This window comes from Mycobacterium sp. (genome assembly GCF_032159775.1).
Lineage (GTDB): Bacteria > Actinomycetota > Actinomycetes > Mycobacteriales > Mycobacteriaceae > Mycobacterium.
On record NZ_JAVHWK010000072.1, the window covers coordinates 1 to 48,558 of the forward strand.

Consider the following 48,558-nt stretch of genomic DNA (forward strand, 5'->3'; position numbering starts at 1 on the left):
GGTCGCAAGCCCCATGACTGCGAACGTACTCCTGTTTCCTGGCTGAACAATCAGCCCAAAACGTTCACCGCCCTTGATATTACGAGCGCGGCAGTGGACAGCGCGACCAACGCCTGCACCGTCATCATCGCCTTGGCCCAGCGTGCCAGCGGCATGGTGTCGGTGGGAGAGAACGCCATCACGTTGGTGACGCTGACATAGAGATAGTCGACGAACGTCGGCCGCCAATCCGGCTTGGCCACGTTGGGTGTCGTCATCTGCGGGAACAGGAAATCGGGGTAGGGCCGCTCGCCGATGTGCCTGGCGAACGGCCCGCCCCGGTCGAGCTCCCAGTACCAGACACCGAACACGATGATGTTCGTCACGAAGATCGCGGCCCCGCTACCCAGCAGCACAGCGGCGTTGTTGCTCACCTCGCCAGAGATGATCCGTACATCGAGCAGTACCGCGCTGGCGGTGTTGTCGAGGGTGATGGCCCCCAGCAACAGCCATGTCGCGTATCTGCCGAACTGTGTTCGACGGCTCATCACCAGGGGGTTGATCGCCAGCAGAGCGAGGAGTAGCAGGCCTTCCAGAGCCAGCAGCGGCCAGCGTGGCATCACCGTGTAGCTCCTCGGAATCGCCACCTGCTGCGCCATCACTGCGAGCACCGCGAGGCGCACCGGTATCGCGCTCTCGGGGTCGCCGTGTCGAACCCAACCCGGCACCCGCTTCTCGGCATCGGCCGTCAACTCCTGGGCGAAGCGGATGAGGCGCTCGCGACGTACATCAGATTCCGGTGAACCGTCCATCTGCACAGTGTGATTGCCTAAGTTGGGAATCATGAGCACATCCGAGCGGCCTGCCACACTCTGTGAGGCCTTTCAGCGAACCGCCGCCATCGATCCGGACGCCGTTGCCCTGCGAACACCGGGTGGCGCGCAGACACTGACCTGGCGGCAGTACGCCGATCAGGTCCGCCAGGTGGCGGCTGGACTGGCAGGTCTCGGGGTGCGGCGCGGCGACACCGTGTCGTTGATGATGGCCAACCGCGTCGAGTTCTATCCGCTCGAGGTGGGCGCACAGCACGTCGGTGCGATCTCGTTCTCGGTCTACAACACGCTGCCCGCAGAGCAATTGGTGTACCTCTTCGACAACGCCGACACGAAGGTCATCATGTGCGAGGCGCAGTACGTGGACCGGATCCGGGCCAGTGGCGCCGACATCGACCACATCGTGTGTCTGGACGGCCAGGCCGACGGGACGCTTTCGGTCGACGACCTCATCGCCGCGGGCGCCGACGACTTCTACTTCGAGGCGTCATGGCGTGCCGTGCAAACCGACGACGTGGCCACGCTCATCTACACCTCGGGAACCACAGGCAATCCCAAGGGCGTCGAGATGACACACGCCAACCTGCTGTTCCAGGCGCACGCGGTCGACGAGGTGCTCGGCGTCCGGTTCGGAGATCGAAGCACGTCGTTCCTGCCGACCGCCCACATCGCCGACCGGATGGGCGCCCTCTACCTCCAGGAGGTGTTCGGCACCCAGATCACCACCGTCTCTGATCCGCGGGCGATCGCGGGAGCGCTGGCGGATGTGCGGCCGACGATTTGGGGTGCCGTGCCCCGGGTGTGGGAGAAGCTCAAGGCCGCAATCGATTTCGCGGCGGCCAATGAGCCGGACGAGACCAAGCGGATGGGCCTGCAGTGGGGCCTGGCGGTGGCAGCGAAAAAGAGCGCGGCGCTGGTGGCCGGTGAACCGGTGCCCGACGATGTCGAAGCCGAGTGGGCGCAGGCCGACGAATTGGTGCTCTCGAAGCTGCGCGAAAAGCTGGGCCTTGAGCAGGTCAGGCATGCCGTTTCGGGCGCCGCGCCCATCCCGAAGGAGACGCTGGCGTTCTTCCTCGGCCTTGGCATTCCGATCTCCGAGGTATGGGGTATGTCGGAACTCAGCTGCATCGCCACCGTCGCGCATCCGTCGGAGACCCGGCTGGGCACTGTCGGCAAGTTGGTGCCCGGGATGGAGGGCCGAATAGCCGAGGACGGCGAGTTCCTGGTCCGCGGGCCGCTGGTGATGAAGGGCTATCGAAAGGAACCGAAGAAGACCGCGGAGGCCGTCGACGAGGACGGCTGGCTGCACACCGGCGACGTGATGGAGGCCGACGAGGACGGCTTCCTGAAGATCGTCGACCGCAAGAAGGAGCTGATCATCAACGCGGCGGGCAAGAACATGTCGCCCGCCAACATCGAGAACACCATCAAGGCGGCGTGCCCCCTCGTCGGCGTGGTGCTGGTCATCGGCGACGCCCGCCCGTACAACACGGCGCTGATCGTCCTCGACGCCGAGTCGGCAGCCCCGTACGCGGCGCAGCACGGTTTGACCGACGATTCTCCGGAGACGCTCGCTGCCCACCCGGACGTGATCTCGGAGATCGCGGCGGGTGTCGCCGCAGGCAACGCGAAACTGTCCAAGGTGGAGCAGATAAAGCGGTTCCGGGTGTTGCCGACCTTCTGGGAGCCCGGCGGGGACGAGATCACGTTGACGATGAAGCTCAAACGCAAGCCGATTCACGAGAAGTACGGCGCGGAGATCGAAGAGCTCTATGCACCCGACATTGCCGAAGCCGTGCACGAGCCGAAGGCGACGAGCGCAGCGCAATGACCTCCCGCCATGTCAGCGTCTGGATCGACGCCGCGCCCGACGTCGTCTACACCATCGCCGCCGACCCTAAGCAGTTGCCTCGGTGGGCGTCGGGGCTCGCTGAGGGCGGGTTGCGACAAACCGCCGACGGCTGGGTCGCCGATTCGCCGATGGGCGAGGTGATCGTCGAGTTTGCGCCCGCCAACGAGTTCGGGGTGCTCGATCACGTGGTGCGGATGCCGTCAGGGGAGTCGGTGTACAACCCGCTGCGGGTGATTCCCGCCGGGGAGGGTCATCCCGGTTGCGAGGTGGTGTTCACCGTGCGTCGGCGGGCCGGGATGTCCGATGAGGAATTCGAAAGCGACGTGGCGACGGTGACCGCCGATCTGAACCGGTTGCGAAGGCTGGCCGAGGACTAGCGGCGCGACGCGGCGACCCGCAGCCCGAGCCACACGGCCGTGGCCGAGGCGGCTGCGGTGAGGACGGCCGGCGCAGCACTTGCGGTGACGACTCCCACCCCGATAAGCACGACCGCACCGATCAGCAGGGCGGCGAGCTTGTACACCGGCCAGGGCACCCCGGCGATCAACACTTCGTCGCGCACCGTCATAGCTTCACGATAGCTCGTAAGGAAGGTTTCGGGCAACCGAAACGGCGGATCAGGGCTGACCGTTTCCTTGTCGGCATAAGCTGTTGGCATGCCACTTTCCGGAGAATATGAACCGAGCACGTCCGACTGGGCCCGCGAGAACGCCGAGAAGTACATGGAGTCCGGGGGCACCGAAGGCACGGAGCTGAAGGGCAAACCGGTCATCCTGTTGACGACCATTGGCGCCAAGAGCGGCAAGGTTCGCAAAACCCCGCTGATGAGGGTTGAGCACAACGGCGAGTACGCGGTGGTGGCGTCCCTGGGCGGGGCGCCCAAGCATCCCGTCTGGTACTTCAATGTCAAGAAGAACCCTCGTGTGGAGTTGCAGGACGGCCCTGTCCACGGCGATTACGTGGCCCGCGAGGTCATCGGCGACGAGAAGGCGGCCTGGTGGGAACGCGCCGTCGAGGCCTGGCCGGATTACGCCGAGTACCAGAAGAAGACCGACCGGCAGATCCCGGTCTTCGTGCTGACTCCGGTGAGCTGAAACTCACTGCCCTCTGCTGAAAATAACTCGTTTTGGTCGGGAAACACCGAGATGTCACCATTGATCGGTGTCCGCTGACCTGAGCCAGAGCCCCCGTACGTCGCCGCCGGTATCCGCGGCCGACATCGATGCGGCCGCTCAGCGAATCTCCGACGTGGTCACGCGCACGCCGTTGCAGCTCAGCGAACGGCTTTCGGAAGCCGTCGGCGCGACCGTGTACCTGAAGCGCGAGGACCTCCAGGCGGTCCGCTCATACAAGCTGCGCGGAGCCAACAACCTGCTGCGGCAGTTGTCGGCCGACGAGATCGCCGCGGGGGTGGTGTGCTCCTCGGCGGGCAACCATGCGCAGGGTTTCGCGATGGCATGTCGATCGATGGGCATCCGCGGCCGGGTCTACATCCCCGCCAAGACGCCGAAGCAGAAACGCGACCGCATCCGCTACCACGGGCGCGAGTTCATCGAGTTGATCGCCGTCGGAAAGACCTACGACGAAGCCGCCGCAGCAGCGCTTGACGACGTCGCGCGCACCGGCGCCACCTTGGTTCCCCCGTATGACGACCCCCGCACGATTGCGGGGCAGGGCACCATCGCCGTCGAACTACTCGATCAACTCGACGGCGAACCGGACCTGGTAATCGTGCCCGTCGGCGGGGGAGGATGCATTTCGGGCATCACCGCCTACCTTGCCGAACGGGCCACGCGGACTTCGGTGCTGGGCGTCGAGCCTGCCGGTGCGGCGGCGATGATCGCCGCGCTCGCCGAGGGACACCCCGTCACCCTCGAACACGTCGACCAGTTCGTCGACGGCGCCGCGGTCAATCGAGCCGGAGAGCTGACCTACGCCACCTTGGCCGCGGCGGGAGACATGGTGTCGCTGACCGCCGTTGACGAGGGCGCGGTGTGCACGGCCATGCTCGACCTTTATCAGAACGAGGGCATCATCGCCGAACCGGCGGGGGCGCTGTCGGTTGCCGCGTTGTTGGAGGCCGAGATCGCGCCGGGATCCACTGTGGTTTGCCTGATCTCGGGCGGCAACAATGACGTGTCGCGGTACGGCGAGATCCTCGAGCGGTCGCTGGTGCACCTCGGGCTCAAGCACTATTTCCTGGTCGACTTCCCGCAGGAACCGGGCGCGCTGCGGCGGTTTTTGGACACCATCCTGGGCCCGGGCGACGACATCACGTTGTTTGAGTACGTCAAACGCAACAACCGGGAGACCGGTGAGGCGCTGGTCGGCGTCGAGCTCAGCTCCGCGGCCGACCTCGACGGTCTGCTCGAACGGATGAAGGCGTCGGACATTCACGTCGAGACGCTGGAGCCCGGTTCGCCGGCGTACCGCTATCTTCTCTGACCGACCCTTCCACCTGAACGACGCATTCATCGTTCGCGCGAAAGATGGCCTCTAGCGGAAGGTCTCGCTCGGCGGCGACTTCGGTCAGAAGCGTCGCCCACTGCCGGTCCAAATCCGAGACACCACCGACGCCTGGTCGTGTTATCAGAAGCGCCGCAGTGGTTGCGGGTTCGAACTCGTAAAGGATCCAGTGCAGTCGAACCAGGACGTCGTCGACATAGTCCCGACGAGGAAAGGGCGGCATCGGAATCTGGGTCATGGTCTTGTGCAGCCGTCGGTCGCAGGCTAGGAAGCCGACCCACAGCAGTCGTTGGCCGAACCCGAGCGGACCCATGAGTGCCCGCCACCGTTGTCGGAGATCGGCGGGCGAATGCACAGGGTCGGTGGCGGATTCCAGCGGCGGAATGGGCAGCAATTCGCTGTGTGTCATACACGCATCATGAGCGCCGACAACGACCAGAGGACGTGAGCTATCCACAGTTGCACCCCTGCTGTGGATCAGCGGTTGACACCTCGCGTGATTGCGAAAGAATGCCCGGCCAGTCGCGTGCGTTCGCCATCCACGCTCGGGTCGCCCCACGCCAGGACAACCTCGCCGGTGACAGGGACCACCACGTCGTCGACGTTCAGATTGCACGCGATCGCCAGTGAACCGCGGTGCATGACGATCCAGCGCTGGTCTTCATCGAAGTCGACCCTCATGTCGTCCAACCACGGGTCGGCCATGTCTGGATCGTTGTGTCGCAGCGCCAACAGGTCGCGGTAGACGCGCCGCAAACGACCGTGGTCGCCCTCGTCGATCTCGTCCCACTTCAGTTTGGACCGAAGGAATGTCTCGGGGTCCTGCGGATCCGGGATTTCGTCGGCGTCCCAACCATGTTCGGCGAATTCCCGCTTGCGGCCCTCGGCGGTGGCCCTGGCCAACTCGGGCTCGGGATGGCTGCTGAAGAACTGAAACGGGCTCGACGAACCCCACTCCTCACCCATGAAAAGCATTGGCGTATAGGGCGATCCGAGTGCAAGCGCGGCCTTGACAGCCAGTTGGCCAGTGCTCAGGTTCTGCGAGGGCCGGTCGCCGATAGCGCGATTGCCCACCTGGTCGTGCGTCAGCGTGTAGGCCAGCAGCCGGGTGGCCGGGATCGTCGCGGTGTCCAGCTCGCGGCCGTGACGCCGATGCCGGAACGATGAGTATGTGCCTGCGTGGTAATAGCCGTGCTTGAGTGTCTGCGCCAGCGTCTGCAGCGACCCGAAGTCGCCGTAGTATCCCTGCCGTTCCCCAGACACCGCAGCGTGAATAGCGTGGTGGATATCGTCGTCCCACTGCGCGGTCATCCCGTAGCCACCCTGCTCGAGCGGGGTGATCAGGCGGGGGTCGTTTTTGTCGCTCTCGGCTATCAGCGACAGTGGCCGCCCCAACTCCGCTGCCAACGACTGGGTTTCGCGGGCCAGCTCCTCGAGGATGTGAATCGCCGTCGTGTCCACCAACGCGTGCACGGCGTCGAGTCGTAGGCCGTCGGCGTGGAAGTCGCGCATCCAGCGCAGTGCGCAGTCGATGATGTACCGCCGCACTTCGTCGGCGTCGGCATCGGCGATGTTGATGCCCTCGCCCCACGGGTTGCTGCCGGTCGACAGGTAGGGCCCGAACTTCGGCAGGTAGTTCCCGGACGGACCGAGGTGATTGAAGACCGCATCGATCAGCACCCCGAGTCCGCGATTGTGGCAGGCATCTATCAGCCGCACCAACCCGTCGGGGCCACCGTACGGCTCGTGCACGGCGTACCAGAGCACACCGTCGTAGCCCCAGCCGTGTGTGCCGCCGAATGCGTTGACCGGCATGATCTCGACGAAGTCGACACCGAGATCGACGAGGTAGTCCAACTTTTCGATGGTTGAGTCGAAGGTGCCCTCTGCGGTGAATGTGCCGATGTGCAGTTCATAGATGGCGCCACCCTCGATCGAACGGCCTTTCCAGTCGGCGTCGCTCCACGCGTCGGGGGCCGGGCGCCACAGCTGCGAGCGTTCGTGCACGCCGTCGGGCTGTCGCGCCGACCTGGGGTTCGGTAGGACCTTCGGGTCGTCGTCGAGAAGGAACCCGTATCGGGCGTCGGGTGCGGTGTCGACGTCTGCGCGCCACCAATCGTCGTCGGATCGCGTCATCGGGTACACCGTGCCGTCGACGTCGAGTTGTACCCGCTCGGGCCGTGGCGCCCATACCGCGAACTCAGTCATCGATGCGCTCCAACAGGGCGACGGGCAGCTCGGAGAACAGGTCGGCAGGGGAGACCTGCCCACTGAACCGGCCTGCGCCGAGGCGGTCCTGCCATGTTCCGGCGGGAAGGGGCAGAAGCGTGTTATCCCAGCCTGTTTCGGCGAGCCTGATGGAGTGCCGCGTCGCCGCGGTTATCACGTCGGATCCGCGGAGAAAGGCTGCCACATGCGCGGAGGCCGAGCCTTGGGCGAGCAGCGGCCGGTAGGGACCGCCGACGAATTCGGCGGGCTTTTCGCGACGCAGGCGCAGCGCGGCGTTCACCACGCGGAACTTGGGATCGCTGGCGGCGTCCAGCGCTGCGCGCCTGACCCGATAATTCACTGGCCGTCGGTTGTCCGGATCGACCAGGCTGTCGTCCCACAACTCGGTGCCCTGGTAGACATCCGGGACGCCGGGCGCGGTCAGCTGAATGAGCTTCTGGCCGAGGCTGTCGCTGCGGGCGTGCTTGTCGAGCTGCGCCAGCAGCGACGTCAGCTCGGTGGCCAGCGGCCCGTCGATCAGTTCATCGATCCAGGCATGAACCTTCTGCTCGAATCCTTCGTCGGGGTCATTCCACGTCGTGTGCACGGCGGCTTCCCGAATCGCCTTGTCGGCGTACTCGTGTAGACGGCCGCGCAGCTCATCGGTGACATTGCCGTCGACAGGCCAGACGCCGAAAATGTTCTGCCACAGGAACAAACCTGTCGTCGGGTCGGGCGGTGATACACGTTTTTCCCACGCGCCGACGAACTCCGCCCACAGCGACGGCACCTGCGACAGCACGCCGATCCGGGCCCGCACGTCCTCGCCGCGCTTGGTGTCGTGTGTGGTCAACGCCGTCATGGCCGCAGGCCACATGTCGGCGCGCACCTGCGCCCGCTGATGAAATTCGGCAATGCTCACCCCGAAACGGTCGGGCTCGCCGCCGACCTCGTTCAGTGAAACGAGGCGTGCGTCACGGTAGAACAGGCAGTCCTCCATCGACTTCGCGGTGGCCGCCCCGCACAACTGCTGGAGGCGGACGGCCGACTCATCGCCATCGCCCACCGCGGTGGCGACGATGGCGAGGGGTTCGGCCAGATCAGGCCGCGTCCCGACGGTTTCGGCCAGCGCGATGGGCAGCACCAACGACAGGTTCTGATAGTCCGAGCGGTACACGTGGACCCGACTGAGTAGGGCGGCGACTGCGTCTCCAAGGTCCGGATGGGTCAGACCGGTCTCGGCGGCGATCGCCCGGCAGAGCCGTCCCAACTCGCTTGCGAGGGTGCCGATGACGGCGCGGACCTTGAGTGACCGCGCCAGCTCCGGCATTTCGCCGTACGGCGATCCGGTCGAGTCGACGAGGTCGGTGAGCGGGCCTGCGCCTGCGGGATCGATGAACAGCCCACCGGTCTCGCGCAGGGCGTCGTACCCCGTCGTGCCTGCCACGGGCAGGCTCGGATCGAGGGGCTCGTCGACGGCAAGTATCTTCTCGATGACAATCCAGGCGTCCGGTCCGGTGATCTCACGCAGCCACCTCAGATAGCTTGCGGGATCGGATAATCCATCCGGGTGGTCGATACGAAGGCCGTCCACCAGGCCTTCGTCGAACCAGCGCTTCACCTCGATATGGGTGGCATCGAAAACGGCGCGGTCCTCTTGCCTCAGCCCGGCCAGCGAGGTGATCGAGAAGAACCGACGGTAGCCGCATATCCCGCTGCGCCAGCCGATGAGGCGGTAATGCTGACGTTCGTGTACCTCTCGGCCGGCGCCCGAGCCTGTCCCCGGTGCGATGGGATAACCGAGGTCGCCGAGGCGCAGTACGTCGCCGTCCACCACGAGGTCGTCGACATCGCCGTCAGCACCCAGAACCGGCAACACGATTCGGCCGTCGTCCAGCGTCCAGTCGATATCGAAGAACGAGGAGAAAGCCGAGTCACGACCGTGTTTGAGGACGTCCCACCAGTATTTGTTCTGCTCGGGCGCGTCGACGCCGAGGTGGTTGGGAACGATGTCGACGATCAGACCCATACCGCGCGACCGTGCTGCCGCCGACAGCCGGGCCAACCCTTCGGCACCGCCGAGGTCAGCCGACACCGCCGTCGGGTCGGTGACGTCGTACCCGTGCGTCGAGCCGCGTGTCGCGGTCAGGATCGGGGACAGGTAGAGATGTGAGACTCCGAGATCATCGAGATAGGGCAAAAGGTCCTCGGCATCGGCGAAGGTGAAACCGTCGCCGCGCATCTGGAGTCGATACGTCGACAAAATGGGAAAAGCCATGTCTCAAGCGGTCTTTCGGAGAACTAGAAGCGACCTAGGATGCAGCGAGATCTTCTCGCCCGCCGCGACGACGACGTCGGTGTCGCCTTGCGCGTCGGCCGTATCGAGCTCGGCGGTCCACTCGCGGGCGTAGGCGAGCTTGGGGGCAACGAAATCCTGTTCCTGATCGTGTGCGTTGAAGCACAGCAGGAACGAATCGTCGACAACCCGATCACCGCGCTCATCGGGTGTCGGGATGGCGTCGCCGTTGAGGAACACCGCCACGCACTTGCCCAGCCCGGTACCCCAGTCTTCGGGTGTCATCTCGCTGCCAGCCGGGGTCAGCCACGCGATGTCGCGCGCCTGGTCGCCGGTGCGGATCGGCTTACCCTCGAAGAACCGACGACGACGGAACACCGGGTGTTTCCTTCGCAGCTCGGTTACCTTGCGGGTGAACGCCAACTGGTCGGTGTTGGTCTCGCACATCGACCAGTCCATCCAGCTGAGTTCGGAGTCTTGGCAGTAGACGTTGTTGTTGCCCTTCTGGGTGCGCCCGATCTCGTCGCCGTGCGACAGCATCGGGGTGCCTTGGGACAGCATCAGCGTGCCGATGATGTTGCGCATCTGTTTACCGCGCAGCGCCAGGATTTCCGGGTCGTCGGTCGGACCCTCGACGCCGCAGTTCCACGACCGGTTGTGACTCTCGCCGTCGCGGTTGTCCTCGCCGTTGGCCTCGTTGTGTTTCTCGTTGTAGGACACCAGGTCGTTCAGCGGGAAGCCGTCATGGCACGTCACGAAGTTGATGCTCGCGCTTGGCCGCCGCCCGGTGGCCTCGTAGAGGTCCGATGAACCGGTCAGTCGTGAGGCGAATTCGCCGAGTGTTGCGGGTTCGCCCCGCCAGTAATCGCGCACAGTGTCGCGATACTTCCCGTTCCACTCGGTCCACAAACCTGGAAAATTGCCGACCTGGTAGCCGCCCTCGCCGACGTCCCACGGCTCAGCGATCAGCTTCACCTGGCTGATCACGGGATCTTGCTGGACCAGGTCGAAAAACGCTGAAAGCCGGTCGACCTCATAGAACTCGCGCGCCAGCGCCGAAGCCAGGTCGAAGCGGAAACCGTCGACGTGCATGTCGAGCACCCAGTACCGAAGCGAGTCCATGATCAGCTGCAGGGTGTGCGGATGCCGGGGGTTGAGACTGTTTCCGGTGCCGGTGAAGTCGCGGTACAGCCGCAGATCGTCGTCCATCAACCGGTAATAGGCGGCGTTGTCGATGCCGCGGAAGTTGATCGTCGGCCCGAGGTGGTTTCCCTCGGCGGTGTGGTTGTAGACCACATCGAGTATCACCTCGATGCCCGCCTCGTGGAAGGTCCGAACCATGGTCTTGAATTCGGCGACGGCACCGCCGGCGTGCCTGCTGGACGAGTACTGGTAGTGCGGCGCTAGGAACCCGAAGGTGTTGTAGCCCCAGTAGTTCCGCAGCCCCAGGTCGATCAGTCGGTGATCGTGCATGAACTGGTGTACCGGCATCAGTTCGATCGCGGTGACGTTGAGCGACTTGAGGTGGTCGATGACGGCGGGGTGCGCCAACCCGGCGTAGGTACCGCGCTGCTCCTCGGGGATGGCGGGATGAGTCTGGGTGAGCCCTTTGACGTGCGCCTCGTAGATGACAGTCTCGTGGTAGGGCGTGCGAGGTGCGCGATCGGACGCCCAGTCGAAGTACGGGTTGATGACGACGCTGGTCATGGTGTGGCCGAGCGAGTCGATCTGCGGCGGCGTGCCGCCTGACGCGAGATCATCGGCCTTGAGGTCATAGGAGTACAGCGCCTGGGTGAACTCGAAGTCACCGTGGAACGACTTCCCGTACGGGTCGAGCAGCAGCTTGCTCGCGTCGCACCGATGGCCTGCTGCCGGATCCCACGGCCCATGGACCCGGAATCCGTAGCGCTGTCCCGGTGTCACCGTCGGCAGATAGGCGTGCCACACGTAGCCGTCCACCTCGTCGAGGTCGATCCGCTCCTCGGAGCCGTCCTTGGCGATCAGGCACAGCTCGACCATTTCTGCGACCTCGGAAAACAGCGAGAAATTGGTGCCCGCGCCGTTGTAGGTGGCACCGAGCGGATACGGACTGCCTGGCCACACGGTCGTTGAAGACATCATCCGACCTTATCGGCGCCGTAGGTCCGACGCGCGGCAGTCACCACCAGTGGGTGGCGGCCCCGATCTGGCGGCCCAGCTCATCGGACATCGTGCGCATGTAGGTCTTCGAGATGTGGTGGGAATCGTGGTAGATCAGCACGTTTCCCTCCACGGCGCGGCATACGTCCCTGCGGCACACCGCATCGCTGAGATCCAGCGGCTTCAGCAACGGGAATCGATTCGCCCAGACCAGCGTGGGATTAGTCGTCGCGAGCACGTCGGAACGTCTGATCCCGCACGAGATGCCGTTGCCGCCCTCGGCCAGGCAGTCGGCGGGGAAGAACGGTTGGCTCTTGCGCACCAGCCACGGCGTATCGCGCATCGCCAGGATCGGAATATTGTTGTCCGACAACGTTTGCCAGATCCCGACATAGGTGCCCGGCATCACGTCGCCGGCCTTGATGTTCCACGGCCGGGTGGCAGTGGTGAACAAGTAATCGGGATGGTCGGCGACGATCTTCTTCATCACCACCTCGTTCCACGTGTGGCACTTGGGGTAGGGCCGGTTGTCACCCATCACCAGGGGGACGTCCTCGGTGGTCAGCGGGCAGCCCATCTTCAGGTAGGTCGTCACCTTGAAATGGCGCCGCTTGCCCAACAGGTCGAGCGCGGTGATCCAATGCTCGGCGTGTGAGCCGCCTGCAAGCGCGATGGTGTGAGTCGCCGACTGGTCTCCGTAGCTGCATGTGATGACCTCGACGCTCTCGAAGTCGCTGATGCATCCGTCCACGGTGGTTTCGGGCAGGTCCTCCTTGGCCTCGAGCACCGTCGGCCGCATCGGCGCATCTGGCACCGGCGCGTTGTCGAGCAGCGCGTGCGCTCCCGGGTAGTCGACGGATTCCAGGGTGCCGAGGCCCTCGGCGTTCGCCCGCTGGACAAGGATGTGCTCGCGCCAGGTGAACGAGGTCGCGGTGAGCGCCACCCCCAGGGCAGCCACGATGGAGCCCAGCACGATCGTCGGCCTGCGCAGCCTGGTACGCAGCGGAATCTTCACCGACGGACCGGTGTCGACGCCCGCGGACCGGTAGCGCAGCGGGTTTTCCACGTATTTGGTGGTCAGGTAGGCGAGCAGTACCGAAACCAGCAACACTCCCGCGCCGTCGGCGAAGCCGGCGTGCTGGCGGTCCGAGTACACCAGCCAGAAAATCAGCAGCGGCCAGTGCCAGAGGTAGAGCGAGTAGGCGATCGACCCGAGCCACACGAACGACTTGGAGGCCAGCAGCCGGTTCGGTAAGGGCAGCTTGCCGCCCGTGTGCGGGTCGGCAAACCGGTTGGCGCCGGTGAGGATGAACAGCATGGTGGCGCCGACGGGCACCAGCGCCCACGGGCCGGGGAACTGCTTGACGCCGTCGATCAGCGCACCGCAGGACAGAATCGCGGCCAGTGCGACAACCGCGACCGTCGACCGCAGCCACATGGGCCAGCGGATGTACCCGACGAGCGCGCCGACCAGAGCGCCGAGCAGCAGTTCCCACCCACGCGCGAAGCTGTTGTAGTAGGCCGTCGACTGGTCGGCGTTATGAGCAAATACCGCATATACGAACGATGCGATGGTCAGTGCGCTGAGCAGCGTGACAAGTGCCGCTCGCATGTGGGCCATGAAGAGCTTGCGGAACAGTAGGGCGAACAGGAAAACCAACGCGAGAAAGCTTATGTAGAACTGGCCTTGGACCGACATCGACCAGATGTGCTGCAGCGGGCTGACGGCCTCGCCGGCGCGCAGATAGTCCGCAGCGGTGTTCGCCAGCTCCCAGTTCTGAAAGTAGCCGAGGCTTGCCAGGCTCTGATCAGCAAACGTCTCCCAGCGCGTTTCCGGTTGAATGAGAAACGTCAGGACGGCCGACGCGGCGAGCACCACGACAAGGGCGGGCAGCAACCGGCGAACCAACCGGGTGACTTCGGGGACGGGCCACAGCGACGCACCGGGTGTCAGCGCGGTCCGCAGCAGTCGGCCGCCGAAGAAGAAGCCCGAGAGTGCGAGAAACACGTCGACACCGCCCGATACCCGGCCGAACCAGACGTGGAACACCGCAACCAGCGCAATTGCGACCCCACGCAGGCCGTCGAGGTCGTGGCGGTAGAAGCCGGACTTGCGGTCGGCCGCCGACGCCCTCGTGCCGGGGACGCCCGCGGTAACCAGCGCCGGACGGGGAGGGGCGAGGGTCATCATGGTCGCGGGATAATCTACCGAAGATCGCTGTGCGTCTCATGTTGCGTATGCCGCCGTTAGGCTCGTTGTCCATGCCCGCGTTGAACCCCGCTGAAATCAGCGCGATCGACGCCGCCCACGTCTGGCATCCCTACAGCGCCATCGGCACCAGTGCCATGCCCTCCGTCGTGGCTGTCGGAGCCAGCGGAGCGTCGCTCACCTTGGTCGTGAGCGGCAAGCAGGTCGAGGTGCTGGACGCGATGAGCTCGTGGTGGACCGCCATCCACGGCCACGGCCATCCGGCGCTGGACTACGCGATCGCTTCCCAGCTGGCCAGGATGAACCACGTCATGTTCGGCGGCCTCACCCACGAACCCGCCGCGCGCCTCGCTCAGTTGCTCGTCGACATCACGCCTAAGGGCCTGGACACCGTCTTCTTCAGCGATTCGGGGTCCGTGTCGGTCGAAGTCGCCGTGAAGATGGCCCTGCAGTACTGGCGCAGCCAGGGCCGCGGCAAGAAGCAGCGGCTGATGACATGGCGGGGCGGCTATCACGGTGACACCTTCACACCGATGAGCGTGTGCGACCCCGACGGCGGCATGCACTCCCTGTGGACCGACATCCTGGCGCGTCAGATCTTTGCACCACAGGTGCCCACCGCATACGACCCGGCATACAGCGCCGCCTTCGAGGCGCAGCTGGCCGAGCACGCAGACGAGCTGGCCGCCGTGATCGTGGAGCCCCTTGTGCAGGGTGCGGGCGGCATGCGGTTCCATGACCCGCGCTACCTGAGCGACCTTCGGGATTTCTGTGACCGGCACGCGGTGCTGCTGATCTTCGACGAAATCGCCACCGGCTTCGGCCGCACCGGGACGCTGTTCGCCGCGGAGCAGGCAGCGGTGAGCCCCGACATCATGTGCGTCGGGAAGGCGCTCACCGGCGGCTACATCACCCTGGCCGCCACCCTGTGCTCGACGCACATCGCGCGCACGATCAGCGACAACGCACCAGGAGCGCTCATGCACGGCCCGACGTTCATGGCCAACGCACTTGCGTGCTCGGTGTCCGTGGCGTCGGTCGAACTCCTTCTCGGCCAGGATTGGCGGGCCCGGGTTGCCGAGATCGAAGCGGGCCTGCGCGACGGTCTCGAGCCGGCAAGGTCCCTTCCCGGCGTGGCGGACGTCCGGGTCCTCGGCGCCATCGGGGTCGTCGAAATGACGGAACCGGTCGACATGCCGGTGGCCACGGCGGCGGCCCTCGAGCACGGCATCTGGCTGCGACCGTTTCGCAACCTCGTCTACGCCATGCCGCCCTACATCTGCCCCCCCGCGGAGATCGGGCGGATCACCTCCGCGATGGTCGGCGTGGCGCGTGCACTAACCTGAACGGTGTTCAATTGTCGGCACCGCCGACCTGTTCAATTGTCGTCGATAGGAGCACCGTGACGCGGGTACAGGCGTCCCCGCTGGCCTGGCTCGACGACGTCGAGCGCCGCCGGCGCGCGGCCGGGCTGCGTCGGGCGCTTAGGGCTAGGCCGCCGGTCGGCGCCGAACTCGACCTCGCGTCCAACGACTATCTGGGCCTGTCACAGCATCCCGACGTGATCGACGGCGGCGTGGCCGCCCTGCGCACCTGGGGTGCCGGCTCGTCGGGGTCGCGGCTGGTCACCGGGAACACTGAACTCCACGAAGGGTTCGAGGACGCGTTGGCCGAATTCGTCGGCGCCGAGTCAGCGCTGGTGTTCTCCTCTGGCTACACCGCCAATCTCGGTGCGGTGGTCGCACTGTCGGGGCCGGGGTCACTACTGGTGTCCGACGCACTCACCCACGCGTCGCTGGTGGACGCCTGCCGCCTGTCGAAGGCACGGGTCGCGGTGACACCGCATCGAGACGTGGCCGCGGTGGAGCAGGCGCTGTCGTCCCGGGTCGAGGACCGCGCCGTGGTGATCACCGATTCGGTCTTCAGCGCCGACGGCGACCTCGCGCCGCTGCGTCGGCTCCACGACGCGTGCCGCCGCCATGGCGCGCTGCTGATCGTCGACGAGGCGCACGGCCTCGGCCTGCGGGGGACCGGCGGACGGGGCCTGCTCGAGGAGGTCGGGCTTGCGGGCGCGCCCGATGTCGTGATGACCGTGACGATGTCCAAGGCGCTCGGCAGCCAGGGCGGCGCGGTACTGGGACCCTCAGCTGTGCGCGACCATCTGATCGACGCGGCGCGGCCCTTCATCTTCGACACCGGGCTGGCGCCTGCGGCTGTCGGCTCGGCGTGGGCTGCGCTTCAAGTGCTGATCGCCGAGCCGTGGCGGGCGGAGGACGTGCTGCGCTACGCTGCCGAACTGGCCTCGGTGTGCGACGTCCCCGACCGACCCGAATCTGCCGTCGTCTCAGTAATTTTGGGGGCACCCGAGGTTGCATTGGCCGCCGCGACCGCATGCCTCGACCGGGGCGTGCGGGTGGGCTGCTTCCGTCCTCCGACCGTGCCTGCCGGCACGTCACGGCTGCGGCTGACGGCGCGGGCGTCGTTGTCCGAGGACGAGTTGGCGCTGGCGCGCAAGGTGCTCACGGAAGTGCTGTCGACGGCTTGAGCGTTCTCGTCGTCACGGGCACCGACACCGGCGTCGGCAAGACGGTGGCCACGGCGGCGCTGGCGTGTCACGCGCGGTTGGCCGGAATCGACGTAGCGGTGTGCAAGCCGGTGCAGACCGGGTCAGCCGACGGTGACGATGACCTCGCCGAGATCGGCCGATTGTCCGGCGTCACCGAATTGCACGGCCTGGCAACGCTTCCCGAACCACTCGCGCCGGCCGCAGCCGCACAGCGCGCTGGGGTACGGTTACCGACCCGCGGCGAGTTGGCCTCGATGGTCGCACGCGTGGACCGGCCGGGACGGTTGACCCTGGTCGAGGGCGCTGGCGGATTGCTCGTCGAGATCGGTGACGGCGGGGTGACTCTTCGGGACCTCGCCGTCGATCTGGGCGCCAAGGTACTGATCGTCGTCAGAGCAGGTTTGGGTACGTTGAACCACGCCGCGTTGACACTGGAAGCGCTTGCCTCACAACACGTTGGGCACACCGGCTTGGTGATCGGCGCGTGGCCGCAGAACCCCGGCGTCGTCGAGACCGGCAACCGCGAGGTGCTGTCGGCGATGGCACCGCTGCGCGCCGTATTGCCTGCAGGCGCAGGTGCACTTCGGTCAGACCGGTTCGAGTCGATGAGCTCGGTCGCATTCGACCCGCACTGGGTGACGAGCTTGGTGGTCTGACATGGTGCACTCCGTCGAACTGCTTTTCGACACCGAGACCGACGCCCAGGTGCGCCACCTCTGGTCCGAGTTGACCGATGCCGGCGTGCGCAGCCTGGCCAGTTCGACGTCGCCCAGCAACCGGCCGCACGTCACCTTGTCTGTCGCCGAGGACATGGGCAACGCCGTCAACGACGCGCTGCGTGGGCTGCTACACCGACTGCCGTTCTCCTGCACGATCGGTGCCCCGATGCTGTTCGGCCGCGGGCCGTTCACGCTTGTTCGCCTGCTGATCCCCTCCGCCGAACTGCTGGCACTTCAGGCCGACGTGCACGAGGTGTGCCTTCCGCACATATCGCCGGCAGGTCCGTTACCGCATGCGAAACCCGGCCAGTGGACACCTCATGTCACGCTGGCCCGGCGCGTCGCGCAGGACAAGCTGGCCGATGCGCTCTCGCCGCGCCGCATGACGCGGAACATGCGGGCCACGGCGGTGGGGCTTCGACACTGGGACGGCAACAAGCGAGTCGAGTACCCGATCGGGCCTTGAGATCGACGGCAAAAAGTGCAGAAGTTGCTTCGTGTGCCGGTAACCGTCGTACTCTCCGCTTGGGAGGCCCACAATGTCCACCAAAATAAAGAGCCTGGCCCTTCTCGCCGCAATGCCGATTGGTGCGGCAGCGATAGCGATCCCCGTCGCCGCAGCGGATCCGTCGGAATGCGGCGTGTTATGGGGTGACTACTGCTACACCGGCGACCAACAGAAGGTGCCACCGGCCGCTCCCTCCATATCGTGGAACGAGGGGCTCGGCAGCTTGACCGCGCACATCACCGACCACAGCGGAGTGGCATCGCAGTGCACATACGCGTCTGATCTCGTCAACCGCAGCTTCTCGTTGCCCGCTAACGGCAGCTTCGATGTGGTTATCGCTCCGGCCGTTCCCGCATTCCGGAGTTGGGATGTGAGCGTCTCCTGTGACAACGGGGCGGTCGCCAACACCTCGAAGTTCTACTAGCGTTTTTCGCCAAGTTGCTTCGCTGCAACACTTTTCGGCACACACATGCGCCATGCGTCGATCCAGATACACGATTTGCCCGATGCGGAACTTGACCCGGTCGCGAACCACCGCCTCGTAAGACCGGGGCAGAGAAGCCACGATCTGGCGCACATCGTCGACGGACACCATGGCCGCGACGTTAGTCGGACACCCCGACAACCGACCGCCGCGCTTGGATCCCGTCGACGAGCAAGGACAACCCGAAACCGAACCGGTCGCCTGCATCGTCGGCAAGCGCCGACTGCTGGTCGGGCAGATCGGCGCCCGCGGCGTCCCACTGCAGTCGGGACTGCTCGTCGGCGGTGAAGCCCAGCACGTAATAGACGATGGTGCGGGCCGCCAGTTCGGTATGCGTGCCGACCACCCCTGCATCGGCCGCGGCGTCGGAGAGGCGGGCAACAACCCGCGTCATCGCCTGCGATTGGCCGGCTGCGAAGCTGGCGGCGACCAGCTCGGCGCCGTCGGTGTGCGACAGCAAAGCGTCCCGCAAGCGACCGCAGATCCCGGCGACGCGGTCTCGCCACTCGCACGGCACGTCACCGACAGGCTCCAGAATGCGGTCGGCGATCGCACCGAGGAGCTGCTGCTTGTTGGAGAAATGCCAGTACAGCGCGCCGGGGGAAACATTGAGTTCACGGCCCAGTCGGCGCATCGTCAGGTCAGCGATCCCGTAGTTGTCCAGGATCGCCGTCGCCGCCTCGACCACGTCGCGTTTGTGCAGCTGCACCCGGCTACCATAACCTGAACGCTGTTCAATTCTCGGCACCGCCGAGGTGTTCAAGCCGGAGCAAGGAGCATGACTGTTGACCGACATCCTGACCGAGGCCCGCGAGCAGGTGCTCGAACGAGGTGAGGGCCTGACGCAGGACCAGGTGCTGACCGTGCTGCAACTGCCGGACGATCGGCTCGACGAACTGCTCGCACTCGCCCACGACGTGCGGATGCGTTGGTGCGGCCCGGAGGTCGAGGTCGAGGGCATCATCAGCCTGAAAACCGGAGGCTGCCCAGAGGATTGCCACTTCTGTTCGCAGTCAGGGCTTTTCGCTTCGCCTGTGCGCAGCGCCTGGCTTGATATTCCGAGCCTGGTGGAAGCGGCCAAGCAGACGGCCAAGTCCGGAGCGACCGAGTTCTGCATCGTGGCAGCCGTACGCGGGCCCGACGAGCGGTTGCTGGCGCAGGTCGCTGCAGGCATCGAGGCGATCCGCAACGAGGTGGACATCCAGATCGCCTGCTCGCTGGGCATGCTGACCCAGGAGCAGGTCGAGCGGCTGTCAGAGATGGGCGTGCACCGCTACAACCACAACCTGGAGACGGCCAAGTCGTTCTTCCCCGAGGTGGTGACGACGCATACCTGGGACGAGCGCTGGGACACGCTGTCGATGGTCCGCGACGCGGGCATGGAGGTCTGCTGCGGCGGCATCCTCGGCATGGGCGAGACGCTCGAGCAACGTGCCGAGTTCGCGGCCAACCTGGCCGAACTCAATCCACACGAGGTCCCGCTGAACTTCCTCAACCCGCGGCCGGGCACGCCGTTCGGCGATCTGGACGTGCTGCCCGCGGCGGAGGCACTGAAGGCCGTGGCGGCTTTCCGGCTGGCGTTGCCGCGCACCATGCTGCGGTTCGCGGGTGGGCGTGAGATCACGCTCGGCGACCTCGGCGCCAAGCAGGGCATCCTCGGCGGCATCAACGCGGTCATCGTGGGCAACTACCTGACCACGCTCGGTCGTCCGGCCGAGGCCGACCTTGAGCTGCTCGACGATCTTGCGATGCCGATCAAGGCGCTCAACGCCACGATCTAGCCGTGGCTTGTCTGATGGGGACCGTCAAATTCAACGTCTACACTGGCGAGCCCGCAGGCGGCGCCGTGCCTACTGCGGCCCGACTCGGGCTGGAGCCACCACGCTTCTGCTCCGAGTGCGGCAGGCGGATGGTCGTCCAAGTGCGTCCGGACGGCTGGTCGGCGAAGTGCTCGCGGCACGGCACACAGGATTCGAAGGATCTTGACAAGCGATGAATGAGGTTGCACCACCGCGTGTTTCACGGCGCCGTGCTGCTGCGACGGTGATCGTCGGGTTGGCTGTCGCCGGCACATTCACGGGTGCGTTGTGGGCATGGATAGCGCCGCCGATCCACGGCGTCATTGCGTTGACCAAGAGCGGCGATCGAGTGCATGCCGCGCTGGGCACCGAAACGGACAACTTCTTCATCGCAGCTTTTCTGCTGGTGGGTCTGGTCGTGATGCTTGCGGTGGTGACCGCCGTGCTGACGTGGCAGTGGCGGCCGCACCGCGGCCCGGTGATGTGCGCGGCGTTGTCCATCGGCTCGGCCGCGGCGTTCGGCGCGGCCGCGGGCGTGGGTGCGCTGATCGTACGGTCGCGCTACGACGTCATCGACATCGCCGGTGCGCCGATCTCGGCGGATGATCGGGTGGTCTACGTCACCGAGGCGCCGCCGGTGTTCTTCGCGCACTCGGGCTGGTTGATCGCGGCATCGGTGTTGTTCCCGGCGGCGCTGGCGGCGCTGGTCTATGCGCTCATCGCGGTATCCACGTCACGCGACGATCTCGGCGGCTGGCCTCCGGAGGAAGAACCGGTGCTGCGGCCACCGGTCACAATGGACGACGCTCTACCGTCCGCCCCGTGACCACCTTTGCCGCAATCCGCACGAGCCGGGCCATCCCCATATAGGTCATCGGGTTCAGCAGCGTCGGCCATGTCGTCCGAACAATGTGCTCACTCAGCGGCTTGTCGGCAAACCGATCGATCAACCATCGCAGCGCCATCGGCGCCGACATCGGATGCAGCAGCATGTGCTCGCTGAACATGTCGCGGTGGTAGGTCACCGACGCGCCGCCGGACTGGTAGGTGTCGACCAGTTCGTCGATGTCGTCGACCGACACGATTCGATCGTGCACCGCCTGGACCAGCAGCACCGGCGGTGTGGGAACGGCAGTGCCCAGCTTGATGTCGGCGAAAATGTTCTGAAGCTCGGGCAGGTCGAGTATCTCGTTGAGCGGCCGGTCGATCAGCTTGCCCATGTCCATGCCGATCAGCCGCAGCACCGCGTGAACGGTGGTCATGTTCTCCGCCCGCAGCAGCATCGCCTTGCCGGTGTCGTTGGCGTGCTCCTGAATGATCCGGTCGAGTTCGGGATAGGCGTGCGACAGGGCGGCGACCACCATCGCGGGTAGCGCCGAGTAGAAGCTGCCGTTGAGCCTGCGGAACGTGTTGCCGAGGTCGCCGACGGGCGAGCCGAGGACCGCGCCGACGACGTTCAGCTCGGGAGCGTATGTCCCACTCACCTCGGCCGCCCATGCAGTGGCCAGTCCACCGCCCGAATAGCCCCACAGCCCGATCGGCGCCGTCGCCGAAAGACCGAGGCTTTCGGAGCTCAGTGCGGCTCGCAGCCCGTCAAGGATTCGGTAGCCGGGCTCGTGCGGCGTCCCCCACGCTCCCTTGGATCCCTCGTGGTCGGGTACCGACACCGCCCAGCCCTCGGCGAGCGCCGCACAGATGAGCAGAAACTCGAATTGCGCGAGCGCTCCTGGCGCGACGGCCCGCCTGCGCAGCGCGTATGACGGGAAGCAGCGCGACGTGATGGCGTCGATCGCGCACTGGTAGGACACCACGGGACAGACGCGTTCGGGGCCGCGCTCGGCCGGCGCGATCACTGTGGTCACCGACGCCTCGGGCGCACCGTTCATGTCGGTGGTGCGGTACAGCAGCTGGGTGGCTGTCAGCTTCTGCGGTATCAGCCCCAAGAAGGCCACCTCGACGTCGCGGCTGCGCAGCACCGTACCGGGTGCCGCGTGCTGGAAGCCCTGCGGCGGGTCATAGAACGGGTCGTCACGCGGCAGCGGTGGACGGACGCCGCGCTTCATCGCCTCGTGCGGTACGGAGCCGATCCACTCGGCACCGGCGGCCGGTGCGACGTTGCCCAAGTCCATCCGGCCAGTATCGCTTAAGAAAGTAATAAGAACCTAATTCCGGACGCCTAGAACATCCACGTGTCACCCCGGCGGCCGCAGAGCGGCGAACTCGTCGGTGACTCGGTAAGCGGACTCGGTGAAGCGATAGAGAGCCGCGGGCCGCCCGCCGCTGCGGCCTGAGCGCGCGGTCGTGCCGGTCGGCGTGATGACGCCGCGACGTCCGAGCACCCGCTGAAGATTCGTCGCGTCCACTTGATAGCCGAGCGTTGCACCGTAGATATCACGCAAGGCGGAGAGGGCGAATTCCCTTGGAGCTAGCGCGAATCCGATGTTGGTGTAAGACATTTTCGCGACCAGACGGGCGCGTGCGTGCTCGACCATGGTCCCATGATCGAACGCCATCGGTGGCAGCGCGTTCACCGGGTGCCAGTGAGTATCGGGCGGCAACTCGGGGGTCGCGGGGGAGGGCACCAGGCCCAGAAATGTAGACGCGATCGTGCGCGTATCGGGCACCCGCTGCGGGTCCGAGAACACAGCCAACTGTTCGAGGTGAGCCAGTTCACGCAGATCGACCTTCTCTGCGAGTTGTCGCCTAACCGAACTGATCATGTCTTCGTCGTGACGCAGCGTGCCGCCGGGCAGCGACCATGCACCGCGCTGCGGTTCCTTCGCACGTTGCCACAGCAGCACGCTGAGCTGCGGGCTCCTGGAGCTCAGCTGCCGAACTTGAAAGACGACGGCGAGCACCTCGTGTGCAGTGCTACCATTAGCCATGTTTTCGATTATAAGTCGAAAACCTCTGGATCGCGAGGAGGCGGCCATGACGGTGTTGGACGAGCGGATCGTGAACGGTCCGACCGGCTATTCCGGTGTCGACGGCGACGAGGAATGGGCCGCTGAAGTGCGACGTCTGGCGGGACTCCGTGGCGCCACGCTGTTGGCTCACAACTACCAGCTGCCTGCGATCCAGGACGTCGCCGACCACGTCGGCGACTCATTGGCGCTGTCCCGAATCGCCGCTGAGGCGCCCGAGGACACGATCGTCTTCTGCGGTGTGCACTTCATGGCCGAGACGGCCAAGATCCTGTCTCCGGAGAAGACGGTGCTGATCCCCGACCAGCGGGCCGGCTGCTCGCTGGCCGACTCGATCACCGCCGACGACCTGCGGGCCTGGAAGGCCGAGTTCCCCAACGCGGTCGTGGTGTCCTACGTGAACACCACCGCGGCGGTGAAGGCGGAAACCGACATCTGCTGCACATCGTCCAACGCGGTCGAAGTGGTGGCCTCCATTCCCGAGGACCGCGACGTGTTGTTTTGCCCGGATCAATTCCTCGGTGCACACGTGCGGCGGATCACGGGCCGCAAGAACCTTCACATCTGGGCGGGCGAATGCCATGTGCACGCGGGCATCAACGGTGAGGAACTCGCCGATAAGGCGCTCGCACATCCCGAAGCCGAGCTCTATGTGCATCCCGAATGTGGTTGTGCGACATCGGCTCTGTACCTCGCGGGTGAGGGCGCTTTCCCCGAGGACCGGGTGAAGATCCTGTCCACCGGCGGCATGCTCGACGCCGCCCGCGAGACCAAGGCCCGTCAGGTCCTGGTCGCCACCGAGGTCGGCATGCTGCACCAACTGCGGCGGGCCGCACCCGAAGTCGACTTCCGCGCCGTGAACGACCGCGCATCCTGCAAGTACATGAAGATGATCACCCCCGCCGCACTGCTGCGCTGCCTGATCGAGGGCGCCGACGAAGTCGACGTCGATCCCGAAACGGCGTCACGTGCGCGGGCCAGCGTCCAGCGGATGATCGAGATCGGTCGACCCGGCGGCGGTGAATGATGTGGCATCAGCGAGCCGACGTGGTCGTCGTCGGAACGGGAGTGGCCGGCCTCGTGGCCGCCCTGGCCGCACACCGTCGCGGCCGAAGGGTTGTCGTGCTGAGCAAGGCCGCAGACACCGCGACGTTCTATGCCCAGGGCGGCATCGCTGTGGTGCTTCCGGAGACCGACGACTCGATCGACGCACATGTGGCCGACACGGTCGCCGCGGGTGCCGGGCTGTGTGACGTCGGTGCCGTGCGGTCGATCGTGTCCGACGGCTATCGCGCCGTCCGCGAACTCGTGGACGACGGAGCGCGCTTCGACGAGGCCGAGCCTGGTCGCTGGTCGCTGACGCGCGAAGGGGGGCACTCCCGACGCCGCATCATCCACTCCGGCGGTGACGCCACAGGGGCCGAGGTGCAGCGTGCGCTGGACCAGGCCGCCGCGACCCTGGACATCCGCCGCAACCACGTCGCGCTGCAGATACTGCAGACCGATGGTTCGGCGACCGGCGTGCACGTGCTCAACGAGGACGGGCCCGGCATCGTGCACGCGCCGTCGGTGGTACTCGCGACGGGCGGTCTGGGCCACCTGTATGCGGCCACCACCAACCCCGAGGGTTCGACCGGTGACGGTGTCGCGCTTGCGCTGTGGGCGGGCGTGCCGATCAGTGATATCGAGTTCATCCAGTTTCACCCGACCATGCTGTTCGACGGTCACGCCAGCGGACGCCGTCCGTTGATCACCGAAGCCGTTCGTGGTGAGGGCGGTATTCTCCTTGATCGTCAAGGCAATTCGATCACCGCAGGCGTTCATCCGATGGGTGATCTCGCGCCGCGCGATGTAGTCGCGGCTGCCATCGATGCCCGGTTGCGCGAAACGGGGGACCCCTGCGCATACCTGGACGCGCGCGGAATCACCGACTTCGATCGACGTTTCCCGACGGTGACGGCGGCGTGCCGTGCTGCAGGCATCGACCCTGCGCGCCAGCCGATTCCGGTGGTGCCGGGGGCGCACTACAGCTGCGGTGGAGTGGTCGCCGATGTGCACGGCCGCACCGATCTTCCCGGCTTGTTCGCCGCGGGCGAGGTGGCCCGCACGGGTATGCACGGTGCGAACCGGCTGGCCTCCAACAGCCTGTTGGAGGGACTGGTCGTCGGCGGGCGCGCCGGGCAGGCGGCCGCCGAACACGCCGTCGACGCCGGACCGGTGCGCGCCGAGCTCGGTGACGCAGAGATCCGGGTTGCCCTTCCGCGCAACAAGTTACAGCGTGCTATGGCCACGTACGCCTCGGTAGTCAGGGACGCCGACGGCTTGGCGCAACTGGCGCGTGAACTCGAGGCGGCCGATCCGCGGGACCTCGACGGCCGAGCCAGTTTCGAGGATGTCGCGCTGACGACGACGGCACGCGCGGTTACCGCCGCCGCGGTGGCCCGAAACGAGACGCGCGGCTGCCATCACCGGTCCGACTTTCCTGACACCGACCCAGCTCTGGCTCACAGCCAGGTGTTCGCGGCGGCCTGCTGCTGATGGAACTCAGTGCCGACGAGCTGACGGAGGCTCGCAGGGTCATCGCGCGCGCGCTGGAGGAAGACCTGCGCTACGGCCCCGACGTCACCACCCTGGCCACCGTGTCCGCGGACGCGAGCACAACAGCCTCCATGGTGACCCGCGAAGCGGGCGTCATCGCCGGGCTCGAGGTGGCGCTTCTGGTCCTCGACGAGGTGCTCGGTCCCGACGGGTACCGGTTGAAGGAGCGTGTCGACGACGGTGTCCGACTCGAGCCACGCGGGGTGGTGATGGTCGTCGAGGCGTCGACTCAGGGCCTGCTGACCGCCGAGCGGACGATGCTCAACCTGGTCTGCCACCTGTCGGGCATCGCGACGACCACCGCGGCATGGGTCGAGGCGGTCGAGGGCACGAACGCCAAGATCCGCGACACCCGTAAGACGTTGCCTGGCATGCGTGCGCTGCAGAAGTATGCGGTGCGGGTGGGCGGCGGCGTCAACCACCGGTTGGGGCTAGGCGATGCGGCGTTGATCAAGGACAACCATGTCGCTGCCGCAGGTTCAGTGGTCGCCGCGCTGCGCGCCGTCCGCGAGGTGGCGCCAGATCTGCCGTGTGAAGTCGAGGTCGACTCGCTCGAACAGCTCGACGACGTGCTTGCCGAGAATGTGGAACTCGTTCTGCTGGACAACTTCCCGGTGTGGCAGACCCAGATCGCGACCCAGCGCCGCGACGCCAAGGCTCCGCAGACGAAGCTGGAGTCCTCAGGCGGTCTGTCACTGGAAACGGCCTCCGAATACGCGGGTACGGGCGTCGACTACCTGGCCGTCGGCGCCCTCACCCATTCAGTGAATGTGCTGGATATCGGGCTGGACCTCTAGCGCGCCAACAGCGAACGCGCCGCGGCCTTGGCGGCATCCAGCGCATCGGCATTCCCCGCGATGCGCGACAGGATCAGTGCACCTTCGATGAGGGCGATGACCGCGAGCGCCGTCTGCCCGGCATCGGGCTCCCGCCAGCCGTCGGCGCGGAGACGCTCGGCGACCGCAGCGCTCCAGCCGGCGAAGGCATTGGCGGATGCGTCGCGCACCGCAGGGCTGGCGTTGACCGACTCGGTGGCGATCGGTTCGATCGGGCATCCGTCGCGCCTGTCGGACGCCAACTGCACGACCAGAAGGTCGATCCAGCCTGCGACGATGTCGCCGACCGACGAGTCACTGTCCAGGAACCGGCGCAGCAGCCGTTCGATCTCTCCGCCCGCCGACTCGACGACGGCGGCCGCCAGCTGCTGTTTTCCGTTCGGAAAGTGGTGGTAGAGCGAACCGGCCTTGACGTCTGCGGTCTCCAAGATCTGGTTCACACCCGTGGCCGCGTAGCCCTGCCTGCGGAACAGCAGGGCCGCGGTGTCTATCAGCGCGGTACGGCTTCGATCGGGGCGGGGCACCCCTTGACAATACTAGAACAGTCGCTCAAGAATACTTGAACGACCACTAAAGAAGGACGGCGGGATGCAGCAGCTGACATTCGAGGAGGCCGGGCGTTACGCCTGGCGCGATGCTCCCGACCCGGAGATATCCGACGGTCGGCAGGCGCTTGTGCGGCCGCTGATGGTGGCCTGCTGCGACCTGGACGTCGCCGTCGCCGAGGGGATGTTGCCGATGCCGCCCGGGCACGCCGTCGGCCATGAGGGACTCGCTGAGGTCGTCGCCGTCGGCGACCAGGTCACCAACGTGAGCGTGGGCGACCGCGTCGTGGTGCCGTTTCAGATCAACTGCGGGCAGTGCAACGCATGCCGCCGTGGTGCGACCGGTTCTTGCGCGTCGCTTCCGCTGATGGCGATGTACGGCATGGCGCCACTGGCCGGTCTGGACGGCGGCGGTTTCATGGCCGATCTCGTGATGGTGCCGTTCGCCGATGCGATGCTGCTGCCCATTCCGGCGGGCGTCGACCCGGTAGCGATCGCCTCCTTGTCGGACAACATCCCCGACGGCTGGCGCGCGGTCGGTCCGTACCGCTCGGAATTGGCGGCCCTCGACGAGGTCGACCGCCGGATGCTCGTGGTCGGTAGGCGGTCGATCGGCTTGTACGCCGCGGCTTTTGGATTGGCGTACGGCGCGCAGGTCGACTACATCGACACCGACCATCAGCGGCTCGCCACGGCGGAGAAGCTCGGTGCGCATGTCCACGAGCGTCTGAAGCCGGACAAATCATGGGATCCGTATCCGGTCACGGTGCACACGTCGGCAGACCCGTCGGTGCTCGCCTCGACGCTGCGCGTGACGTGGCCGGACGGTGTCTGCACCGACACAGGCATCTACTACCAGGGCAAGGTCGACATGCCCCTGCTGCCGATGTACACCCGCGGTGTGCGCTTCGTCACCGGACGGGTCAACGCACGGGCTGCGATACCCGGGATCCTCGAATTGCTCTCTGCGTCTTGTGATTTGTCGCCCGCCGTCGACCGGGTCGTGCCGTGGGAGGACGCGCCGTCGGTCTGGCCGACGATGACCGGGAAGACTGTCTTCATGCGGTAGCGGGGCCGCGTCGCACCAGGGACAGGATGACGGCGGCGGCGGCGAACAAGCCCGAGAACACACGGTTGACGACCGTTTGTTTGCGAGGAGTCTGCATCCACTTGAGCAGCCGAACAGACAAAGCCGTGTAGAGGCCCATCACCACGAGGTCGACGGCGACCATCGTCACGCCGATCGCCAGGTACTGCGGCAGCAGGGGCGCAGTCGGCACGACGAATTGGGGGAGCACGGCGAGGAAGAACACCAATCCCTTGGGGTTGGTCGCGTTGACGAGGAATCCGCGAACAACGAGCGAGAGCCTGCCGCCGTCCGTCGCCCTGCCAACCTGCTCGCGCAGATCCACTGTCGCGGTTCGCCATTGCCGCACGGCCAGATAGAACAGGTAGGCCACACCGATCCACTTGATGATGTTGAAGGCGAGGATCGAGCTCGTCACCACTGCGCCGAGGCCGGCCGCCACCAGCGACAGCTGCAGCATGAGACCGATTTCCAACCCGAGGATGCTCCAATACCCGCGTCGCACACCGTGGGTCAGCCCGGTCGCCATCGATTGGATGGCGCCCGCTCCCGGCGAGACGGCGATCGCGAGCGCCGCACCGAAGAACGTCAGCCAGACTTGCCATGCCATTGCGACAGTGTGTCACGCGATATCGGCGACAAGCACTCCCATTTTCCGGGCCTGGACACGGGCCATGAACGGCAGGCCGTCGGCGTCGCCGCCTGCGGGCACGATCCGCGGGTTGACGATGTGGACGGTCCGCTTGCCGAAGAGCACGTCGGCCTCCTCGGCGGCGAGCACGTTTTTGACCCAGTCAGTCTTGCCGTGTCCCAACGTGATGGCCAGCACGCTGCCTTTGCGGAACGGAGTGACGACCGTTTCATAGGTCTTGCCGGACTTGCGGCCGCGGTGCCTGATCTTGGCTACTCCGGGCATCAGTCGCGCGACGCGTTTCACAACCGGGTTCATGTACTTGATCTGCAGACGCTCGAACGTGGGGGGATAGACCATCGGCACGCCCGGCGCATTATTGGGGTGATCCTTGGCGGACATGGGTGTGACATTACGCAAGTCAGAGACCACGCCGGAATGCGCGTAGGAGATTGATGCAGACTCGCGAGCGCAAAGTTCGCTGGCAAAGACTCTCCGGCCGTTACGATCGGCCGCATGTCTGAGCCAACGGGGTATTCGAGGGGATTTATCATTTCTGTCTTGGCGCTGGTCGTAGCGCTCGTCGCAGTCGGCCTTGCCGTCTGGGCACTCATGAAGGAGCCATCGAAAGAAGCACAGGTTTTCACCGGCACAACCACCGACGACCCCAAGGGCAGCATCTGCGAGTCGTTCAACGTCATCCGCAACGGCGTCCAGATCAACACGAACCTGCAGCCTCCCGGCGGTCCCGAGGACGTCACCGGGTCGATGGCGGTGGCCGCCAATGCGCGCCTCGCCCTCTACGACGGTGGGCAGTACCTTCTCGCGCGGCTTCAGCCGGGGACTCCCCCCGACCTGGCCGACGCGGTTCGCAAGTTCGCCAACAACCTGATGGACATCGGCGCCAGGTCGACGTCGGGCATCCCGAACTCCGACCCCGGCCAGGCCGCACGGTTGAAGGAAGCAGACGAGGCGAACGCGAAGATCACCGAACTCTGCAAGTGAGCGCCCGCCTCACCTGAGCCGGACGCCGCGCGGACTGCCGCGACATAACGATTTGGCCTGTTCTGGGACAATAGGTGCATGAACATGGCCCGCATCGACCTGCGCGGCGCTGACCTGTCGGCTGCCCGGTTGAGATCTGCGCTGCCGCGCGGTGGGGTGGACGTCGACGCGGTGGTGCCGAAAGTGCGGCCAATCGTCGACGCCGTCGCCTCACGCGGCGCGCAGGCCGCCCTCGAGTTCGGCGAGTCGTTCGACGGTGTGCGCCCCGCGCAGGTGCGGGTGCGCACGCCTGAACTGCAGGGCGCCCTCGACCGGCTGCCGTCCGATGTCCGCACCGCACTCGAGGTGGCGATCGAGCGGACCCGCGCTGTGCACGGCGATCAGCGGCGCACCGACACCACGACGACGCTGGCGCCCGGCGCCACGGTGACGGAACGTTGGGTGCCCATCGAGCGCGTCGGCCTGTATGTGCCGGGCGGCAACGCCGTCTACCCCTCCAGCGTGGTGATGAACGTGGTGCCTGCGCAGATCGCGGGCGTGGACTCGCTGGTCATTGCGAGCCCGCCGCAGGCGCAGTTCGACGGCCTGCCGCATCCCACCATTCTTGCTGCGGCACGCCTGCTCGGTGTCGACGAGGTGTGGGCTGTCGGCGGAGCCCAGGCCGTCGCGATCATGGCCTACGGCGGAACCGACACCGATGGCACGGAGTTGGCTCCGGTCGACATGGTCACCGGGCCGGGCAACATCTACGTCACGGCCGCCAAGCGAATATGTCGCTCTCAGATCGGCATCGACGCTGAAGCAGGCCCGACCGAGATCGCGATTCTGGCCGACGGCACCGCAGATCCCGTACATGTCGCCGCTGACCTCATCAGCCAGGCCGAACACGACGAGATGGCCGCCAGCGTGCTGGTCACGCCGAGTATCTCGCTCGCCGACGCAACCGACCGCGAACTCGCCGTCCAGTTGGAAACCACCGTGCACCGCGAACGGGTTTCCGCCGCACTGTCGGGACGGCAGTCGGCGATCGTGCTCGTCGACGACATCGATGCCGGCGTCAAGACGGTCAACGCCTACGCAGCCGAGCACCTCGAGATCCAGACCGCTGACGCGCGCGAGGTGGCCGGCCGAATCCGTTCCGCCGGAGCGATTTTCGTTGGTGCCTTCTCGCCGGTCAGTCTCGGCGACTATTGCGCAGGCTCCAACCATGTGCTGCCGACCGCAGGTTGTGCGCGGCACTCCAGTGGCCTGTCGGTGCAGACGTTCCTTCGCGGCATACACGTCGTCGACTATGACGAGGCGGCGCTGAAAGACGTGTCCGGATATGTGATCACGCTCGCCGAGGCTGAAAATCTGCCTTCTCACGGCGAGGCGGTGCGCCGGAGGTTCGAGACGTGAGACCAGGCGACAAGGTTTCCCTGGACGATCTTCCGCTTCGCGAGGACCTGCGCGGCAAATCGCCGTACGGCGCACCACAACTCGCGGTGCCCGTACGGCTCAACACCAACGAGAACCCGCATCCACCGACCCAGGCGCTGATCGACGATGTCACCAGCTCGGTCCGCGCTGTCGCAGGCGACCTGCACCGGTATCCCGACCGCGACGCGGTGGCTCTGCGCAGCGAGCTCGCGGCGTACCTCTCGGCTCAGACCGGCGTCGACGTCGGCGTCGAGAACCTCTGGGCTGCCAACGGCTCCAACGAAATTCTGCAGCAGCTGCTGCAGGCGTTCGGGGGGCCGGGACGAAGCGCGATCGGATTCGTACCGTCGTACTCGATGCACCCGATCATCTCCGACGGCACGCAGACCGAGTGGCTGGTGGCCAACCGCGCCGACGATTTCAGCCTTGACGCCGAGGTCGCGGTGCACGCCATCAAGGAACACAACCCCGACATCGTCTTCGTCGCGAGCCCGAACAACCCGTCGGGCCAGAGCGTTCCGCTCGAGGAACTTCGCCGGCTCCTCGAAGCGATGACCACCGGCATCCTGATCCTCGACGAGGCGTACGGCGAATTCTCCTCCGAACTCAGCGCGGTGAACCTCGTCGCCGAGTTCCCGTTGAAACTCGTCGTGACCCGCACCATGAGCAAGGCATTCGCGTTCGCAGGCGGCAGGCTCGGCTACCTGATCGCCGCCCCGGCGGTGGTCGACGCCATGCTGCTGGTGCGGCTGCCCTATCACCTGTCATCGGTGACCCAGGCCGCCGCCCGCGCCTCGCTGCGGCACGCCGACGACACGCTCGGCAGCGTCGCCACGCTCATCTCGGAACGCAACCGCGTGACAGACGCGTTAACGGGTATGGGTTTCCGGGTGATTCCCAGCGATGCGAACTTCGTGCTGTTCGGCGAGTTCGCCGACGCACCGGCCACCTGGCAGCGGTACCTCGACGCGGGCATCCTCATCCGCGACGTCGGGATCCCCGGATATCTGCGCACCACCATCGGCCTGGCCGAGGAGAACGACGCGCTGCTGGAAGCCAGCGCACGAATAGGAGCACAGTGACCACCAACCGTCGCGCCCGCGTCGAACGCAAGACGAAGGAATCCGACATCGTCGTCGAGCTCGATCTCGACGGCACCGGAGCCGTGAACATCTCCACCGGCGTCCCGTTCTACGACCACATGCTCACGGCGCTGGGCAGCCACGCCAGCTTCGACCTCACCGTCGACGCCAAAGGCGACGTCGAGATCGAAGGCCACCACACGATCGAGGACACCGCGATCGTGCTGGGCCAGGCGCTGCGGGAGGCGCTCGGCGACAAGAAGGGCATCCGGCGCTTCGGTGACGCCTTCATCCCCATGGACGAGACGCTCGCCCATGCGGCGGTGGACGTCTCAGGGCGGCCGTACTGCGTGCACACCGGCGAGCCGGAACACATGCTGCACAGCACGATTGCCGGCTCCGAGGTGCCGTATCACACCGTCATCAACCGGCACGTGTTCGAGTCGCTGGCCATGAATGCCCGTATCGCGCTGCACGTGCGGACGCTCTACGGGCGCGATCCGCATCACATCACCGAGGCCCAGTACAAGGCCGTCGCGCGGGCACTGCGTCAAGCCGTCGAGTACGACCCCCGGGTGACCGGCGTGCCGTCCACCAAAGGCAGCCTGTGACGAGGAAATCCGTTGTAGTACTCGATTACGGCTCGGGCAACCTTCGGTCGGCGCAGCGCGCGCTGGAAAGGGTGGGTGCCGACGTCGAGGTGACCGCAGACGCCGGTGCGGCCGCGCGCGCCGACGGGTTGGTGGTGCCAGGCGTGGGTGCATACGAGGCATGCATGACCGGCCTGCGGGAGATCGGCGGCGACAAGATCATCGCCGAGCGGGTCGCCGCAGGCTTGCCGGTGCTCGGAGTGTGCGTGGGCATGCAGATCCTGTTTGCTCGCGGCGTGGAATTCGGCGTCGAATCGCAGGGCTGCGGTCAGTGGCCCGGCGCGGTCGTCCGGCTCGATGCCCCGGTGATTCCGCACATGGGGTGGAACGTCGTCGACGCCGCGGCAGGCAGCGCGCTGTTCAAGGGACTCGACCCCGCCACCCGGTTCTATTTCGTGCACTCGTACGCCGCGCAGGTATGGGAAGGCGACCCCGCAGCACTGCTGACCTGGGCAACCCACAACGTGCCGTTCTTGGCGGCCGTCGAGGACGGTGCGCTCGCGGCCACCCAGTTTCACCCCGAGAAGAGCGGCGACGCGGGCGCGACACTGCTCGGCAATTGGGTATCGGCCCTGTGAGGACGCTAGGTTGACGGCCGTGCAACTGATTCTCCTGCCCGCCGTCGACGTGGTGGACGGCACAGCGGTGCGGCTTGTGCAAGGCCAGGCGGGCAGCGAAACCGAATACGGCTCCGCGCTGGACGCCGCGATGAACTGGCAGCGCGACGGAGCCGAGTGGATCCACCTTGTTGACCTCGACGCGGCGTTCGGCCGGGGGTCGAACCGCGAACTGCTCGCCGAGGTCGTCGGAAAGCTCGACGTGGCCGTGGAATTGTCCGGGGGCATCCGTGACGAGGAGTCCCTCGACGCTGCGCTTGCGACCGGCTGCGCCAGGGTCAACATCGGCACCGCAGCGCTGGAGAACCCCGAGTGGTGCGCCCGCGCGATCAGCGAGCACGGCGACAAGGTGGCGGTCGGACTCGACGTGAAGATCGATCCCTCCCTACCCGACGGTGGCTTCCGGCTCCGCGGCCGCGGCTGGGAGACCGACGGTGGAGATCTGTGGCCCGTCCTGGAACGCCTTGACAGGCAGGGGTGTTCGCGGTTCGTCGTCACCGACGTCACCAAGGATGGCACGTTGCAAGGACCCAACCTGGACCTGCTGTCCAGCGTTGCCGAACGCACCGACGCACCGGTTATCGCATCCGGCGGGGTGTCCAGCCTCGACGACCTGCGCGCCATCGCCACCCTCACCGGCAGTGGGATCGAGGGCGCGATCATCGGAAAGGCTTTGTACGCAGGGCGATTCACCCTGCCGCAGGCGTTGGCAGCGGTAGGGGGTTAGCCACCATGGCGCTGGACGAGACCGATCTGGACGCACTGGTCTCCGAGGCCGCCGCGATCCTCGACGAAGCCGCGATACCGTTCGTGTCGGGCCACGGTGCCGACTCGGCCGTACAGAAAAAAGGCAACGACTTCGCCACCGAGGTCGATCTCGCGATCGAACGTCAGGTGGTGGAGGCGCTGGTGTCGCGCACCGGTATCGAGGTGCACGGCGAGGAGTTCGGCGGCGCCGACATCGACTCGCCGTTGGTGTGGGTGCTCGACCCGATCGACGGAACGATCAACTACGCCGCAGGGCTGCCGACGGCTGCCATTCTGCTTGGGCTGGTGCGCGACGGGCAGCCGGTGGCCGGCCTGACATGGTTACCGTTCACCGATACCCGATTCACCGCTGTTGTCGGAAAACCGTTGTACACCAACGGCGTTGCCCAGCCACCGCTTCAACCAACCGTGCTGTCCGACAGTGTCGTCGGCACCGGCACCTTCGATATCGACTCCAGGGGATATTTTCCCGGCCGATATCGGATCGCGATCATCGAACGGCTGAGCCGGGAGTGCTCGCGGATGCGGATGCATGGCGCGATCGGCTTCGACATGGCTTACACCGCGGCAGGCATCCTCGGCGCCGCGCTGAACTTCGGCGGCCACGTCTGGGATCACGCGGCCGGTGTCGCGTTAGTGCGGGCTGCCGGCGGCGTCGTCACCGATCTGGCAGGCAACGACTGGGTCGTCGGCGCACGGGGTGCACTGGCCGGATCTCCCGGTGTGCACGCCGAGATGCTCGAAATTGTGGCGTCGGTCGGTGCGCCGGGGGATTACTGATGGACCCCAGGGACCTCGCGGTCCGCATCATTCCCTGTCTCGATGTCGACGACGGCCGGGTGGTCAAGGGCATCAACTTCGAAAACCTGCGCGACGCCGGAGATCCCGTCGAACTCGCTGCTGCCTACGACCGAGAAGGTGCCGACGAACTCACCTTTCTGGATGTGACGGCCAGTTCGTCGGGCCGTGCCACCATGCTCGAGGTCGTCAAACGGACCGCCGAGCAGGTGTTCATTCCGTTGACCGTCGGTGGCGGTGTGCGATCGGTGGCCGACGTCGACGTGTTGTTGCGGGCAGGTGCCGACAAGGTCGCCGTCAACACCGCGGCCATTGCCCGGCCCGAACTGCTTGCCGAACTGTCCCGCCGGTTCGGGTCGCAGTGCATCGTCTTGTCGGTCGACGCCAGGACCGTGCCCGAGGGTTCGCAGTCCACGCCGTCGGGATGGGAGGTCACCACCCACGGCGGACGGCGCGGCACCGGGATGGACGCCATCGAATGGGCCGCCCGCGGCGCCGAGTTGGGCGTCGGCGAGATCCTGCTCAACTCCATGGACTTCGACGGCACCAAGGCGGGGTTCGACCTCAGGATGCTGCGGGCGCTCCGCGGTGCGGTCACCATCCCGGTGATCGCGAGTGGTGGTGCGGGGGCGAAGGAAGATTTCGCGTCCGCGGTTGTTGCAGGAGCCGACGCCGTGTTGGCCGCGAGCGTTTTCCACTTCGGGGAGTTGACGATCGGCGAGGTCAAGGCGGCGATGGCGGCAGAAGGGATCGTGGTGCGATGACGGCATTGGACGCGGGCATTTCGTCGCGGCTCAAGCGTGACGCCAACGGGCTGTTCACCGCGGTCGTGCAGGAGCGGGGTACCGGAGCGGTGCTGATGGTGGCATGGATGGACGACGCCGCGCTCGCCCGCACGCTCGAAACACGTGAGGCGACCTACTTTTCGCGGTCACGCGGCGAGCAGTGGATCAAGGGCCGGACATCGGGCCACACGCAACACGTGCACTCGGTGCGGCTGGACTGCGACGGAGACACTGTGCTGCTCGAAGTCGACCAGGTGGGCGGGGCATGCCACACCGGCGACCACTCCTGCTTCGACGCCGACCCGCTGCTGACACCGGAGAGCTAGATTTCCCGCTAATGAGAAAGGCCGCCGCATTTGCCGCCGTCGGCGTGACTGCGTTGGCGGTCCGTCGATCCAGGGCGCTGCGAGAATCGATATCGGCGATCGACCCCGAGTTACGAACGCCGGGAATGCTCGCCTTGGCCGTCCCGTTCAACCGTTTCACTCTCCCGTTCGTTCGGATGGCCTATCGGTTCAGCTCGAGCCCCGGACAAGGGGTCACACAGACCACCCACCGTGTCGGGGGCGTACGCCTCTTGGTCTTCACGCCGACCGAGGTGGCTTCGCCGCGACCGGCCGTGCTGTGGATCCACGGCGGTGGAATGTGTGTGGGCACCCCACAAATAGAGGCCGTGCTGTCCGCGGACATGGCGCGAGAGGTGGGCGCGGTGGTGGTGTCGCCTGACTACCGGCTCGCACCCGAGAACGCCTTTCCGGCGGCGCTGGATGACTGCGTGGCCACGCTGAAGTGGATGGCCGAGCACGCCGACGAACTCGGCATCGACCCCGATCGCATCGCCGTGCACGGAGTGAGTGCGGGAGGGGGACTGGCTGCGTCGATCGCACAGCGCAGCTTTGACGAGGGGATCGCGTTGCGGGCACAGGTGCTCGGCTATCCGATGCTCGACGACCGGACCACCCTGCGTGACGACCACGCGGCCCGGGGCGAGTTGACGTGGACGCCGTCATCCAACAAGTGGGCCTGGACCGCTTACCTGGGACGCGAGCCGCGTATGTCGGACGCTCCGCAGTATGCGGCGCCCGCGCGCAGACCGGATATGGCCGGGCTGGCGCCGGCGTGGATCGGAATCGGTGAGCTGGACCTGTTCTACGAGGAAAGCGTTGCCTACGCCGAGAAGCTGATCGCTGCCGGCGTGCCGTGTGAACTCGTGACTGTTCGCGGGATGTATCACGGCGCCGATCACATCGCCCCTAATGCCGTGTCCATGCGCAACTTTCACGCCAGCATGGTGAGTTTCCTGCGTTCTCATCTTGACGCGGCCGCGTAGAAGGTCGTCAGCTCGCGGGCGATGTCGCGGCCGCTCGGGGTAAAGATGATCTCTCGGACACCGTGGTCGGCCAGATCCATCACGCGCGTGCCGATCTCGTCAGGCGTCCCGATCGTCGCCAGGCCGTCGGGCGCGTCGTCGAGGAGCGCTTGATCGCGTTCGGTGAGATGTGTGACGTGACCCTGGTGGGTGAGCAGGTGGCGTTCGCCGTCCGGTGCGAGCGCCTCGAGTGCCTCGCGCCACCCGCGGCCGCCGGGTAACGCGTCGACGGCTTCCGGCCCCGCGACGGCGTACGCCTCGTGGTAGGTGACGACCATCCACGGGCCGACCGCGTCTTGCACGCGTGCGCTGTCGTGGTCCTCGTCGTGCTCCAACACGGTGGCAGGCATCAGCATCGCGGTGGGCAATGCGTGATCCATCGGACGTCCGACGATGATGCCGTCGGCGATCTCCGAGGCCAGCGCCATTCCGCGTGGTCCGAAGACGCTGAGCCAGATCTCGACGTCGATCGGCCGTGGCGCGGCAAGGCCGTCGGCGTGAAGCATGCGGGCCGGTTGGCCATCGATGATCACCGTTTCACCGGCCAATAAGCGACGCACGGCAATCACGTAATCGCGCATGGCCTGCAGTGTCACCGGTCTTTGACCCATCGTGCGGCGTGCCGTAGCTCCCGTTCCGAAACACGCACGAAAGCGTCCAGCGGAAAGGCGCGCAATGGCGGCAATGGCGGACGCCAACGACATCTCCGACCGTTCACCCGGAATCAGCACTGCGGTCGCAAGCCCGATGCGCGACGTGCGGTCGGCGGCGAGCGCGAGATGAACGAACCGGTCCTCCCAGAACGATGCCGAGTCGAAGATCCAAACCCGCGAATAGCCCAGCGCTTCTGCTAGGACGGCCAGCTCTGCGAATTGCGGCCCGGGAGGCAAACCACACGACAGCTCGACCGCCATGGCTGCAGAATAAGGCCGTTTGCCCGTCGCACGGCTTCATTTTGCAGTCCGGGTTGTGGAATTGGCGGTGGGACGACCGTGGATGCAAAACGGCGAGTTGCTAGGGCTCGATGATGCGGGTGGCCTTGGCCCGCGCGGTCCAGCGGCCCTCGTCGTAACCGACCACGACGGGGTGCGCGAACGCTGCGCTGACGTTGTCGGTCGTCACGGTCGAGCGCGCGTCACCGATGGCCATCGTCCGTCCGTCGGCGATCAGCAGCGCGTGAGTGGTGGTCGTCGGCAGCTCCTCCAGATGGTGCGTGACGAGGATCGAAGCCACTTCTGGATGTGTTTCGTCGAGTGAGTCGATGGTTTCCAGCAGCTGTTCGCGAGCGGCGACGTCGAGCCCGGTGGTCGGCTCGTCGAGCAGCAACAGACGCGGTTCGGAGATGAGCGCCCTGGCGATGAGTGTGCGACCGCGTTCGCCCTGCGAAAGGGTCGGCCATACATCGTCGGCCCTGCGGGTCAGCCCGACCGCCGCAATCATCGCATCGGCACGGTCACGCTCATCGGCACTCGGCGTCCACCGCATCGGGGTGTCGATGGTGGCGGTGATTCCGGTCATCACAACGTCGCGGACCGACAGCGAATATTGAAGCCGGTGACGGGGATTCACGTGCCCGATGAGTCGGCGCAGTCGGGCAAGCTCGACCCGACCCATTTGTTCACCGAGAATGCGCACTGTTCCCGATGTCGGAAACATCACTGCCGCACAGAAACCCAGCAGTGTGCTCTTGCCCGCTCCGTTGGGGCCGAGCAGGGCCCAGTGCTCGCCGGCGTTCACAGTGAGCGAGATACCGTCGATGATCTGCTTGCCGTCGCGGCGAAACGTCACATCGCGCAGGGTGAGGACATCTGTCACGCCGACTGCCGCTGCCGCAGCACCTCCAGCGCCTTGTCGGCGTGCGTCTCCATGCTGAACTCACTCGAGATCACGTCCAGCACGGTCCTGTCGGTGTCGATCACGAACGTCGTGCGCTTGACCGGCATCAGCTTGCCCAACAGACCGCGCTTCACACCGAACGCGGCGGCAACCGTGCCGTCGGCGTCTGACAGCAGCGGATAGTCGAAGCGCTGGGTGTCGGAGAACTTGGCCTGCTTGGCGACCGGATCGGTGCTGATGCCGACCCGCGACGCACCGACGGCGGCGAAGTCGCTTGCCAGGTCGCGGAAGTGGCAGGCCTCCTTCGTGCAACCCGGGGTCATCGCCGCCGGGTAGAAGAACAGCGCGATCGGACCGTCGGCCAGCAGCGATGTGATGCTTCGCACAGCACCCTTTTGGTCGGGAAGTTCGAACTCGGCAACCCGGTCACCACGTTTCATGGGTGTGAGGCTACGCCTGGCTGATTTCCGGTCTTGCCATACCGGCTGGGAGGATCAGCACGTGCAAACCACCGCCGACCTGGCTGTCACGACCTCGCGCGAGGACTTCCGGGGGCTGGCCGCCGGGCACCGGGTCGTTCCGGTGACCCGCAAGGTGCTGGCCGACAGCGAGACGCCGCTGTCGGCCTACCGCAAGCTGGCAGCCAACCGTCCTGGCACGTTCCTCCTGGAATCCGCGGAGAACGGCCGGTCGTGGTCGCGGTGGTCGTTCATCGGCGCCGGCGCCCCGTCGGCGTTCACGGTCCGCGACGGCGAGGCGGCATGGTTGGGCGTCACGCCGCAGGATGCACCGAGTGGCGGCGACCCGCTGCACGCGCTGCGCGAGACGTTGGAGCTCCTCGAGACCGAACCTCTGCCCGGGTTGCCGCCGCTGTCCGGAGGTCTCGTCGGCTTCTTCGCCTATGACCTGGTTCGCCGCCTCGAAAGGCTGCCTGAGCTGGCTGTCAACGACCTCGGGCTGCCCGACATCCTGCTGTTGCTTGCCACCGATATCGCGGCCGTCGACCACCACGAGGGCACCATCACGCTGATCGCCAACGCAGTGAACTGGAACGGCACCGACGAGCGCGTCGACTGGGCCTACGACGACGCCGTCTCCAGGCTCGACGTGATGACCGAGGCGCTGGGCACGAACTTGTCGTCGACGGTGGCCACGTTCAGCAGGCCGGAACCGACGAACCGCCAACAGCGCACGGTCGAGGAGTACGGCGCGATCGTGGAGCGCCTCGTCGGCGAGATCGAAGCGGGCGAGGCATTTCAGGTCGTCCCGTCGCAGCGTTTCGAGATGGACACCGACGCGAACCCGCTCGACGTGTACCGGATGCTTCGGGTGTCCAATCCCAGCCCGTACATGTATCTGCTGAATGTGCCCGACGCCGATGGCGGACTGGATTTCTCGATCGTCGGGTCGAGTCCCGAAGCGTTGGTGACCGTCAAGGACGGCCGCGCGACAACGCATCCCATCGCAGGCACGCGGTGGCGTGGTGACAACGAGGAAGAAGACCTGTTGCTCGAAAAGGAGTTGCAGGAGGACGAGAAAGAACGCGCCGAGCACCTGATGCTTGTCGACCTCGGACGCAACGATCTCGGCCGCGTCTGCGTGCCGGGAACGGTGCGGGTCGAGGACTACAGCCATATCGAGCGCTACAGCCACGTCATGCATCTGGTATCGACTGTGACGGGGCAGCTGGCCGACGGCAAGACCGCGCTGGACGCGGTCACTGCGTGTTTCCCGGCAGGCACGTTGACCGGCGCGCCGAAAGTGCGGGCAATGGAGCTCATCGAGGAGGTCGAGAAGACCCGTCGCGGTCTTTACGGCGGCGTCCTCGGCTATCTGGACTTCGCGGGCGATGCCGATTTCGCCATCGCCATCCGCACCGCGTTGATCCGCGAGGGGACTGCGTATGTGCAGGCGGGCGGGGGAGTCGTAGCCGACTCCAACGGCCCGTACGAGTACAACGAATCCACCAATAAGGCCAAGGCGGTGCTGAACGCCATCGCCGCGGCGGAGACGCTGACCGAGCCATGAAGCACATCGGGCAGGTTCTCCTAATGGCGGCGGCGGGCGCGCTGTGGTTGGCGTCGCGCATGACATGGGTGCAGGTGCGCTCATTCGACGGCCTTGGTCAGCCGGAAACAGCCACGCTGAACGGCGCAACCTGGTCGACGGCGCTGGTGCCGCTTGCGGTGATCCTGCTGGCCGCCGTGCTCAAGTCGACGATCGGGCCGCGGTGGCAATTGCGGCTGCTTGCGCTCATCGTCGGTGCGCTGAGCGCCGTGATCGCCTACCTGGCGATCAGCCTGTGGGTGACGCCCGATGTGGCCGTCCGCGCAGCGGGCCTCGCCGAGGTGCCGGTGGCGGATCTGGTGGGCACGCAGCGGTACTACTGGGGTGCCGTCGTGACGTTGATCGCCGCCGTGCTGACGCTCGCAGGCGCGGCGCTGCTCATCCGGTCACCCGTGAAAGACGAGTCGAATCATGACAAATACGAGGCTCCGGCGCGGCGGCGCGAAGCGGCGCGGCGACGCGCTGCGGCAGGCGACCAGATGTCGGAGCGGACGATGTGGGACGCGCTCGACGAGGGCCGTGATCCCACCAACCCAGACACCGAGGGGCGGTGACAGTTGATGTGTCCGGTGCGGCTACCCTTCGATGAAGATCATCCGGCAGCAAGGCGGCGCGAACGCGAAGGGAGTTCACGGCCTATGAGCTCGGCGACCGTGCTCGACTCCATCATTGAGGGAGTCCGCGCCGACGTCGCCGCACGCGAAGCGGCCGTCAGCTTCGACGAGATCAAGGCGGCAGCCAAGGCCGCCCATTCGCCGCGCGACGTGATGGCGGCGCTGCGTGAACCCGGTATCGGTGTCATCGCCGAGGTGAAGCGGGCCAGCCCGTCGCGAGGAGCCCTCGCGACAATCTCGGATCCGGCGAAACTTGCCGGCGCATACGAGGATGGCGGAGCGCGCGTCATCAGTGTGCTTACCGAGCAGCGGCGCTTCAACGGTTCGCTCGACGACTTGGACGCTGTGCGCGCCGCGGTGTCAATCCCGGTGCTGCGCAAGGACTTCATCGTCGGCCCGTATCAGGTGCACGAGGCCCGTGCACATGGCGCGGACATGCTGCTGCTCATCGTGGCGGCGCTCGAGCAGTCCGCACTCGCCTCGATGCTGGATCGCACGGAGTCCCTCGGTATGACGGCGTTGGTCGAGGTGCACACCGAAGAGGAAGCCGACCGCGCACTGCAGGCCGGGGCGAAGGTCATCGGCGTCAACGCGCGCGACCTCAAGACGCTCGACGTGGACCGGGATTGCTTCGCGCGCATCGCACCTGGGCTGCCGTCCAACGTGATCCGGATCGCCGAGTCGGGTGTGCGCGGTCCAGCCGACCTGTTGGCGTACGCCGGTGCAGGGGCGGACGCCGTTCTCGTCGGTGAGGGTCTGGTCACCAGCGGTGACCCGCGCAGTGCCGTCGCCGATTTGGTCACCGCAGGCACGCATCCGTCCTGCCCGAAACCGTCGCGCTGAACAGTGGCCGATCTCGCCGGCCCTGAGTTGCCGCGTTCCAGTGCGGCGGTCGCAGAACCGACCGTCCACGATCCCGACGCCAAGGGACACTTCGGTGCCTTCGGTGGACGGTTCGTTCCCGAGGCGCTGATGGCCGTCATCGAAGAAGTCACCGCTGCGTACGAAAAGGCCCGGGGTGATCAAGCGTTCCTCGATGAACTGGACCGGCTGCAGCGGCACTACAGCGGTCGACCGTCACCGCTGTACGAGGCCGAACGGCTCAGCGAGCATGCGGGCGGCGCGCGACTCTTCCTCAAGCGAGAAGACCTGAACCACACCGGCTCTCACAAGATCAACAACGTGCTGGGCCAGGCGCTGCTCGCGCGACAGATGGGCAAGACGCGTGTCATCGCCGAGACCGGTGCGGGCCAGCATGGCGTGGCCACCGCAACGGCGTGTGCGCTGCTGGGGTTGGACTGTGTCATCTACATGGGCGCCGTCGACACAGCCCGTCAGGCGCTCAACGTTGCACGGATGCGGTTACTCGGAGCCGAGGTCGTGTCCGTGGAGTCCGGCTCCAAGACGCTCAAGGACGCGATCAACGACGCGTTCCGTGACTGGGTGACCAACGCGGACGACACGTACTACTGCTTCGGCACGGCTGCAGGCCCGCACCCGTTCCCGGTGATGGTTCGTGACTTTCAACGGGTGATCGGGCTCGAAGCCCGTGTGCAGATCCAGGATCAGGCCGGCCGGCTGCCCGACGCGGTCACCGCATGCGTTGGCGGCGGGTCGAACGCCATCGGTGTGTTCCATGCGTTCATCGATGATCCGGGTGTGAAGTTGGTTGGCTACGAGGCGGCGGGCGATGGTGTCGAAACCGGCCGTCACGCGGCGACGTTCGCCGGCGGGTCCCCCGGTGCGTTCCAGGGGTCGTTCTCATATCTGTTGCAGGACGACGAAGGCCAGACCATCGAATCGCATTCGATTTCGGCGGGTTTGGACTACCCCGGTGTCGGGCCCGAACATGCCTTCCTCAAGGACACCGGGCGCGCCGAGTACCGGCCGATCACCGACGCCGAAGCGATGGATGCCTTCGGCTTGCTGTGCAGGACTGAAGGCATCATCCCGGCAATCGAATCTGCTCACGCGGTGGCCGGTGCGCTGGAATTGGGTAAGGAGCTGGGAGCGGGATCGGTCATCGTGGTGAACATGTCGGGCCGCGGTGACAAAGATGTGGAGACGGCGGCCAAGTGGTTTGACCTGCTCGACAGCAAGGGGACCGCCGCGTCATGACGAATGGCCTTTCCGGCACGTTCGCAGCGTGCCGTGAGCAGGGGCGGTCGGCCCTCATCGGGTACCTTCCGACCGGCTACCCCGATGTCCCGACCTCGATTTCGGCGATGACGGCCCTGGTCGAGTCCGGTTGCGACATCATCGAAGTCGGGATGCCGTATTCCGACCCCGGTATGGACGGGCCCACCATCGCGACCGCCACCGAGGTGGCGTTGCGCGGCGGTGTGCGGGTCCGCGACTCGTTGACCGCCGTCGAGGCGATCAGCAAGGCGGGCGGCCGCGCGGTGGTGATGACGTACTGGAACCTGGTGCTGCATTACGGCGTCGACGCGTTCGCCCGCGATCTGGCATCCGCGGGCGGGCTCGGGATGATCACACCAGACCTGATTCCCGACGAAGCGGGCGAATGGCTGGCGGTATCGGACGTATACGGCTTGGACCGGATTTTCCTGGTAGCGCCGTCGTCAACGCCCGAGCGCCTTGCCGCAACAGCCGCGGCGTCGCGCGGATTCGTCTATGCGGCTTCGACGATGGGCGTTACGGGGGCACGGGATGCGGTTTCCAACGCAGCACCCGAGCTGGTGGCGCGGGTGAAGTCGGTTTCCGATATTCCGGTCGGCGTAGGACTGGGGGTGAGGTCGCGAGAGCAGGCCGCAGAGATCGGTGCGTACGCAGACGGTGTAATTGTTGGTTCGGCCCTGGTGTCGGCGCTCACGGAGGGCATCCCCGCCCTGCGAGCGCTGACCGAAGAACTGGCCGACGGTGTCCGGCAGGGGATTTCGGCGTGACCACGACCTTACTTGCATCATTTCCGAGTCCGTCGCAGGGCGTCTGGCATCTCGGTCCGATTCCGCTTCGCGCCTACGCGCTATTCATTCTCGTCGGAGTGATCGCCGCATTGTTCATCGGCAACAAGCGCTGGTCCGAGCGCGGCGGCGAGCCGGGGGTCATCTTCGACATCGCACTGTGGGCCATCATCTTTGGCTTGATCGGGGGTCGGCTGTATCACGTTCTCACCGACTGGACCACCTACTTCGGCCCAGGTGGGGCCGGTCTGGTCGCGGCATTCAAGATCCAGGAGGGCGGCCTCGGGATCTGGGGTGCGGTCGCGCTGGGTGGCGTCGGTGCCTGGATCGGGTGTCGACGCAAGGGCATCCCGTTACCCGCCTTCGGCGATGCGGTGGCTCCCGGAATTGTGCTGGCACAAGCGATCGGCCGGATCGGTAACTACTTCAACCAGGAGCTCTACGGCAGGCCGACGTCGTTGCCGTGGGGTCTGGAAATCTTCGAGCGCCGCGATGCGAACGGTGCACTCGACTCCCTCAACGGGGCGTCGACCGGGCAGTTGATCGAGATCGTCCACCCCACCTTTCTGTATGAGTTGCTCTGGAACCTGTTGGTTTTCGCGTTCCTCATCTGGGTGGACCGCCGCTTCCGCATCGGTCACGGCAGGCTGTTCGCGCTGTACGTCGCCGCGTACTGCTTCGGGCGGTTCTGGGTTGAGCTGATGCGCAGCGACATGGCCACGCATATCGCCGGTATTCGGATCAACTCTTTCGTGTCGGTGTTCGTGTTCATTGGCGCTGTCGTCTACATCATGGTCGCGCCCAAGGGCCGCGAGGATCCGAGCGAGTTGCAAGGAGACGTCGCCGTCGACGACAAGGCCGAAAAGAAGACCGGCGAAAAGGATTCACGGGCCGACGAGGTCACCAAAGAGCTGGTCGCTGTCGCAGCGACGACGGGCGTGGTGGCAGCGGCGAAGGCTGCGGGCGCGAAGGAGGACGAAGACGCCGGGGACGACGCCCAGCCCCAAGCCGAAGCGGTCACCGAAGGTGAACAACTGGCCGAGGACGTCGCAAACGCACCCGCAGAGGACATCGCCGAGGCAGAGGCGTTCGCCGAGGCCGGCGAAGAAGCCGATGCGGCCGAGGAAGTCGGCGGCCTTGGCTCGGTTGAGGGTGAGGACGTGGTGGATGCCGATGCGGCGGCCGCGGAGGTTCACGAGGCGGCCGTCGAGAACGCCGAGGAATCAGCCGATTTGGCTGATGAGGTCGCTTCCGAGAAGCCCGAGGAGTCGGAGCCGGAACCCGAGGACGCCGAAGTCGACGCAGCCGAGGAAGTCGGTGGCCTTGGCTCGGTTGAGGGTGAGGACGCGGTGGACGCCGATGCGGCCGCCGCGGAGGTTCACGAAGCGGCCGTCGAGAACGCCGAGGAGTCAGCCGATTTGGCCGATGAGGTGTCCGATGACGCCTCGGCCGAAGACTCCGTGCAATCAGCTGTCGACAAGCCCGACGCCGACGAAGAAACCCAAGCCGAGGAAGTCGGCGACCTTGGCTCGGTTGAGGGTGACGACGCGGTGGGCGCCGATGCGGCCGCCGCGCAGGTACACGAAGCGGCCGTCGAGAACGCCGAGGGGTCAGCCGAATTGGCCGACGAGGTCGCTTCCGAGAAGCCCGAGGAGTCCGAGCCGGAACCCCGAGGACGCCGAAGTCGACGCATCCGAGGAAGTCGGTGGCCTTGGCTCGGTCGAGGGCGGTGAGGAAGCCGCCGAAGCCGCTGACGAAGTCGAAGAGCGGCGAGGGAACGAAGGACACGTCAGACTGACGACTTCGGCGGGCTCTAGAACGCGAAACGTCGTCCTGGTGCACGGCGCTTTCGTCGACGGATCCAGCTGGCGGGCGGTGTATCAGCTTCTCACCGAAGAGGGCTACCGGGTCGCGGTCGTGCAGAATCCGACGCTGTCCCTGTCCGGTGACGCAGCGGCGACGCGGCTCGTCATCGACGCGCAAGACGGGCCGGTGGTACTGGTGGGGCACTCATATGGTGGCGCGGTCATCACCGAGGCAGGCACGCACCACAACGTAGTGGCGCTGGTCTACATCGCAGCATTCGCGCCGGACGGGGGAGAGTCGGTGGACGCGCTTGGTGGCAACCCCGACGCGGCGGGGTCGCCGATCGTCGCCGCGCCTGGCGCCTTCTACTTCCAGGACCGCGAGAAATTCCACACCTCGTTTGGTGCAGACCTGTCCGCCCGCGACGCCGCGTTCCTGGCCGACTCCCAGGTGCCGTGGGGGACGGACGCCATGACCGGGACGGTTACCGAACCGGCCTGGCGCGTCAAGCCGAGTTGGTACCTGATTGCCACAGAAGACCGCATGATCACAACTTCCGCCCAGCGCGCAATGGCGCAGCGGGTCGGCGCGACCACAGTCGAGGTGACGGGCAGCCACGCCGTCTACATGTCACAGCCGCGGGCCGTCGCCGCCGTCATTCGAACGGCCTGTGCCGAGGCGATCGCGAATCCGCCGCCGGTCTAGGCGATATGGAAATCGCGGTCGTCGGGCCGCGCGAGCATGGCGGTCATCGTCTCGCGGTCATAGGGCCACAGATCGATGTTGCCCTCGTCGGTGAGGTACCAGGAGTTGCATCCGGTATTCCACACTGTGGGCCCGAGTGCCGCGGCGACGTCGTCGTTGAACTTCGTGGTCGCCTCTTCGGTCACCTCGACCGTGTCGAGTTCGCCGTCACGGAATCGTCGTAGCCACTGGGCGATGAATTTCGCCGTCAGCTCGGAGGAGTACTGCAGCGATACCGATCCTGTCGGTGAGTTCGGGCCCAGCACGGTGAAGAAGTTCGGGAAACCCGGGATGGCCGTCATGCGGTACGCCCGTGGGCCTTTGGCCCAGGCATCGTCGATATCCAGGCCGTCACGACCGTGCAACGTCATCGGGCGCATGTAGTTGTGAGGCTGAAATCCGGTCGCGAGTATCAGCAGGTCGACGTCGTGTTCGCGGCCGTCCGAGGTGCGGATGCCGCGCGGCGTGATCTCCTCGATCTCGGCGGTGACCACGTCGGCGTTTCTGGATCTGATCGCCCGGTAGTACGAGCCCGACATTACTTGCCGCTTGCAGAACGGTTCGTAGTCCGGAGTCAGCCGGTCGCGCAGTTCGCGATCCCGAATCTGAAGGCGAAGGCACAACCGTGCGTAGTTCTGCGCCAACCGGCGCTGCCACGTCGGCCGCAAGGCGATGTCGGTCAAGATGCGCGAGCCCCGAAGCAGTAGGTCGTAAAACCGACGATGAAGAGCAGGCGATCTACTTAGGATGGCGCCCATTAGGCCGGGCTGCGACAGGCCCATCGGCGCCCAGATCACCCATTGCGGAGTCCGAACGAAGTGCGTGATGTGAACGGCTTCGCGCTGCAGCGCGGACACGATCTGCACTCCGGTGGAACCGTTTCCGATGACGGCGATCCTGCGTCCGCTGGTCGCGATGTCGTCGTCCCATCGCGCGGTGTGCACGACATCGCCCTCGAATGCGGTGAGGCCAGGGATGTCCGGCGTGAACGGGTGGTGGAGCACGCCGGTCGCGGCGATCACGAAATCGGCTTCCAGCTCTGTACCGTCGGCGGTAGCCACCTGCCATGCGGGGCAGTCGAAGACAGTCGACACGACTTCGCAGTTCAAGCGAATGCGATCGTCGAGAGCGAATTGTTCGACGACCCCGCGGAGATAGCGCTGAATCTCGTCACCATTGGCGAATATTCCGGTCCAGTCCGGTTTGGGCGCGAACGAGAATTGGTAGAGCTGCGACGCGACGTCACACGTCAGACCGGGGTAGCGGTTCCAGTGCCACACACCACCGACGTCGGTACCCATCTCCAGAATCGTGAAGTCACGAAATCCGGCGCGCTGCAGCGTGACCGCGGTGGCGATGCCCGCGATACCCGCCCCGATGATGATGATCCTCGGC

At 66.1% G+C, this 48,558-nt stretch carries 49 protein-coding genes; 33 read left to right on the top strand and 16 right to left on the bottom strand.

The window, feature by feature from the left end:
* Positions 1–50: 50 nt before the first annotated feature.
* Complete coding sequence (locus tag QOJ24_RS07500; RefSeq protein ID WP_526260360.1) at positions 51–791, bottom strand: hypothetical protein; 741 nt, start codon at positions 789–791, stop codon at positions 51–53.
* A gap of 31 nt (positions 792–822) precedes the next feature.
* Between QOJ24_RS07500 and fadD11 the strand changes: the two genes are divergently transcribed.
* Positions 823–2,643 (top strand): fatty acid--CoA ligase FadD11, encoded by a 1,821-nt coding sequence (gene fadD11, locus QOJ24_RS07505; protein ID WP_526260361.1) that lies wholly within the window; start codon positions 823–825, stop codon positions 2,641–2,643.
* Positions 2,640–3,041, top strand: a complete 402-nt coding sequence (locus QOJ24_RS07510) for an SRPBCC family protein (RefSeq protein WP_526260362.1) — start codon at positions 2,640–2,642, stop codon at positions 3,039–3,041. The genes fadD11 and QOJ24_RS07510 overlap by 4 nt, the downstream gene beginning before the upstream one ends.
* Here QOJ24_RS07510 and QOJ24_RS07515 read toward each other — a convergent pair.
* Complete coding sequence (locus tag QOJ24_RS07515) at positions 3,038–3,232, bottom strand: hypothetical protein (protein ID WP_526260406.1); 195 nt, start codon at positions 3,230–3,232, stop codon at positions 3,038–3,040. The genes QOJ24_RS07510 and QOJ24_RS07515 overlap by 4 nt on opposite strands.
* Positions 3,233–3,320: 88 nt before the next feature.
* On the opposite strand from QOJ24_RS07515, the gene QOJ24_RS07520 reads away from it, so the two are divergent.
* Both QOJ24_RS07520 and ilvA read left to right on the top strand, forming a co-directional pair.
* Positions 3,321–3,758: a nitroreductase family deazaflavin-dependent oxidoreductase gene (locus QOJ24_RS07520; RefSeq protein WP_526260363.1), complete on the top strand. Its 438-nt coding sequence runs from the start codon at positions 3,321–3,323 to the stop codon at positions 3,756–3,758.
* 67 nt (positions 3,759–3,825) lie between these two features.
* Positions 3,826–5,109, top strand: a complete 1,284-nt coding sequence (gene ilvA / locus QOJ24_RS07525; RefSeq protein ID WP_526260364.1) for a threonine ammonia-lyase IlvA — start codon at positions 3,826–3,828, stop codon at positions 5,107–5,109.
* A gap of 498 nt (positions 5,110–5,607) precedes the next feature.
* Here the strand turns inward: ilvA and treZ are convergent, their stop codons facing one another.
* Genes treZ through sucT form a run of 4 tightly spaced genes read right to left on the bottom strand, consistent with a single transcriptional unit; the run spans position 5,608 to position 13,964 of the window.
* Positions 5,608–7,338 (bottom strand): malto-oligosyltrehalose trehalohydrolase, encoded by a 1,731-nt coding sequence (gene treZ / locus QOJ24_RS07530; protein ID WP_526260365.1) that lies wholly within the window; start codon positions 7,336–7,338, stop codon positions 5,608–5,610.
* Positions 7,331–9,616 carry a malto-oligosyltrehalose synthase gene (treY, locus tag QOJ24_RS07535; protein WP_526260366.1) on the bottom strand — a complete coding sequence of 762 codons (2,286 nt, stop codon included), beginning with the start codon at positions 9,614–9,616 and terminating at the stop codon, positions 7,331–7,333. Before treY ends, treZ begins: the two co-directional genes overlap by 8 nt.
* A gap of 3 nt (positions 9,617–9,619) precedes the next feature.
* Positions 9,620–11,752 carry a glycogen debranching protein GlgX gene (glgX, locus tag QOJ24_RS07540; RefSeq protein ID WP_526260367.1) on the bottom strand — a complete coding sequence of 711 codons (2,133 nt, stop codon included), beginning with the start codon at positions 11,750–11,752 and terminating at the stop codon, positions 9,620–9,622.
* A gap of 40 nt (positions 11,753–11,792) precedes the next feature.
* Complete coding sequence (gene sucT / locus QOJ24_RS07545) at positions 11,793–13,964, bottom strand: acetyltransferase SucT (RefSeq protein WP_526260368.1); 2,172 nt, start codon at positions 13,962–13,964, stop codon at positions 11,793–11,795.
* Between the two features lie 71 nt (positions 13,965–14,035).
* Here sucT and bioA point away from each other — a divergent pair, with 71 nt between their 5' ends.
* The 5 genes from bioA to QOJ24_RS07570 all read left to right on the top strand — a co-directional run bounded on the left by bioA (position 14,036) and on the right by QOJ24_RS07570 (position 18,199).
* Positions 14,036–15,328: an adenosylmethionine--8-amino-7-oxononanoate transaminase gene (bioA, locus tag QOJ24_RS07550; protein ID WP_526260369.1), complete on the top strand. Its 1,293-nt coding sequence runs from the start codon at positions 14,036–14,038 to the stop codon at positions 15,326–15,328.
* Positions 15,329–15,384: 56 nt separating this feature from the next.
* Positions 15,385–16,527, top strand: coding sequence for an 8-amino-7-oxononanoate synthase (gene bioF, locus QOJ24_RS07555; RefSeq protein WP_526260370.1), 1,143 nt, complete (start codon positions 15,385–15,387; stop codon positions 16,525–16,527).
* The gene (bioD, locus tag QOJ24_RS07560; RefSeq protein ID WP_526260371.1) at positions 16,524–17,204 is read left to right on the top strand and encodes a dethiobiotin synthase; all 681 of its coding nucleotides are present in this window, start codon (positions 16,524–16,526) and stop codon (positions 17,202–17,204) included. The genes bioF and bioD overlap by 4 nt, the downstream gene beginning before the upstream one ends.
* 1 nt (position 17,205) lies before the next feature.
* Entirely contained in the window at positions 17,206–17,733 is a 528-nt protein-coding gene (locus QOJ24_RS07565; RefSeq protein WP_526260372.1) for a 2'-5' RNA ligase family protein, read from the top strand.
* A 73-nt stretch (positions 17,734–17,806) separates the two neighbouring features.
* Positions 17,807–18,199: a hypothetical protein gene (locus QOJ24_RS07570; protein ID WP_526260373.1), complete on the top strand. Its 393-nt coding sequence runs from the start codon at positions 17,807–17,809 to the stop codon at positions 18,197–18,199.
* A gap of 181 nt (positions 18,200–18,380) precedes the next feature.
* Here QOJ24_RS07570 and QOJ24_RS07575 read toward each other — a convergent pair whose 3' ends face one another.
* Positions 18,381–18,968 carry a TetR/AcrR family transcriptional regulator gene (locus QOJ24_RS07575; protein ID WP_526260374.1) on the bottom strand — a complete coding sequence of 196 codons (588 nt, stop codon included), beginning with the start codon at positions 18,966–18,968 and terminating at the stop codon, positions 18,381–18,383.
* A 76-nt stretch (positions 18,969–19,044) separates the two neighbouring features.
* On the opposite strand from QOJ24_RS07575, the gene bioB reads away from it, so the two are divergent.
* The 3 genes from bioB to QOJ24_RS07590 are packed head-to-tail and all read left to right on the top strand — an operon-like array spanning position 19,045 to position 20,884.
* Entirely contained in the window at positions 19,045–20,040 is a 996-nt protein-coding gene (gene bioB, locus QOJ24_RS07580) for a biotin synthase BioB (protein ID WP_526260375.1), read from the top strand.
* A gap of 14 nt (positions 20,041–20,054) precedes the next feature.
* The gene (gene bsaP / locus QOJ24_RS07585) at positions 20,055–20,255 is read left to right on the top strand and encodes a biotin synthase auxiliary protein BsaP (RefSeq protein ID WP_526260376.1); all 201 of its coding nucleotides are present in this window, start codon (positions 20,055–20,057) and stop codon (positions 20,253–20,255) included.
* Positions 20,252–20,884, top strand: coding sequence for a DUF2567 domain-containing protein (locus QOJ24_RS07590; protein ID WP_526260377.1), 633 nt, complete (start codon positions 20,252–20,254; stop codon positions 20,882–20,884). Before bsaP ends, QOJ24_RS07590 begins: the two co-directional genes overlap by 4 nt.
* Here the strand turns inward: QOJ24_RS07590 and QOJ24_RS07595 are convergent.
* Entirely contained in the window at positions 20,850–22,187 is a 1,338-nt protein-coding gene (locus QOJ24_RS07595) for a lipase family protein (RefSeq protein WP_526260378.1), read from the bottom strand. The two genes, QOJ24_RS07590 and QOJ24_RS07595, sit on opposite strands and share 35 nt — an antisense overlap.
* A 63-nt stretch (positions 22,188–22,250) precedes the next feature.
* The gene (locus QOJ24_RS07600; protein ID WP_526260379.1) at positions 22,251–22,943 is read right to left on the bottom strand and encodes an NrtR DNA-binding winged helix domain-containing protein; all 693 of its coding nucleotides are present in this window, start codon (positions 22,941–22,943) and stop codon (positions 22,251–22,253) included.
* A gap of 46 nt (positions 22,944–22,989) precedes the next feature.
* Between QOJ24_RS07600 and nadA the strand changes: the two genes are divergently transcribed.
* Genes nadA through nadC form a run of 3 tightly spaced genes read left to right on the top strand, consistent with a single transcriptional unit; the run spans position 22,990 to position 26,377 of the window.
* Complete coding sequence (gene nadA, locus QOJ24_RS07605) at positions 22,990–24,009, top strand: quinolinate synthase NadA (protein ID WP_526260380.1); 1,020 nt, start codon at positions 22,990–22,992, stop codon at positions 24,007–24,009.
* Entirely contained in the window at positions 24,009–25,520 is a 1,512-nt protein-coding gene (locus QOJ24_RS07610) for an L-aspartate oxidase (RefSeq protein ID WP_526260407.1), read from the top strand. Before nadA ends, QOJ24_RS07610 begins: the two co-directional genes overlap by 1 nt.
* On the top strand, positions 25,520–26,377 hold the full coding sequence (gene nadC, locus QOJ24_RS07615; RefSeq protein ID WP_526260381.1) for a carboxylating nicotinate-nucleotide diphosphorylase: 858 nt from the start codon (positions 25,520–25,522) through the stop codon (positions 26,375–26,377). The genes QOJ24_RS07610 and nadC overlap by 1 nt, the downstream gene beginning before the upstream one ends.
* On the opposite strand, the gene QOJ24_RS07620 is transcribed toward nadC, so the two are convergent.
* On the bottom strand, positions 26,374–26,940 hold the full coding sequence (locus QOJ24_RS07620; protein ID WP_526260382.1) for a TetR/AcrR family transcriptional regulator: 567 nt from the start codon (positions 26,938–26,940) through the stop codon (positions 26,374–26,376). The two genes, nadC and QOJ24_RS07620, sit on opposite strands and share 4 nt — an antisense overlap.
* A gap of 64 nt (positions 26,941–27,004) precedes the next feature.
* Between QOJ24_RS07620 and QOJ24_RS07625 the strand changes: the two genes are divergently transcribed.
* On the top strand, positions 27,005–28,030 hold the full coding sequence (locus QOJ24_RS07625) for a zinc-dependent alcohol dehydrogenase (protein WP_526260383.1): 1,026 nt from the start codon (positions 27,005–27,007) through the stop codon (positions 28,028–28,030).
* Here the strand turns inward: QOJ24_RS07625 and QOJ24_RS07630 are convergent.
* Both QOJ24_RS07630 and QOJ24_RS07635 read right to left on the bottom strand, forming a co-directional pair.
* Positions 28,020–28,658 (bottom strand): LysE family translocator, encoded by a 639-nt coding sequence (locus QOJ24_RS07630; protein WP_526260384.1) that lies wholly within the window; start codon positions 28,656–28,658, stop codon positions 28,020–28,022. The two genes, QOJ24_RS07625 and QOJ24_RS07630, sit on opposite strands and share 11 nt — an antisense overlap.
* A 12-nt stretch (positions 28,659–28,670) precedes the next feature.
* Positions 28,671–29,081: a nitroreductase family deazaflavin-dependent oxidoreductase gene (locus tag QOJ24_RS07635; RefSeq protein WP_526260385.1), complete on the bottom strand. Its 411-nt coding sequence runs from the start codon at positions 29,079–29,081 to the stop codon at positions 28,671–28,673.
* Positions 29,082–29,195: 114 nt separating this feature from the next.
* Between QOJ24_RS07635 and QOJ24_RS07640 the strand changes: the two genes are divergently transcribed.
* From QOJ24_RS07640 to QOJ24_RS07685, 10 genes are all read left to right on the top strand, one after another.
* Positions 29,196–29,684: a hypothetical protein gene (locus QOJ24_RS07640; protein WP_526260386.1), complete on the top strand. Its 489-nt coding sequence runs from the start codon at positions 29,196–29,198 to the stop codon at positions 29,682–29,684.
* A gap of 84 nt (positions 29,685–29,768) precedes the next feature.
* A complete protein-coding gene (gene hisD / locus QOJ24_RS07645; RefSeq protein ID WP_526260408.1) occupies positions 29,769–31,082 on the top strand; it encodes a histidinol dehydrogenase in 1,314 nt (437 codons plus the stop codon).
* Positions 31,079–32,185 carry a histidinol-phosphate transaminase gene (locus QOJ24_RS07650; protein ID WP_526260387.1) on the top strand — a complete coding sequence of 369 codons (1,107 nt, stop codon included), beginning with the start codon at positions 31,079–31,081 and terminating at the stop codon, positions 32,183–32,185. The genes hisD and QOJ24_RS07650 overlap by 4 nt, the downstream gene beginning before the upstream one ends.
* Positions 32,182–32,796 (top strand): imidazoleglycerol-phosphate dehydratase HisB, encoded by a 615-nt coding sequence (gene hisB / locus QOJ24_RS07655; RefSeq protein ID WP_526260388.1) that lies wholly within the window; start codon positions 32,182–32,184, stop codon positions 32,794–32,796. The genes QOJ24_RS07650 and hisB overlap by 4 nt, the downstream gene beginning before the upstream one ends.
* The gene (hisH, locus tag QOJ24_RS07660; protein ID WP_526260389.1) at positions 32,793–33,413 is read left to right on the top strand and encodes an imidazole glycerol phosphate synthase subunit HisH; all 621 of its coding nucleotides are present in this window, start codon (positions 32,793–32,795) and stop codon (positions 33,411–33,413) included. The genes hisB and hisH overlap by 4 nt, the downstream gene beginning before the upstream one ends.
* A gap of 19 nt (positions 33,414–33,432) precedes the next feature.
* Complete coding sequence (priA, locus tag QOJ24_RS07665) at positions 33,433–34,179, top strand: bifunctional 1-(5-phosphoribosyl)-5-((5-phosphoribosylamino)methylideneamino)imidazole-4-carboxamide isomerase/phosphoribosylanthranilate isomerase PriA (RefSeq protein ID WP_526260390.1); 747 nt, start codon at positions 33,433–33,435, stop codon at positions 34,177–34,179.
* Positions 34,180–34,184: 5 nt separating this feature from the next.
* On the top strand, positions 34,185–35,000 hold the full coding sequence (locus QOJ24_RS07670; RefSeq protein ID WP_526260391.1) for an inositol monophosphatase family protein: 816 nt from the start codon (positions 34,185–34,187) through the stop codon (positions 34,998–35,000).
* The gene (gene hisF, locus QOJ24_RS07675) at positions 35,000–35,782 is read left to right on the top strand and encodes an imidazole glycerol phosphate synthase subunit HisF (protein WP_526260392.1); all 783 of its coding nucleotides are present in this window, start codon (positions 35,000–35,002) and stop codon (positions 35,780–35,782) included. The genes QOJ24_RS07670 and hisF overlap by 1 nt, the downstream gene beginning before the upstream one ends.
* Positions 35,779–36,129, top strand: a complete 351-nt coding sequence (gene hisI, locus QOJ24_RS07680) for a phosphoribosyl-AMP cyclohydrolase (RefSeq protein ID WP_526260393.1) — start codon at positions 35,779–35,781, stop codon at positions 36,127–36,129. The genes hisF and hisI overlap by 4 nt, the downstream gene beginning before the upstream one ends.
* A gap of 11 nt (positions 36,130–36,140) precedes the next feature.
* A complete protein-coding gene (locus QOJ24_RS07685; protein ID WP_526260394.1) occupies positions 36,141–37,133 on the top strand; it encodes an alpha/beta hydrolase in 993 nt (330 codons plus the stop codon).
* On the opposite strand, the gene QOJ24_RS07690 is transcribed toward QOJ24_RS07685, so the two are convergent.
* The 3 genes from QOJ24_RS07690 to QOJ24_RS07700 all read right to left on the bottom strand — a co-directional run bounded on the left by QOJ24_RS07690 (position 37,112) and on the right by QOJ24_RS07700 (position 39,448).
* A complete protein-coding gene (locus QOJ24_RS07690) occupies positions 37,112–38,086 on the bottom strand; it encodes an LLM class flavin-dependent oxidoreductase (protein WP_526260395.1) in 975 nt (324 codons plus the stop codon). The genes QOJ24_RS07685 and QOJ24_RS07690 overlap by 22 nt on opposite strands.
* A gap of 100 nt (positions 38,087–38,186) precedes the next feature.
* On the bottom strand, positions 38,187–38,987 hold the full coding sequence (locus QOJ24_RS07695) for an ABC transporter ATP-binding protein (RefSeq protein WP_526260396.1): 801 nt from the start codon (positions 38,985–38,987) through the stop codon (positions 38,187–38,189).
* Entirely contained in the window at positions 38,984–39,448 is a 465-nt protein-coding gene (locus tag QOJ24_RS07700; RefSeq protein WP_526260397.1) for a peroxiredoxin, read from the bottom strand. Before QOJ24_RS07700 ends, QOJ24_RS07695 begins: the two co-directional genes overlap by 4 nt.
* Positions 39,449–39,509: 61 nt before the next feature.
* On the opposite strand from QOJ24_RS07700, the gene QOJ24_RS07705 reads away from it, so the two are divergent.
* From QOJ24_RS07705 to QOJ24_RS07735, 7 genes are all read left to right on the top strand, one after another.
* Complete coding sequence (locus QOJ24_RS07705) at positions 39,510–41,036, top strand: anthranilate synthase component I (RefSeq protein ID WP_526260398.1); 1,527 nt, start codon at positions 39,510–39,512, stop codon at positions 41,034–41,036.
* The gene (locus QOJ24_RS07710; protein WP_526260399.1) at positions 41,033–41,629 is read left to right on the top strand and encodes a TIGR02234 family membrane protein; all 597 of its coding nucleotides are present in this window, start codon (positions 41,033–41,035) and stop codon (positions 41,627–41,629) included. Before QOJ24_RS07705 ends, QOJ24_RS07710 begins: the two co-directional genes overlap by 4 nt.
* An 84-nt stretch (positions 41,630–41,713) precedes the next feature.
* Complete coding sequence (gene trpC, locus QOJ24_RS07715; RefSeq protein ID WP_526260400.1) at positions 41,714–42,532, top strand: indole-3-glycerol phosphate synthase TrpC; 819 nt, start codon at positions 41,714–41,716, stop codon at positions 42,530–42,532.
* 3 nt (positions 42,533–42,535) lie between these two features.
* Positions 42,536–43,807, top strand: coding sequence for a tryptophan synthase subunit beta (gene trpB / locus QOJ24_RS07720; RefSeq protein ID WP_526260401.1), 1,272 nt, complete (start codon positions 42,536–42,538; stop codon positions 43,805–43,807).
* Complete coding sequence (gene trpA / locus QOJ24_RS07725) at positions 43,804–44,595, top strand: tryptophan synthase subunit alpha (RefSeq protein ID WP_526260402.1); 792 nt, start codon at positions 43,804–43,806, stop codon at positions 44,593–44,595. The genes trpB and trpA overlap by 4 nt, the downstream gene beginning before the upstream one ends.
* Positions 44,592–46,346, top strand: a complete 1,755-nt coding sequence (gene lgt / locus QOJ24_RS07730) for a prolipoprotein diacylglyceryl transferase (protein WP_526260403.1) — start codon at positions 44,592–44,594, stop codon at positions 46,344–46,346. Before trpA ends, lgt begins: the two co-directional genes overlap by 4 nt.
* 103 nt (positions 46,347–46,449) lie before the next feature.
* A complete protein-coding gene (locus QOJ24_RS07735) occupies positions 46,450–47,124 on the top strand; it encodes an alpha/beta fold hydrolase (RefSeq protein WP_526260404.1) in 675 nt (224 codons plus the stop codon).
* Here QOJ24_RS07735 and QOJ24_RS07740 read toward each other — a convergent pair.
* On the bottom strand, positions 47,121–48,558 hold a 1,438-nt coding region (locus tag QOJ24_RS07740; RefSeq protein ID WP_526260405.1), incomplete at its 5' end, for a flavin-containing monooxygenase. The two genes, QOJ24_RS07735 and QOJ24_RS07740, sit on opposite strands and share 4 nt — an antisense overlap.

What these genes read in the sequence shown, in the direction of transcription:
- QOJ24_RS07500 (WP_526260360.1), bottom strand. Translation starts at nt 791, where the DNA reads ATGGACGGTTCACCGGAATCTGATGTACGTCGCGAGCGCCTCATCCGC.
- fadD11 (WP_526260361.1), top strand. Translation starts at nt 823, where the DNA reads ATGAGCACATCCGAGCGGCCTGCCACACTCTGTGAGGCCTTTCAGCGA.
- QOJ24_RS07510 (WP_526260362.1), top strand. Translation starts at nt 2,640, where the DNA reads ATGACCTCCCGCCATGTCAGCGTCTGGATCGACGCCGCGCCCGACGTC.
- QOJ24_RS07515 (WP_526260406.1), bottom strand. Translation starts at nt 3,232, where the DNA reads ATGACGGTGCGCGACGAAGTGTTGATCGCCGGGGTGCCCTGGCCGGTG.
- QOJ24_RS07520 (WP_526260363.1), top strand. Translation starts at nt 3,321, where the DNA reads ATGCCACTTTCCGGAGAATATGAACCGAGCACGTCCGACTGGGCCCGC.
- treZ (WP_526260365.1), bottom strand. Translation starts at nt 7,338, where the DNA reads ATGACTGAGTTCGCGGTATGGGCGCCACGGCCCGAGCGGGTACAACTC.
- treY (WP_526260366.1), bottom strand. Translation starts at nt 9,616, where the DNA reads ATGGCTTTTCCCATTTTGTCGACGTATCGACTCCAGATGCGCGGCGAC.
- glgX (WP_526260367.1), bottom strand. Translation starts at nt 11,752, where the DNA reads ATGTCTTCAACGACCGTGTGGCCAGGCAGTCCGTATCCGCTCGGTGCC.
- sucT (WP_526260368.1), bottom strand. Translation starts at nt 13,964, where the DNA reads ATGATGACCCTCGCCCCTCCCCGTCCGGCGCTGGTTACCGCGGGCGTC.
- bioA (WP_526260369.1), top strand. Translation starts at nt 14,036, where the DNA reads ATGCCCGCGTTGAACCCCGCTGAAATCAGCGCGATCGACGCCGCCCAC.
- QOJ24_RS07565 (WP_526260372.1), top strand. Translation starts at nt 17,206, where the DNA reads ATGGTGCACTCCGTCGAACTGCTTTTCGACACCGAGACCGACGCCCAG.
- QOJ24_RS07570 (WP_526260373.1), top strand. Translation starts at nt 17,807, where the DNA reads ATGTCCACCAAAATAAAGAGCCTGGCCCTTCTCGCCGCAATGCCGATT.
- bsaP (WP_526260376.1), top strand. Translation starts at nt 20,055, where the DNA reads ATGGGGACCGTCAAATTCAACGTCTACACTGGCGAGCCCGCAGGCGGC.
- QOJ24_RS07590 (WP_526260377.1), top strand. Translation starts at nt 20,252, where the DNA reads ATGAATGAGGTTGCACCACCGCGTGTTTCACGGCGCCGTGCTGCTGCG.
- QOJ24_RS07595 (WP_526260378.1), bottom strand. Translation starts at nt 22,187, where the DNA reads ATGGACTTGGGCAACGTCGCACCGGCCGCCGGTGCCGAGTGGATCGGC.
- QOJ24_RS07600 (WP_526260379.1), bottom strand. Translation starts at nt 22,943, where the DNA reads ATGGCTAATGGTAGCACTGCACACGAGGTGCTCGCCGTCGTCTTTCAA.
- nadA (WP_526260380.1), top strand. Translation starts at nt 22,990, where the DNA reads ATGACGGTGTTGGACGAGCGGATCGTGAACGGTCCGACCGGCTATTCC.
- QOJ24_RS07610 (WP_526260407.1), top strand. Translation starts at nt 24,009, where the DNA reads ATGTGGCATCAGCGAGCCGACGTGGTCGTCGTCGGAACGGGAGTGGCC.
- nadC (WP_526260381.1), top strand. Translation starts at nt 25,520, where the DNA reads ATGGAACTCAGTGCCGACGAGCTGACGGAGGCTCGCAGGGTCATCGCG.
- QOJ24_RS07625 (WP_526260383.1), top strand. Translation starts at nt 27,005, where the DNA reads ATGCAGCAGCTGACATTCGAGGAGGCCGGGCGTTACGCCTGGCGCGAT.
- QOJ24_RS07630 (WP_526260384.1), bottom strand. Translation starts at nt 28,658, where the DNA reads ATGGCATGGCAAGTCTGGCTGACGTTCTTCGGTGCGGCGCTCGCGATC.
- QOJ24_RS07635 (WP_526260385.1), bottom strand. Translation starts at nt 29,081, where the DNA reads ATGTCCGCCAAGGATCACCCCAATAATGCGCCGGGCGTGCCGATGGTC.
- QOJ24_RS07640 (WP_526260386.1), top strand. Translation starts at nt 29,196, where the DNA reads ATGTCTGAGCCAACGGGGTATTCGAGGGGATTTATCATTTCTGTCTTG.
- hisD (WP_526260408.1), top strand. Translation starts at nt 29,769, where the DNA reads ATGGCCCGCATCGACCTGCGCGGCGCTGACCTGTCGGCTGCCCGGTTG.
- QOJ24_RS07670 (WP_526260391.1), top strand. Translation starts at nt 34,185, where the DNA reads ATGGCGCTGGACGAGACCGATCTGGACGCACTGGTCTCCGAGGCCGCC.
- hisF (WP_526260392.1), top strand. Translation starts at nt 35,000, where the DNA reads ATGGACCCCAGGGACCTCGCGGTCCGCATCATTCCCTGTCTCGATGTC.
- hisI (WP_526260393.1), top strand. Translation starts at nt 35,779, where the DNA reads ATGACGGCATTGGACGCGGGCATTTCGTCGCGGCTCAAGCGTGACGCC.
- QOJ24_RS07685 (WP_526260394.1), top strand. Translation starts at nt 36,141, where the DNA reads ATGAGAAAGGCCGCCGCATTTGCCGCCGTCGGCGTGACTGCGTTGGCG.
- QOJ24_RS07690 (WP_526260395.1), bottom strand. Translation starts at nt 38,086, where the DNA reads ATGGCGGTCGAGCTGTCGTGTGGTTTGCCTCCCGGGCCGCAATTCGCA.
- QOJ24_RS07700 (WP_526260397.1), bottom strand. Translation starts at nt 39,448, where the DNA reads ATGAAACGTGGTGACCGGGTTGCCGAGTTCGAACTTCCCGACCAAAAG.
- QOJ24_RS07710 (WP_526260399.1), top strand. Translation starts at nt 41,033, where the DNA reads ATGAAGCACATCGGGCAGGTTCTCCTAATGGCGGCGGCGGGCGCGCTG.
- trpC (WP_526260400.1), top strand. Translation starts at nt 41,714, where the DNA reads ATGAGCTCGGCGACCGTGCTCGACTCCATCATTGAGGGAGTCCGCGCC.
- trpA (WP_526260402.1), top strand. Translation starts at nt 43,804, where the DNA reads ATGACGAATGGCCTTTCCGGCACGTTCGCAGCGTGCCGTGAGCAGGGG.